Source organism: Cyanobacterium aponinum PCC 10605 (assembly GCF_000317675.1).
GTDB lineage: Bacteria > Cyanobacteriota > Cyanobacteriia > Cyanobacteriales > Cyanobacteriaceae > PCC-10605.
The window spans coordinates 2,595,217-2,652,887 of the sequence record NC_019776.1 but is presented as its reverse complement, the minus strand read 5'-3'; the positions used below and the strand labels follow the sequence as shown (position 1 = coordinate 2,652,887).

The following is a 57,671-nucleotide window of genomic DNA, read 5'->3' as shown; positions in this document are numbered from 1 at the left end:
TTGGGAATTAATCTTACCTCAGTTCAAGATAAAATTATCGGTAGCCAACAAGATAAAAAATTTCCTAGTTGATTTTTTCAGGGTATAAACTGAAAATTCCCTCTTTTGATGCTTGACAAATTCCCCTTTCTGTGATAAGCCCCGTAATTAATCGAGCAGGTGTGACATCAAAACCGTAGTTAGCCGCCGGGCTGTTTTCAGGAGCAATCAAAACTTCTTTTATTTTCCCCTCATGTAAACCTTTGATATATTTTACTTCTGTTGCGTCTCTTTGCTCAATGGGAATCTGTTTCACTCCGTCACTGATATTCCAGTCAAAGGCAGAATAAGTCAAAGCCACATAGAAAGGCACATTATTATCTTTGGCGGCAACGGCTTTTAAATATGTACCAATTTTATTGGCGACATCTCCGGTGTAAGTGGTGCGATCGCTTCCTACGATTACAATATCAACCAATCCGTGTTGCATGAGATGTCCCCCGGCATTATCAGGGATAATAGTATGATTTATGCCCTGTTGTCCTAACTCCCAAGCGGTAAGGGTTGAGCCTTGATTACGGGGGCGAGTTTCATCCACCCACACATGAACTTTTATACCCCTGCGATGGGCTTCATAAATAGGAGAAGTGGCAGTGCCATTATCCACACAACCCAACCAACCCGCATTACAGTGGGTGAGAATATTAACGGTTTCTCCCTGTTTGCGTTGACTAATTTCCTCAATCAACCTAACCCCATGTTTACCGATATTTTGGCAGAAGTCCACATCTTCATCAGCGACAGTGTTAGCAATTTGCAAAGTTTTGGTAATAATTGCTTCAATATCATCTTTTAAAGGAATAATTGCCTCTAATTGACGATTTACTGCCCAAGATAAATTCACTGCCGTAGGGCGAGTTGCTTTTAATTTTTCACTAGCATTAATCAAAAAAGACTGAATATCACTAATATTGTTTCTTTTGGCTTCTAAACTAGCAATATACATCCCATAAGCACCAGAAGCACCGATTACTCCTGCTCCTCTAACGTGCATAGATGCGATCGCATCACAAACATCCTCTAAGGTGACTAAATCTTCAATGACAAACTGATGAGGTAAAAAACGTTGATCAATAACTTGAACAATCTCAGGGTTATCTGACTTGAGCCAAATCGTGCGATAAGGCTTACCATTTACATCCATGTAGCGATATTGGTTGAGTAATGAGTAACGAGTAATGAGTGGGAAGTAGTGCAGGTGTGGGAAGCGTGGGAAGATGGGGAAGAAAACCTAACACCTGCCACCTGCCACCTGAAACCTTTTAATTCTTAATTCTTAATTTTTCTTTACTTAGCCCCCAGCAACAGCAGGTACAATACTTACCTCATCACCATCAGATAAAGGAGTAGCAGTATTGTCAAGAAAACGAATATCCTCGCTATTAACGTAGAAATTGAGGAAGCGACGGGGCACTCCTGCCTCATCACAAAGACGAGCTTTAATACCGGGGCAATTTGCCTCTAAAGCGTCAATTAATTCTTGAATGTTGGAAGCAGAACACTCGATGGTTGCTTGATCTTTAGTAAATTTTTGTAAAGGAGTGGGAATTAATACTTTTACGGACATATTTTCTTGAACTTAAATTTATTTATGTATTTTTTTAGTAGTGAAATATCTTAAAATAATAGCTCTTTTACTTTAAGTATGTAAATTTTAAGTTAGGGTAGGGAACAGGAAGCCCCCCCTATTTCCCCCCTTGAAAGGGGGGAGAGGAACAGGGAACAGAGAATTATTTATTTTTAACTCCGAACCCCGAACTCTTATACTAATACTTGTTGCCATTCTAAACGATCGAGGGTGCGAGAACGCTCCAAAGCTCTTTCAAAACTGTCTAATTTAGGCTCAATGATTAAAGGTTCGCTGATGTATCCTTGTACAGCTTCTTGAGTTTTCAAGCCATTACCAGTGATATAAACAACGGTGCTTTCTTCAGGATCAATTTTTCCCGCTTCTACCAATTTTTTCAATACGGCAACGGTTGTACCCCCTGCAGTTTCAGTAAAGATACCTTCAGTTTCTGCTAAGAGTTTGATCCCTTCAATAATTTCTGCATCGGTGACAGATTCGATATTACCGTTAGTTTTACGAGCAATATCTAACGCATACATACCGTCAGCAGGATTACCAATGGCGATCGACTTAGCAATGGTATTGGGTTTAACAGGGGTGACAAAATCTCTGCCTTCTCTGAATGCTTGAGCAATAGGAGAACATCCTTCCGCCTGAGCACCACTGAAACGCACTGCTTTATCATCCACTAAACCGACTTTGACGAATTCTTGGAAACCTTTATAAATCTTGGTGAAAAGAGAACCAGAAGCTAAAGGTGCAACGATGTGATCAGGTAATTTCCAGCCTAATTGTTCTGCTACCTCAAAACCGAGGGTTTTTGAACCTTCAGAGTAGTAAGGACGTAAGTTAATGTTAACAAATCCCCAACCATAGGTGTTACCAACTTCACAACAGAGGCGATTAACTTGATCATAGTTACCTTTAACAGCCATGACAGTGGGGTTATAGATTAATGTACCTAAAACCTTTCCTGCTTCTAAATCAGAAGGAATGAAGACACAACAGTCTAAACCAGCATGAGCAGCGATCGCAGCCGTAGAATTGGCTAAATTACCAGTACTAGCACAGGAAACGGTGGTAAAACCTAACTCTCTAGCACGGGTTAGAGCCACGGAAACGACTCTATCCTTAAAGCTGAGGGTAGGCATATTAACAGCATCATTTTTAATATAAAGATTTTTCAGACCTAAACGACGAGCCAAGCGGGTGGATTTGACCAAAGGAGTCATACCTGTACCCACATCAATAGGATTCTCACTTTCTACGGGTAAAAATGCTTTGTAACGCCAAATGGAATTAGGTCCGGCGGCGATGGATTCACGACTTACTTGAGCTTTGATGGCATCATAGTCGTAGGCTACTTCTAGGGGTGCAAAGGTTTCCTCACAAATATGAATCGCTTTGAGAGGGTATTCTGCACTTCCTTCTTTAGATACTAATTTGGTGAAAGTGGGTTTTAATTTATTGTCTGTGGTACGTGCGATCGCTTGTGTCATTTTTTACTCTCCTGTGCTTTACGAGTGATAAATCTGAAAATTGATCTTTAAAATGATTGCTTTTTCAAAAGTATAACAGCAATAAAATTTGTTGGCAAATATATCCGACTAAAATAGTCGGGATTAAAGTAAAAAGGGCAAGGGGCAAAGGACAAAGGTAAATAGTAAATAACCTCAGTTCGGTTTAATAATATTGGGTGAGGGTAGGTTTCAGGTGTCAGGTTGCAGGTTGCAGGTGTTAGGGGTTTTTAGCAAGGGGCTTAAGCCCCTTGTTTAAGTCAGTTCGGGTTAAGGCAATTTTATCGTTATTTCTAAGAAGAAGCTATAAGGTTTTCTGACTACGAGTTGAGATGCTTTCAGCTTATCCAAAACTCAGGTTAAATAGAGAATAATAACTCCGAACTCGAAATGTTGAGATATTTAACTAAATTGTCAACTAATAATAAATTTTGGGCATACTGAAATTAGGAGTATTAAGTGTGAATATTCTTGTTTTTCCACTAAATGGCTTTTTTTTGACTAATTTTCCTTGTTGTCTCACATTGAGAATATTTGCCAAATTATTATGTAAAAGCACTTTGGTGATGAGGTCGTGAATCGAAACAAAAATTAATTTCTGGATTCATCAAATAAGGAGGTATGTACCATGATGTATAGTTTTCGCAGAGTTACTCATGCGGTTTGGAGTTATCTTAATCAATCTATTACTCCCACAGAAGAAGAATATTCCGTTTGGAAGCCGAGTAGATTTTGGTATATTTACAAGATTAGAATTTTAGAGAAGTGTTGGTTACAGAAGTCTTTTATACCTGCCCATGAGATTCGTGGACAAGACGAGTACAGAGCGGGAAATTAATTGCTAACATTATGCACTTACCTTGTCATGTCAAATTGGGGTAGGTTTCAGGTAGTAGGTTTCAGGTAGCAGGTTTTCTCTTTCTAGCACTTAGTTATAAAGGTGAAGTACTCACATTCGTCGATTTTTTTTATTGTTGTCTGTTACCTGATTTCTGCTATGAGTCTATATAAAAAGAAGAAAATCAATAAACATACATTTTTTGTAAATTATTGTTACTTTTTCCTCTTTCCTTGTTTTCGACATCTTTGTAAATTACTAAATGGTACACCAAAAGAGGTTTTTACTGGTGACACCTAAAGAGTCAAGAAGCGATCGCATCTTTTGTGAACATTCCCACCAATAATCATGATTATCATACATCCAATCGGGATTGTAATAGATATTTTCGTGTAAAACTCCTTCTAAATCGGAAAACTCCTGAGAATCTTGTTCCGACATTATTAATAAACGAAAGGTTTTTCCCTGACATTTTTCCTTTAATTTGCCCATTATATCGATGACTTGTTCTCTATCTGCTCTACCAGTACGAATAAAAAGCACTTCATCACACTTATCAATAGTAGCCCAAAAACGGTGCGATCGCCCCTGATAACGTTTTTTCATTCTCTTGAATACGGGAGTCATATCATTAATGGGGTCATCTGTATTTTCTACTTCATGGGCAAAAGATAATCCTGTCCATTTACTGTGATATATTCGACCATGCTCGTCATTATAGTGGAGATATTCAGGATTCCACATATCTTCAAAACCTGTGTCAATAATGTCCGCCACATCACTTAAATTAGTGGTACGAGTTAAATCGAAAGGATAAGCAGGTCCATCATACTGAATTTTATGTAACAACATTCTGACGGCACAGCGATCGCCCAATGGTAAAATAGCAATGCGTTTTAATTCTGATAGGGGGCATTTATACTGAAAAGGTAAAGCTGACTTCGGAGGTACTTTAATACGACTTTCTAACCCCGTTTCTCCCAACATCATACGGCGAAAAGGAATATCAGGATGAAGCAAATCATCATAAACCCCTTGTTTCATGTCCCGTAAAGCCTCAGAAACCTCTTTCCACATTGGTTGAACATTATATTCATGTTCTGATTCATTAATTAAATAGAGATTATTTTCATCTATTTTTAAAATTCCTAATGAACCATCATAGAATAACACCTCGCTCTTATCAGGAGAAAAGAAAGCCGACAGGGGTAAATATTCTAAAGCATGGGAAGGGGGGATATTGACAATCGTATCAATCGTTTTCTTCTCCCCCAACCAGAGGGAAAAATTCGCTACCCTTCTGGTATTAGCCAAATATATTCCCTTTTCTAATAATTGATTATTCTGTAAGCAATCTTGTAATTCTAAGCGATAAGGATTAATTTGAAAATCAACTTTACTATTGTTTGTGAATAAGAGGCTATTATTTTTTTCTCTCCAAGCTATTTTAAAACCCTTTTGGTCATCAAATAAGCAAACATCTATCGGCTTAAGAGATAGTTTTTTTTTTCCTGCTTCCTCTTTATTAAGATCAAAAATAGGTACATTAATCGCCGAAAACATTACCCGATGCCCCTCACTATTGGGGTGAGCTACATCAAAAGATAAACCTTCTGCAAAACGCCCGTTACCATCATTCAATTCCGTTAACCAATCCAATACAGGTACATCCCAACTTAACATACGGCTATGGGTATCGTATAAAAACCAATTATGTTCAGCACTATATTCACCGTGAGGATAAACTGAGCCTAACATAGGAATTGCACCTATTTCCTTTGTCATCTGGATTAACCTCTGCAATCCACTTTCAAACCTTTGTTGCAATGCTTTTCTTTCGTGGGGTTGACAATAGGCAAAACCTTCATTGCCGAGAGAAAGGGCAATAATCACAATATCAGGTTTTTGGGGAATAACTACCGACTCAAATCTTTTAATGGTAGTAGAAACACTCGCTCCCAATTCGGAGACATTAATTAATTGATGACCATATTTATCTGCTAAAGTCTCTTTTAATAATTCTGCCCATCCTTTCAAGAGCCAAGCACTACAGCCCATAGCAACAGAACTACCGATAACTAAAATTCTTAAACCATTTTTATCCTTGAGGGGAGGATTTTGAATCAAAGGCTTTTCCCAATAGCCATAGGGATAGGGTTGTAGGTGTCCAAACCAACCATCTTCCACAATTAAAGTGGCTTCTTTTGCTTCTTTTTCAAGGGGTATCCAACGATTATCATTACCTAAAGATTCCCAAATCACTTCTCCTTCGGCAGAGAATTTGAGATATTTATATTCTATTTTTGAGTCAGTATAGGGAATGTCAACATCTGCCCACCATAAAGGATAGCGATCGCTCTTTGTTTGTAATGGGATACAATTAGAAATGCTCCAAGATCCTAATTCAGCCGTTGAACCAAGAAGGGCAATTGATTCTCCCATATTAGTATGGGCACTTACCTGAAAACGATACATAAAATCCCCAGCCTCTGACGAGTAAAATCTAGTTTATGCCCTAATTTTTAGCACGAATTGTCCCAAAAATTTCAATTACCTTGCCTGAATTCGATATAAAATTATCGGTTAAGGTAGGTTTCAGGTTTCAGGTTTTACTCATTTCCTAGCTTTCCGATGATGTGGTGAAGTTGCTTAATGTTAGGTAAAAATAAACTATTAGTTTCAGATTCAACTACTAATAAGCCTTTGGTTTCTAGTTTTTCAACAATGTAATCTAATTCTTCTAAACTAAGTTGAGCTAAATCGGCTAAATCTTTGCGACCAAAATTAAATAATTTGATGCCTTTTTCTGTAGCTTTACCATATCTATCAGCTAAAGAAATTAATATTGTTGTCAATCTAACTTTTGGGGTTTGACGATGAAATTGACAATATTTTTGATATTCTGCCACTCGTTTAACCATCATTTTCAGTAAACGATTTTGAATTTGAGTATCCCGATAGAGAATTTGTAAAAATCTTTGGGCAGAAATACTTAATAATTCCACATCGGAAATGCAAGTGATACGACTATTGGTATTGACACTATCTAAAATACCCGCTTCTCCTACTAAACCGCCTTTGCCTGTAACTTCTACGGTGATACTTTCTTGATGATGATAAATATTTTCTAGTTTTACCCATCCTGAGACAATAAGATAAATTGCTTTACCCCAATTATCCTCGGAAATAATTACTTCGTTAGCACTGTAACTTTCATTTTCTGTCATGGATAAAACCCATTCGAGAGTTTCTGTGTTGAGATTGTGAAATAAGGAGAAAGTGTCGCTAAATTCCTGCGTCTCCATGAATTATTAACTTAAGAATTGCTTGATTTCATATTTTAGATTACTGCATTTTACTTGATCCTGTCATGATTTTCAATTAATTTTTGAAAATGAGAACACACAAAAACATATATAAAGCAAATTTCAATTCTTTTTCTCGGCATTTTAATTATAGACTATTTTCTATTTCATGATATATAATGATTGACTATTAACTATAAAACTTTTTTCTTAACAAGGGTCAATGATACTGCATCTTATATTTCGGCTAGGAATATGGTTTTTACTGACTTCTGATTTGAGTCCGGCAAATATTATGATTGGAGTTGCGATCGCATTTATCTTACCAAAGCCGAGAATTGGTTTAGCAGATATAAAAGAATGGTTAAAGATATTAGCGAAAATGTTGATCGTTTTTCCTCAAGCCTACTGGGAAGCTCTGGAAATTATGCTTTTTCCCCATCGTTATGAGGGATTAAATATGGAAAAAGTACCTGCGGGGCGATCGCCTTTACTAATTTTTTTGGACATATTTTTTATTACTTTTACGCCCAAAACTGTTGTTGTCAAATATCACAAAGAAGGATGGTACGAAGTTCACAGAATTGACAGAAAACAATTATTGACCGATTAATATTTACTCAATTTATTATTTTATTTAAGAGATGAATATTGTTATTATTTCGATGTTTTTAATCCTATTAATACCCATTTATCAAGCATGGCAAAATGAGGATATATGGCAAAGAATGTTAGCGGTTAGTAGCATTTCCACTAAAGCATCTATCATGATTTTAGCTATTTCTGTGTTTAAAGATGATTGGATGATGGGAGTTGTTGGCGTTCTTATTTTAACTATAGGTAATGCTGGTTTAATGTTATTAGCTCATCTTTTAAAACGTTTGAAATTATAAAAAAAATAGGCTCTCTTACTGTGAGTATATAAATTATTGGTTAGGAAAAGGTGTCAGGCGGCAGGTGGCAGGTGTCAGGTTAAATAATAAATATTAATTTATAACAATTAATTTTTTGTTATCGTTAATCTCTTAATTTACATAGCTTATAGCAATTATTTTTTGTTAATTTACCATAGCAACTGTAAAAGAGCCAAAAAATAAAATCTATTAACTAACATTGAAGAGGCTAACTAAATCATTTATGTTTAATATTAAATTTGCATTAACTAATTATTTTTATTCTTTTATCTTCAATTAATTTATTGTAAATTATTTTAATCTTTGTATATATCTGGGTAATTTAATTTTCTGATTCTTTCAATCAATTATTTCTATTTTTCATTTTTACTTAATTCATTTAAACTATATTTAAAATCTGTATAATTATTAATAAAGTATGGACTTTCTTACGTATTTTTTTATGGTAATTGGTTTAGTTTTTTGGTTATGGGGAACAATTCAAATATTAGATAAACGTTCCGTTTTGTATAAATTACATAGTTTATCTGTAGCTGACACTTTAGGTTCAATTTTAATTGTTTTTGCCTTAGCTTTGAAAATTCCTAGCGAATTACCATTATTAATTTTAGCAATAATTTCTTTAACTTTATGGAACACAATGCTCGGTTATGTCTTAGCTTATTGTAGTCGAAATCAAGAGGGGAAAAAGTTAAATGGATAATTTATATATTTATTTGATTATGGCTTTACTGCCCATTTCTGCATTAATGTTAATGATTCAAGTTAATCCTTATCAAGCCTTAGTAATTAGAGGAATTTTAGGTGCGATCGCAGTTTTGAGCTATATCATTTTAGGGGCGGCAGATGTAGCTTTAACAGAAGGTTTAATGGGAACAATGTTAGGGGTTGCTTTATATATTATTGCTGTTAGATCATCTTTTGTGATGCGTTTAGGAGTAATTCAGGAGGATAAAAAAAATACAGAAAAAGACCCTAATTTTGACAATATAAAAAATCAAATTAAACAAGTTATTAATAATTTTTATTTACGATTAGAATTAGTTTATTATTCTGAGCAGGAACTATTAAAAAATTCTTTTAATGATAAGAAAATTCATGGTTATATTTTAACAAGTAATCAATTAGATAAAAAATATTTGCTAAATATACGCACAAAAAGACTATTTGATATTCTTCAACAGGGAATAAAATCAGAGCAATTACTAATTGGCTATCAAATGGATATAAAAGAAAACCAAGATCAATATTTAGAATACGTAAAAAATAACGCTAATTAATATTTATTAAAACTATTTAAGCAAGGGTAAAAACCATGAAAATACTATACATAATTGCTAGTTTGGCAATGTTTATAAAAATCTTAGTTATGCCCAATACCATGGCGGAATTGTCGGAAATGTCCATTGTTGAAATGGTTGTTGAAGATACAGGTGTACCTAATGCTGTATCAGGAATTATATTTCGCAACCGTCTTTACGACACCATTTTTGAAGTGATTGTATTTACTATTGCTATTTTAGGAGTCGGGTTTTTGCTGTCTAATGAACAGCCCACTACTGTAGTTTATCAATTTACAGATCAACCATCTATCGTTTTAGCTAGATTAGGGGCGACTATAACCGCCCTTGTCACCACGGAATTAGCGATAAGAGGTCATTTAAGTCCGGGGGGCGGATTCGCCGCAGGAGTGGCAGGAGGCACAGCTATTGGCTTAATAGCGATTACATCTTCATCTCAAACGATGGAGAAAGTTTATAAACGATTTTCTGCCGCAACCTTAGAAAAAGTATCTGTTTTATTATTTATTATTCTTGCGATCGCAACTTTAACTGGTATAGAATTACCTCATGGTAACTTAGGTTATCTTATTAGTGGAGGCTCGATCCCTCTTTTAAATATTATTGTAGCTTTAAAAGTTGCTTTAGGTTCATGGGCGGCTATTCTCTTATTTGTACGTTATCGAGGGCTTTTTTGATCTCAAAAAGTCAAAAGAAAGGGCAAGGGGCAATAATTCGAGTTCGGAGTTAAGATAAAAAAAGATAAATAAATTGTCCCCTAACACCTTAAATACCCCAATCCATAATAAATTGAATCCAGTTACCAGACAAGATGGCTCATTTGGAAATAGAAGATTTAGGTTTATTACCTTACAAAATTGCATGGGAATATCAACAAAGTATCGTCCAACAAAAATTAAATAATCCTTCTTTCCCTGATAAGCTAATTTTAGTACAACATCCCCCTGTCTATACATTAGGAACGGGAGCAACCACAGAAAACCTCAAATTTGACCTAAATTCTTTTTCAGGGGAAATACATCGCATCGAAAGGGGCGGAGAAGTAACATATCACTATCCCGGTCAAATAGTTGCTTATCCTATTTTAAATTTACGTTCCTATCAACAGGATTTACATTGGTATTTAAGGCAATTAGAAGAAGTTATTATTTGTTTATTGGCAAAGTATGATGTAAAAGCAGAAAGAATAAAAGGTTTAACGGGAGTTTGGGTTGATAATACAAAAATAGCTGCGATCGGAATTAAAGTCAAACGTTGGGTTACGATGCACGGTTTCGCATTAAATGTTAACGGTGATTTATCGGGATTTAATCAGATTATTCCCTGTGGCATTAAGGATAAAGGAGTAACCAAATTAAGTAATTTTCTACCCAGTATTTCCGTTGAAGATGTTAAACCAGAATTAGTTAAAACTTTTATCAGTATTTTTGAATGTTCGTAACAAATCTTAACTCAAGTTTGTGAGGGGTGCAAGTTGAGAAACTGTCACTATAGCGGTTTAAAAGTTTGATAAATGCCTTTAAGCTAGAAATATAAGAAGTTTAGTATTTAATTACATAAAGTTCCATGGTGACAAAAACAGAATCCCCCATAACCAAAAATGAAAATCAGCACATTATTAAGTCTGAAATTTCCCCTTGGTTAATTAGGTTAGTTTATCCTTTAGCTAACAGAATAATTTTTCCTTTCTTTTTCAAAAATATCCATATTGAAGGCAAAGAGAATGTCCCAAAAAGTGGGGCGGTAATCATTGCACCAACTCATCGCTCCCGGTGGGATGCTTTAATTGTGCCTTATGCCACTGGTAGAATGGTAACAAATAGAGATCCTTTTTTTATGGTATCAGCAAACGAAATGAAAGGGTTTCAAGGTTGGTTTATCCGTCGCTTGGGGGGGTTTCCCGTTGACACAGAGCGCCCAGGGTTAGAAAGTTTATATCATAGTGGAAAATTATTATCTGAAGGCAAGATGGTTGTTATTTTCCCTGAAGGAAATATTTATCGCACTGTTAATACAGTTAATCCATTGAAAAGAGGTATTGCCAAAATTGCCTTGGAAGTGGAGGCTAGTAATCCAGAAGTCGAAGTAAAAATTTTACCTGTTGCGATTAAGTATAGTGAGGTGATTCCTAGTCGTGGCTGTAGTGTTAATGTGAAAATAGGTTCTTGTTTAAGGGTTAATGAATATCTTAATGGTTCAATTAGGGAAAATAGTATTCGTTTAACCGCAGATTTAAAGACTTCTTTACAAAATGAATTAAATTTATTATCTTAAATTGGCGTTGCTTAATCATGGTATGAAATGTTCTGAAATTATACCAAAAATTAAGGCTCTATTTTGCCTTTCCAATTTTTTTCATCTTAAATTATTTGTAAGAAATTAATGAATGATTGGATGGATAATATCATTAAAATCTTTTGATCTGTAAAAATATATATAATTTCTGATGAAAGGGAAACGTTATGGGAATAGCCTTAAAAATATCGAAAATAATAGACAATATCAGTGAATGGTGTGGCAAGATTAGCTATGGCTTAGTATTAGTAATGATTGCCTTGGGAGTGTGGAATGTTTTAGGTAGATATATTGGTAAGATTTTTGGTGAAAATTTGAGTTCTAATAGCTTTATTGAATTGCAGTGGTATGTATTTGATATTATCTTTTTTTTAGGGGCGGCTTATGCTTTAAAGGTAGATAGTCATGTTCGGGTTGATCTTTTTTATAAAGATTTTTCTCCGAAATTAAAGGCTTTAGTTAATATTTTAGGGGTTGTTTTATTTGTTTTTCCTTTTTGTGGGGTAGTAATTTATTTTTCTTGGCAATATGTAGCTAATTCTTGGCAGATATGGGAAATTTCTGCTGATGAGGGGGGTTTACCTCGTTATCCCATCAAAACAATGATTCTGGTTAGTCCTTTTTTGCTTATCCTACAAGGAATTTCCGAAATTATTAAAAATTTGGATATTTTTCTCAATAATTCTTCGGTTAAAGTCAATGAATCATGACATGAGTTTATTTTTATAAACTTTATTTCGTCATTTTATCGGTCTTTTACATTAGTTATGATAATTTAACAAAAAATAAGAGCTTCAAAATTTTCAAACTTAATATTTTTTAGCAAAAATTTGTCATAGTTAAGATTCTATTTGGGTAGTCTTGAAATATAGCGGCAGAAAGTCGGAGCTAAGATGATGAAAGACTACCATCGTTCGCTTTTAAAAAAAGTAATCTCAAATTTACCGACAAATTATCACTATTTTGGGCAAAAAGGCTTTAATTTGCTTGAATTGTTGATTGTAACTTTTATTCTCGGCATTTTAGCTGCGATCGCAGTTCCTAATTTATTGAAACAAGTAGATAAAGCCCGTTATACTCAAGCAATAATGGATATGGACTGTATAGCAGACGATGTCAGGACGTATCACTTAGAAAATGGAGTTTTTCCGAAAGACGTAGGCAGTAACACGAAACCATCTGGGGTTAATTGTTTTCCCCGTCGGAATATCGATAAAATTCCCTTTAATTCTCGCTACGATTATGAAAGTTGGAATGGTGGTTCGCAAAAGTGTTATATTCAAATAACTTTTTTTGGTAAAAACGGAGTGCGCAACAGTCCTACAAATCGGGTTGTTTTTTCTGAACCCGGTCTATATTATGACTATGATGATGACTTAATTTTAACTTTGGGTATATTTGATACCCCCTGCCAGTAAAATCATTAGACTTTTTACTTCTCGCTCTAATATTGTCTTAAATTCATGTTAACTATTCTTTCCGTATTGCTTTTTCTGCTTAGTTTTATTCACTTCTGTTTAGCAGTAACTTTAATGGGTGAATGTCTGGCTTCTGCTTTAAACATAAAAAAAGACGAGAATTTTAATGATAAATGGTTACATACATCTGTTAGCGTTTTAATTCCTGCTCATAATGAAGAAAGAGTGATTTCTCAAACTTTAAAAACGATTATTCCCCAATTAAAATCAACAGACAATATCATTGTAATCGCAGACAATTGTACAGATTGTACTGTGGCAGTGGTAGAAAATATGGGGGTAAAAATTATTGAGCGTCAAAATGATTTATTAAAAGGCAAGGGTTATGCTTTGGATTTTGGGGTTAACTATTTGAGAGAAAATCCCCCAGATGTAGTTATTTTTATAGATGCAGATTGTAATGTTGAACAAAATGCGATCGCATCTTTACTGATATTTTTCGGGATATTTATTGCGTGGGTGAAATTTGCACGGGAAGAATTAACCTTAACAACACTAATGAAAATTCCTTTATATATACTTTGGAAAATACCTCTTTATTTTAAATTTTTATTTAAGCGAGAAAATCAATGGATTCGCACGGAAAGAGATGACATTTAGTTATCAGTAATGAGTAATTAACCTCAGTTCGGTTTAAGAATATTGGATAAGGGTAGGTGTCAGGTTTCAGGTTGCAGGTTGCAGGTGGTAGGGGTTTTTAGCAAGGGGCTTAAGCCCCTTGTTTAAGTTAGTTCGGGTTAAGGCAATTTTATCGTTATTTCTAAGAAGCTATAAGGTTTTCTGACTACGAGTTGGGATGCTTTCAGCTTATCCAAAACTCAGGTTAATTATGAACTATTTACCTTTGCCCTTTGCCCCTTGTCCCTTGCCCTTTCACTATAAAAACAATAATCCTGTAAGAGTTAAACCAGAAACAATTAAACTTAACCAAATAAAACGATTATCTTTAGTATTTATTTTGCTGAAATCTTCTAAAACAATCTGAGGCGGAGGTTTAATTTTTTTTCCGTTACTAGGAGGATTATATTTAATTAAATTGTTAGTATCAGCGTTTAAGTCTGGAATTTTTGTCATCCATTCTTCTGGTCTTTTTAATTGAGGTGCTTTCAGGATATACAATAATTTTAGAGCCTGTTTCCTTGTTTCTAAGTGAGGATGTGCTGTTAATTCCTCACAAAGTGCGATCGCTTTTTCTGTTTCTCGTCCTGCTTCATAGGCATTTACTAACCAAATTCTTGCTTCTCCTCCCACACGAGTATAAAAAGAAGCTAATTGACAGGCTTTCTCCAAATTTTCAATACTGAGACGATAGCACCCTTTTTCAAAAGCTAATTTTCCCGTTTGATATAAATTGTTAAATTCTGACTCAGAAATCGGCTTCACGATCGAATTTTTGACTATTTAATAATTTCTTTACTATTCATAATATCTCAAAAGACTTCTATCTTTTTAAGTAAACTACCTCCTCTAAGAATAAACACTTATTGACTATATTCCTTTTTAGTTATAAAATGGCGTTTAAAGTTACTCAAAATATTTGCAATCATTCTACAAAACATAGTGTATTTCCTTGTATTAAGCGTATTGTGTCCTGTTAGATAATGTAGGAAAGATTGTGAGTTGATAGGTGATAAATACAAGAAAGGTTAGTGAGAAATAGCCACCTGTTTTAACAACGGGTGGCAGAACGAACGTTGCAGATTTTAATCTGCCTGTGCTTTGTCTAAACTAATCCTGTCTATGTACTGCTCAATTACTTGAGTCATTGTCATCTCTTTTAATGACGCATACTCCTTCAACTTTGTAAACCTTTTTTCTGATAACTTTACCCCAAGAAATTTTGTTTTTACCATTGATTTATGTTTTAAACGATGTTAAAATTATAGCATGAATTATAAAACTATCAGAATCTTACTAACAAACAATATTAGTGACGAATGCAACGACTATTTACAGTTTACCTGTGAACAGTCAAATAAGTTGTATAATTCTACAGTATTTCTGATTAGACAATCTCATTTTGAAGATTGCCCTAGAAATATATATTTTGATAAAAATGATTTATTGCGTTCATCTTTTAAGCTAAGAAAGGTAAAGGCTAATTATCCTAACCTTTGTAAGGAGTTAAAAACAAATGTTCATTATCAAGCGATAGGTGGGAGTCAAGGACAACAAACTATTAAGTCAGTAGCGGAAGCATTTAAAGCCTATAACCAATTATTATCACTGTGGTTTAAAGGGGAAATAGAACATAAACCTAAAATGCCTAGCTATAGAAAAAATGGTTTATATGCAGTGTCTTTTACCAAGCAACAAATAAAAATAACAATTGATGGTTATTGTAGATTGCCTATCCCAAAAACTCAAAAAGATGAACTGGTGACAAAAGAGCTAATAATTCCTAGTGCTAAAGGAGTGAATAGCCATAATATTGCTGAAGTCAGGATAGTACCGTCATTAGGCAAGTTATGGGCTGAGTTTGTTTATAAAACACCAGAAGTAAAAGCAACCGAATTAAATTACAGTCAAGCTCTAGGAATAGATACGGGGGTAAGTAATTTAATAACTGCGGTTAGTACTAAAGGCAAGTCATTTATTTTATGTGGAAAACGTTTAAAGTTCATCAACCAAAAATATAATAAGACTGTAGCTCAATATAAAAATGGGAAATCAGAGTTTTATTGGGATGAATTTTTAGATGAAATAACCCATAAAAGAAATTGTCAAGTTAAAGATAGTATTAACAAATATGCTCGTTTTATTATTAATTACTGCCTTAATAATAGGATAGGTGACATCGTATTTGGTTGGGGGCAAGGTGTGAAGAGTAATGCTAATCTAGGTAAGGGAAATAACCAGAACTTTGTACAACTACCAACAGTGAGGTTAAAAAACCGTATAAAAGAATTAGCCGATGAAGTGGGTATAAGATTCACTGAGACTGAAGAAAGTTATACAAGCAAGTCATCTTTTCTCGATAATGACTTATTACCAAAATATGGTGAAAAACCCAGAGAGTATAAGTTTAGTGGGAAAAGAATAAATAGAGGTTTGTATAAAACGGCTAAAAGTTACTTGATTAATGCGGACTGTAACGGAGCTATCAACATTTTAAAAAAGGTAAGCACACAGCTAGGGATAACCCTAGCCGAGGTGTCTAAGGAAGCATTGACTCTTCCTAAGCGATATAACGTTAATTCGTTAACTAAAGTATATCGTAAGCGGAGCGAACAGGTTTTAACCTGTGTAGCGACATCCGCTTAGAATCCACGTATTTCAATGCGTGGAGAAGTCAAATAACTCATTAGACAACAAGATAAAGTTGTAGGAGTTCTAAATTATGGCAAACATAGCTCAAAATAGTTCCAGTTTAAACTATGATTCTCTTTGGGATCGTTTCTGTCGATGGATTACTAGCACTAATAACCGTATCTATCTAGGATGGTTTAGTGTGTTAATGATTCCCACTGCCTTCGTCGCTGCGATCGCATTTATTATTGCCTTTGTTGCCGCCCCGGGAGTGGATGTAGATGGTATTCGTGAACCCGTCATGGGTTCGCTTTTAAGCGGTAATAATATTGCAACCGCCGCCGTTGTGCCTACTTCTGCCGCCATTGGGCTACATTTTTATCCTTTATGGGAAGCAGGTTCGATCGATGAATGGCTTTATAATGGTGGTACTTACCAGATGATTATATTTCACTTCTTAATCGCTGTCTGGGCTTATTTAGGCAGACTTTGGGAATTAAGTGAGCGTCTTGGTATGCGCCCTTGGATTGCTATCGCATTTTCTGCCCCTGCGGCCGCCGTAACTTCGGTATTGTTAGTTTATCCCATTGGGCAAGGTAGTTTTTCTCAAGGGATGCCTTTAGGAATCGTGGGGACATTTAATTTCATGATTGTGCTACAAGCAGAGCATAATATTTTAATGCACCCATTCCATATGTTAGGAGTCGCAGGAGTTTTAGGTGGTGCGTTATTGAGCGTCATGCACGGCTCATTAGTAACCTCTAGTTTAATTCGGGAAACCACAGAAGATATATCTCAGAATGAAGGTTATCAATTTGGTCAACAGGAAATGACTTATAATCTAATAGCTGGTCATGTGGGTTATTTAGGACGATTATTAATTCCCTCTCTTGCTTTTAATAATAGTCGTTCTGTTCATTTCCTCTTAGCGATTTTTCCCACTATTGGCATTTGGTTTGCGAGTTTAGGTATCAGTAGCGTTGCCTTTAACCTTAATGGATTCAACTTTAACCATTCTATTTTAGATAGTAACAATCATGTGATTCCTACCGATGCAGATATGATTAACCGTGCCAATTTAGGCTTTGAAGCTATGAATGCACCGAATACTCATAACTTCCCAAATTTGATGTAGCTACATCTTAACTTAAATTACTACTCAATTTTTATCAGGCTAGGATGATTTATTCTTAGTCTGATTTTTTTTAGCATTTATCTAAATACTGAGGTATATCACTTATTTGTATTCGGAGTTAGGAGTTAAAATTAACAGATTTTGACAAAAACAGTAAATAAATTGATTTTCTTATTTTCCATTTTTGACTAATGATTCAACATTCAAAAAATCAAACTGTCAAATCTGCTCTTATCCGATATTCTTAAACTTAACTGGGGTTATCTTTTAATTTGCCCATTATTGATAACAAATATACTAAAATGTCTCAAGAAAAACTAATCCAAAGAATGCAACAGGCTAATTTTTATCATCACCCCGTAAAAGAGCCTATAAAAATAATACAAACACACTGCTCGATCGTATTTTTAACGGGAAACTATGCCTATAAAATGAAGAAAATAGTTGATTTTGGTTTTCTTGACTATTCTACTTTGGCAAAACGCCAACATTTCCTAAGTGTTGAGTTAGAAATGAATAAGCAGATTGCCCCTGATTTATATTTAGAAGTCTTACCCATCTACGAAGAAAATAACAATTTTTATTGGCAAGAGCAAGGGCAAATAAAAGAATACGTCTTAAAAATGAATCAGTTTCCCCAAGAAAATCTATTACTAAATATCTATCAACAGGGAAATTTAACCTCTCAACACATGAAGGAATTAGGGAAATTAGTGGCAAAATTCCATCAAAACACCGTTACCAATGAGTATATAACCAGTTTTGGTACTCCTGAAAAAATAGGCGAATCCATCAGTCAAAATTATGAGCAAACGCAAAAATATATCGGTATTGCCCAAAATCAAGAACAATATGAACAAACTAAAACATTTACAGATATTTTTCTCCATAATTATCGAGATGTTTTAGAAAAGCGTCAAACTGACCATAAAATCAAAGAATGTCACGGGGATTTACACCTTAAAAATATTTGCATATGGCAGGATAAAATTCAACTTTTCGATCGCATCGAATTTAATGAACCTTTCCGCTTTGTGGATGTTATGTATGATGTTGCCTTTACGGTGATGGATTTAGACTCTAAAGGAGAAAAAACCCTTGCTAACGTCTTTTTAAATACTTATTTAGAAGAAACGGGGGATTGGGAAGGAGTGCTGGTTTTACCGTTATATTTGAGTCGTCAGGCTTATGTGAGGGCAAAAGTTACCTCTTTATTGTTAGATGATAGAGCCATATCGGAAGAAGAAAAAGTAAAAGCTAAAGAAACCGCCGCCGCCTATTATCATTTAGCTTGGCAATATACCCAACCATCTCAAGGGAAAATTATAATGATGTCGGGGTTATCAGGCTCAGGAAAGACAACCATTGCCACCAAAAAAGCACGGGAGTTAAATGCTATCCATATCCGCACTGATGCAGTGAGAAAACATCTTGCAAATATTCCCTTACAAGAAAAAGGCGAGAAAGAAATTTATTCTCAGGCAATGACGGCAAAAACCTATCAAAAACTCCTAGATTTAGCTAAAATTCTTACCATTCAAGGGTTTAAGGTGATTCTTGATGGAAAATTTGATCGCATCTGTTGGCGACACCCCGTACTCGAATTTGCCTTAAACCATAACATCGAATTTGAAATTATCTATTGCCATGCACCATTAGATGTTTTACAAAATCGCCTTCGCCAGAGAAATAGCGATATATCTGATGCCACACCAGAATTATTAAAACAGCAACAGAAGCAACAAGAAGCCTTTACGGAGAAAGAAAAACTTTTCTTAAAACAAGGTTAAAGACGAAAAAATCAATTTATCCCATTTTCTCCTTATTTTAACTCTGAAATCTGAACTCAGAACTCCGAACTTTGATCCGTATTTAACTGAGAAAAAGTAACAAATCTTTACACAAAAGCAAAAAAATGTAAAAAATTCGATAAAAACTATAATTTTTCGACATTTCAGCGTTGAATCATGTAATATCAGATCTAGTGTCAAAACACGAAAACACTTAGTGAGTGGTAATTTGAGCAAATCTTTACCATAAACTTTGTTTTATGACAATCATTTTCAATCAATTAGGAGATTATTTTATGAACAAAGGTGAATTAGTTGATGCAGTAGCGGCAAAGGCAGAAGTAACCAAAAAACAAGCTGATTCCGTAATCAGTGCTACTATTGAGGCAATTATGGAAGCAGTATCCTCTGGCGACAAAGTAACTTTAGTTGGTTTTGGTTCTTTTGAAAGCCGTCACAGAAAAGCAAGAGAAGGGCGTAATCCGAAAACTGGGGAAAAAATGGAAATTCCCGCTACCAATGTTCCTGCGTTTTCTGCGGGTAAACTATTTAAAGAGAGTGTAGCAAAAAATAACAAGTAATTTGGCGAAATTCATGTGTAGCAAAGATCGACCTTTTTCGGTTGGTTTTTGCCTTGTATTTTTGTCAAAGAATAGTGGCTTTAAAGCCCTGTTTTTTTAGAAAAGTAATTTTTGGTGTATAGTCAACCTTTGCCCTGTACATCCTTTTACTTTGCCCCTTTTATCTTATCTTTGGGTGATTGATTTGAAGCGACCAATTCACGGAGGAAATCTTGATTGGGCTATGAGCCTGATGAATCATGAAACTGCTACTCAGGTAGTGGATTTTTCTGCTAGTATCAATCCTTTAGGTCCTCCCCAAAGTGCGATCGCATCTTTAAAAGCTGGTATAGTTGAGTTAAATCACTATCCGAATCCTGACTATCCTCAATTTCGCCTTGGGGTGGCAAATCATCACCATCTTGACGAGAAATATATCTTACCGAGTAATGGGGCGGCGGAGTTACTTACTTGGATAGCATGGGAATGTCACGAGTTAGAAGGAGTTTTACTTCCTTCTCCTTGCTTTGCAGACTATAAAAGGGCATTAAAGACATTTGGGGTGAAATATCAATTTTATCCCTTGGATGATTTAGACAAGGGTATTAATTCCCCTCAATCATCCCGTCTGGCAATTTTGATTAATAATCCCCATAATCCCACAGGAAAACTTTGGACTCGTCTTAGTTTACAGCCCTATTTAGAAAAATTTGCTTTAGTCATCGTTGATGAAGCGTTTATGGACTTTCTGCCCCCTCAAAACCAAGAAAGTTTGATCGATTTTATTAAAGATTATGATAATTTAGTAATATTGCGATCGCTCACTAAATTTTATTCACTCCCCGGCTTAAGAATCGGTTACGGTATTAGTAACCCCCAAACAATTGCTAAATGGCAAAAATGGCGCGATCCTTGGAGTGTTAATAGTCTTGCGGAAATAGCCGCCGTCGCCTGTTTACAGGATAAAGCATTTCAAGAAAAAACATGGCAATGGCTACCCCCAACCCGTGAATCGTTAAAGCAAGGTTTAGATAACATTGAATTTTTACAAGTTTTACCCAGTCAAAGTAACTTTCTTTTAGTTAAAACCCAAATCCCAAGCACTCAGTTACAGCTAAGACTGCTAAGACAAAAACAAATCCTCATCCGTGATTGTGTCAGTTTTCCTGAGTTGGGAGAAAAATATTTCCGTGTCGCTGTTAAAACCCATATTGATAACCAAAAACTCCTAGATGAACTAAATAAACTATCTAAAGCCATTGTCGAAAACCAAGAATGGTTATCTTGAAGTGTGAGTGAAAGATCCATTAGAGGATGGTAGAGAAGCGGGAAGAGTTTTTATAATCGATATGAACTGCTTAATGATTGTTTTGGGGAAAATTTTGTCGATCAATAGTCTCAACTACTCATTTTCCAAAAGGTTTTTCATCGAACTCAGGTGATTTTGGTTGACATCGGTTATAAATCCTTCTGAAGATAATCGACTAAAGCCCTTAAACCCAAACGATAGCTATTCGCACCAAAGCCACTTATTTGACCAATTGCGACAGGGGCAATGTAGGAGTGATGACGAAACTCCTCTCGACGATAAATATTACTTAAATGAACTTCAACGGCAGGAATTGCTACACCCGCTAAAGCATCTCGAATAGCAACACTGGTGTGAGTAAATGCCCCTGCATTAATCAAAATTCCCTGATATTTATTTAAAGCCTGATGTATTTGGTCAACTAAAACACCCTCATGATTAGACTGCACACAAGTAACACTCACCTGCATTTTTTCACCGTCTAATCTCAAAATACCGTTTATATCTTCCAGAGTTTGATGTCCATATATGCTAGGCTCTCTAAGACCCAGCAAGTTAAGATTCGGACCATGCAATACTAAAATATTATGATTGGACAATTTATCTAACTATCTAAACAATATTAGTGAACCATTTAAGTCTTTATAAGAATTATTATTAATATCGTCTAGGATAATCTTTAACTGGAATGGGGATTAACTCCGCCTCTGGTTGACTTTCTGGACCGAACAAGGCTTCTATAACTTTTTGAGTCCATTCTTTGAGTTTTTCTAAGATTTTATCTACTTGCTCCATTGATCAAGAAGACTCCCATTTTTATTTGTTCAATATAACCATCATAGCCCTTCATTTCGTGAAATGCAACTTTTCTTAAACTTTGATTCGAGCAAAACTATTTCTCATCATTTAATTTTCTTTTCGTTATTATTAAAAAAAATTTTTATCCACTTACCCTCAACATTAATAACTGAAATGACTGCAACTGCTCATCAAAAAAACAACGCAAATCAATACATTCCCAAAAATAAAAAAAAAGTTTTATGTATTTTTCCTCAATATAGTCGTTCATTTGGCACTTTTCATCATGCGTATCCTCTGATGCCTAGGGTAAAAGGCTTTATGCCTCCTCAAGGAATACTTGTGGTTGCTTCTTATTTACCGCAAACATGGGAAGTAAGATTAATTGATGAAAATATTAAATCAGTAACCAAGACAGATTATCAATGGGCAGATGCCATCATAGTTAGTGGAATGCACATTCAAAAACCTCGAATCAAAGCAATTAACGAACTAGCCCATAAATTTGATAAAATCACCATTCTAGGTGGCCCTTCTGTCTCTGGATGTCCAGAATATTATCCTGATTTTGATATTCTTCATTTAGGAGAATTAGGAGATGCAACAGATAAAGTTATTGAATACATTGATAATCATCAAAAAAGACCTGAAAAACAGATTATTTTTGAAACTAAGCATCGATTACCTTTAGATCAATTCCCGATTCCTGCTTATAATTTAATTGATATATCACAGTATTTTATTGCTAACATACAATTTTCCAGTGGTTGCCCTTATAACTGTGAATTTTGCGATATTCCAGAATTGTACGGAAATTCCCCTCGTTTAAAAACCCCTCAACAAATAATAACGGAATTAGATGCTATTATCGCCTCTGGAAATCCGGGGGCGATTTATTTTGTAGATGATAATTTTGTGGGTAATCGTCGTGCCTTAATGGAATTATTACCCCATTTAATCAAATGGCAAAAAGAAAATGGCTACCCTATAGAGTTTACCTGTGAAGCCACCCTCAATATTGCACAAAGCCCGAAATTATTAGAAATGATGAGGGAAGCGTATTTCACTACGGTTTTTTGTGGCATAGAAACTCCTGAAGTATCAGCATTAAAAGCTATTTCTAAACAACATAACTTAAGTATGCCTATATTAGATGCTGTAAAAACCCTCAATAGCTATGGCTTAGAGGTTGTTTCTGGTATTATTATCGGTTTTGACACAGATACACCACAAACGGCGGACAATATTCTTGAGTTTATTAATGCTTCTCAAATTCCTATTTTGACAATTAATCTACTTTATGCTCTACCAAAAACTCCCCTATGGAATCGTTTAAAAGCTGAAGGGCGAATTATTGAAGATGAATCAAGAGAATCTAATATCGATTTTTTGATGCCCTATGAGGAGGTGTTGAATATGTGGAAACGCTGTATTTCAACTGCTTATGAGCCAAAATATTTATATCAAAGATTTGCTTATAATGCTGAAAATACTTATCCTAATCGTATCGAAGTTCCAAATAGTCCAGAAAGGGTTTCTTGGGCAAATATTAAGAAAGGATTGCATATAATGGGCAATTTAGTGTGGCAGGTAGGTTTAAAAAGTAGTTATCGTCAAATTTTTTGGGATATGGCTATTCCTGCACTAAAAAAATTAGATATAGAGACTATCATTCATATTGGCTTAGTTAGTCATCATCTAATTGAATTTACTAAAGAATGTATCCAAGGTAAAGAATCAGCTTCTTTTTACTCTCAAAAGAGAAAAGAATTAGTTGCTAGTGCTAATCAATAGTTTTAATTTATTTTTAGTTTTTTGGGCTAAAATTGAGGAATGAGGAATTCACGATAAATCAAATATTTAATTGATATTTTTTGTTTGAGTTAATCAAAAATTATCAATTTTTTTAAGTTGGTAATGGATATAATATTTTTTGTATAATGAAGGAAGATAATTTAAGAAGCAGAAAAAGAAAACCTCGCAATCTATCAGAAAAACTGGATGCTCAGGTAGAAAAAATTGTCTATAAAGTAATGACAAATGAGGGTTTAGAAGAAACAGTAAATACTGCCATTCAAAAAGCATTAATTAGTCTTATTATTCGTTATTCGGCATTAATTATTATAGGTTTATTATTGGTACTGGCTTTGCAAAATCTAATTTTAGTCATAATTTTAAAAAGTTTTTGGGAATAAATTCGTTCTCTGCAATTTATTTTTCAGATTAAAATATAGTTTGTAATTCATAATTTAGTTTTATATTTATTTGTTATTTTTAATTAGTAATTGATTTGTCAAACACAATTTAGTATTATTTTATTATAATTATAAGAAAATTTTTATATTTTTTATCATCATAATATGAGTATTTTTTCACAAGAAAAATTATTATTTACTCCTACGTCTAAAGATATTAATGCTATTCCTTTAATTTTTGCTTTTCCTAATGAATATACTGTGGGAATAACGAGCTTAGGTTATCAATTAGTATGGGCAAATTTTTGCTCTCGCCCCGATGTGGATGTTAGTCGTTTATTTACAGATATTCATGAGAGTTTACCTCGCAATCCTGAATTGGTTGGTTTTTCTTTTTCTTGGGAATTAGATTATGTTAATATCCTTAATTTGTTGGAGTTTTTAGGTATTCCTATTCATGCTAAAGATAGAAATGAAAATCATCCATTAATTTTTGGGGGTGGCCCTGTTTTTACCGCTAATCCTGAACCTTTTGCAGATTTTTTTGATGTTATTCTTTTAGGTGATGGAGAAGTTTTATTGGATAGTTTTATTAATTCTTATCAGGAAATAAGACAAGAAAGTCGTTTTTCTAAGTTACATTATTTGGCAAAAATAGAAGGTATTTATATCCCTAATTTGTTTGAGGTTAATTATCAACAGGAGGATGGAAAAATTGATAGTATTAAACCTCTTAATTCTGATATTCCTTCTTTTGTGGAAAAGCAAACTTATCGGGGAAACATTTTGTCTGCTTCTACGGTGGTGACGGAAAAAGCCGCTTGGGAAAATATTTATATGGTGGAGGTGGTGAGAAGTTGTCCAGAAATGTGTCGTTTTTGTTTAGCGAGTTATCTAACTTTGCCCTTTCGCACGGCTAGTTTGGAAAAGTCTTTAATTCCTGCCATTGAAAGGGGTTTAAAAGTAACTAATCGTCTAGGTTTATTGGGGGCTTCTGTGACGCAACATCCTGAATTTTCAGGGTTGATTGATTATTTAGGAAAATCGGAATTTGATGATGTTAGGGTGAGTATTGCATCGGTAAGAACTAATACTGTAACGGAAAAATTGGCAAATTTTCTGAAGAAACGAGATACAAAATCCATCACGATTGCTATTGAAAGTGGAAGCTCTAAAATTCGGGAGATTATTAATAAAAAGCTGGAAAATGAGGAAATTATTGAGGCGGCAATCAATGCCCAAGCAGGAGGATTAAGGGCGATTAAATTTTATGGAATGGTGGGTTTACCCCATGAGGATTACGGTGACTTAGATGCAACTATTGAGATGATGAAGGCGGTAAAAAAAGCCGCTCCTAGATTAAAAATAACCTTGGGATGCAGTACTTTTGTTCCTAAGTCTCATACTCCTTTTCAGTGGTTTGGAGTCAATCAGGATAGTAAAAAGCGATTACAATATCTACAGAAAAATTTGGGCAAAATTGGGGTTGATTTTCGTCCTGAAAGTTATAATTGGTCTATTATTCAAGGTTTAATTTCCAGAGGCGATCGCCGCTTGAGTAAATTGTTAGAATTAACTCGTAATTATGGGGATACTCTCGGTAGTTATAAACGGGCATTTAAAGAGTTAAAGGGGCAAATTCCGCCGTTAGATTATTATGTTCACCAAAATTGGCAAGTAGGGCAGGTTTTACCTTGGCAACACTTAAAAACGGCGTTGACGGAAGAGACTTTAGTAAAACATCTTGAATCAACGGGCATAAGATAAGTTCGAAGTGTTGAGGGATGAGGGGAGGGAGTGATGGGGTGAGCGGGAGAAATTAACGTCAACATCTTAATTCAATTTATTGAACGAACTACTATTAGCTGTGTATCATTCATTACACGGTGAAATAACTTTTAATCAATCCCTAGGTAAAGTAAATCTAATTCTTTTTGCATGGTATTGACGACTAAATCATAACATTCCTGAACATAAAGCCGAGCGCAACTTGCTTCTTCTCCGTAGCGAGGGAAATAGATGGGAGGGCAAACCCTTGTGGTAATTTGTAAGGGTAAGGGAATATTAGGTAGGGGGCCAACAGCTAATCCCCAAGGCAATCCGAAGTATATAGGAAACACTTGAGGATCAATATCAAACATCCATGGAAATAAACCCTGTTGATTTAATTTTTTGATTTCTTTGTATATGTTGGCAACCACAAAAATAGTTTCATGAGCTCCTTTAGCAATAAGAGGTACAATGGGAACTTGATATTTTAAGGCTAATTTAATAAATCCTTTTCTACCAACAAATTTTATTTTCTGTCTTTCTGTATAGGGACGAAATACATCATCTGCACCCCCCGGATATACTAAAACACTGGCTTTTTTCTCCAAAGCTGCGATCGCCATTTTGGGATGAGCTCGAATAGCCCCTGTTTGGGCGGCTAAACGAGTAAGACTGCCATAGGCACTCCACACGTTACGGTGCATTAAGCCATAAATGGGGCGTTGAGTGCCAAAACGACGAAACCAATCATACATCATCATTGTCATGTCAGGAGCGGCTAAACCACCATTATGAGAACCAACAAATAACACTGGCCCTTCTGGAATATTTTCCCAACCACTGGTTTTTACCTGAAAATAATATTTATACAAAAAACCCCATAAAGGCATTAATTGTTCAATGACTTCGGGGTTTCTCGCTGTTAATGACCAGCCTGAATATTGATTTGACATATACAATGAATAATTACTGAATAGCAATCTCCCATTTTAATTCTTAATTTCACCCAATGACTAATTAGGATTTACTGAGTCAAATCATAGCTTTAATAAAAAATCTTGGTAAGGCTAACATTCTACGCCAACGTGATGGTTCTTGATAAAGGCGGTATAACCATTCTAAATGATTATTGCAGAAAAATTCTGGGGCTCTTTCTTTGACTCCTCCCCAAATGTCGAAACTTCCTCCCACTCCAATCCATACAGCATTCGGGGCTAAGTGACGATGATTCATGATCCATAATTCTTGTCTTGGTACGCCTAAACCAACTAAAATTAATTTAGGTTGCACTTTTTTGATGGTTTCGCACCAATCATCTAATTCTTGTCCAGATAAGTAACCGTGATTGTAAATGATATGGGCAGAAGTTACTTTTTCTTTCCATGCTTGGGCGGCTTTTTCACTTACTCCTTTTGCACCTCCATAGAAACAGATAGGGTAGTCTTTCCCCTTTTTGCCAATTGCTTCAATGAGGGAAGCGGCTAATTCAATCCCTGCAATTCTTTGTTGTTTTTGTCCTCTACGTTTTAAATAAAATATCACTCCTGAACCATCAGGCACAACTAAATCCGCTTTATTAATGGCAGTGGCTAAATCTGTGTTTTTTTGTGCCATCATCGCCATTTCTGAGTTCATGGTAACAACGTGAGTGGGAGTATTATTTTCAACACGACTAATTAATAAATCTTGATAGTTTTCACTCAAATGTATAGGTAAACCTAAAACAGGAAAAGTCTTCATAAAATAGCAATTTTAAATATTTAGGAGAAATAATAATTTAAGCTAATAGGATTTTGAGTCACCATTCTATCATTAGAATGGAAAAACTGTTTTTTATATACTCTTTGCAAAACTAAAATTAATATCAATTTCCATGGAGAAATCGTCAATTTTTTTACTGTTACCTGTTGCCCACCTTAACCAATAACTTACATACTCAAAATAATAGAGCCATATTAATCACTAATACTGAATTCCTGCTCTAATTTTAAGTGATAACTGAATCTATTAATTGATGATGTTTAAGGGCATCCTCTGCTAATTTTTGTATTTGATGAGGGGAAATCGGATTAGGATTGTTATAGGTGTTTAAACATTCTTGGACAATTTCGTCGATATTAGTTGGTAATTTTTCTAAATCGTATCCTTTGATATTTATTTCCCTCATTAAATTGCTTACTTTGGGATCATAACTAAGAGCAAAACATTTACAATTTTCACTTCCAGCCATGATTAAGCTATGAAGACGCATTCCTATGAGCATATCTATCTGAGAAAATAATCCTTTTAATTCTTGGGCATTTTCTAAGGTTAAAATCTGATAGTTAGTTTTTAATTGCTGGGCTATTTTTTCACAAACTTCTAAATCTTTTGATATTTGAAAAGGAATTAAAATTATATTTGCATTAATTTTTTCTTTTATTTTAATTAAAACTTGGGATATAGTTTCTATTTTGGTAATAGTTAAACTAGAATGAGAACGCAAATTAACAGCAATTCTAGGAGCAGGTAAAAGTTCTATTTTTTTTGTTATTTTACTAGGCAAGGCCCACACTGGATCGGGTGCAATTAAGCATTTTATTCCCCATTTATCCAACAGTTTAGCTGATTTTTGATCTCTAACGCTGATGCGATCGCATCTTTTCAGTACAATCTTAGTTAACCATTGAATGAGGGGAGTTTTTATCGGTCCAATTCCTTGAGCATAGGCAATAGTTTTAACTCCTTTCAATTGTGCTAATGCCATTAAGGTTAAATAATAAATAGCACTTTTAACACTGGTAATATCTTGGATTAAACTTCCTCCTCCCCAAATAAATAAATCTTTTTTTGTTAGTTTTAATATTTCTTTGATAATTTGAAAACGAGAATAGCTAATTACTCCATAATCTTGATTTGTTTTTTGCGGATTACCAGACAAAATAATGGGAGTAATATTATTATTTAAACGGGATAAAATAGCCAGTAATAGGGCTTCATCTCCTGCATTTCCTTGACCATAATATCCACAAATAATTGCTTTTCTCATTGATTATAAGTTATTTTTTATTAGTAATTAAAATGCGATCGCCTACAATCTTACCATTATAAATTAAATCGTGATGATTATTGGTATTAAGAGTAATTTCAATTTCATTGTCCTTTTCAGGAAGTTCAGATATATAGTACCAATTACTGTAAATTCTACTTACTTTTACTCCGTTAATATACAAATGTGCATGACCTTGATTGGGGTTATTATTTTCTAAATTAGGAGAGATAAATTCAAAATTTTTAGTATTTAAGTATAGATTCCATCCTTTAATTTTATCTGGAAAAATCTCTATTTCTATTGATGGAATTTCATTAAGATTAGATACATCAAGAGTTTTATGAGCGTGTCCATTTTCGGAAGACATATTCATTCCGTGTTGATGGGAAGAGTCCGCTTTAACTTGAACTAAAAAGCTATTTAATAATGTATTTAATCCAACGAATACACTAAGAAAAATAATAGAATTAAAGTTTAAAAATTTATTATGTCTAATTTTCATTGGCTATCTAAATGAATTATTAATGAGTTAAATAGTTGATCATGTAGAATCTTTTATGAATAGTCAAGATTTACATTTAAGGGTATTGTTTATATATCTCAAATAAATATTTAAATCAATAGACAAGTTGTCAAAGATAGCCATCTCAATTAGTACAAAGGGCAATTAGTGAATAGTGAATAGTGAATAGTTGATAATTACTCGTTACTCATTACTCATTACTTTCTTCTAAAACCTGAAACCCGACACCTTATCTCCCTCTCCCCTCATCACCTCATCACCTCATCACCTCATCACCTCATCCCCTAATACCCTAATACCCTAATACCTGAAACGTAACCCCTAACTCCTAACAATTCCTAATTACTTAACAATTTCCGTCTCAATTGATCAAGGGCAAAACAACAGGTAAGATAACGAATAGTCTGTCTATCCCGATTAATTCCCCATTTTAATTCATAGCTAATTGTATCGGATGATGGAGATGCGGTCACGAAGTGGGGCTGTGCGATCGCAACATACACTAATCCGACAGGTTTGGTTTCAGTGCCACCATCAGGGCCTGCTATGCCCGTAATTCCAATACCCCAATCGGTTTGTAATCGGTTTTTAACTCCCTTTGCCATCTGTTGGGCTACCGTTTCAGAAACTGCACCAAACTGCTCTATATCCGCCTCTGATACTCCCAATTGACGAATTTTGACTTGGTTGCTATAAGCAATGATACCCCCATAAAAATAAGCAGAACTTCCCCCGCAAGCTGTAAACATAGCCCCCAAACCACCGCCAGTACAAGATTCCGCAACGCTCACTGTTTCTCCTCTTGCAGTTAACAATTTACCCACAACTCCTTCTAAGGTATCTTCGTCTGAGCCATAGTAATCTTCAAGGGCGATCGCTTTTATTTCTTCTACAATAGGATTAATTATTTTTCTCGCCTCAGCTTCATTTTTTGCTTTGGTAGAAACCCTTAATTTTACTTCTCCATGGGAGGCGTAAGGGGCAACGGTAGGATTCGTTAAGGCAAAGAGATGATTAACTTTTTCTGCCAGTGCTGACTCTCCTATCCCCCGAAACCGCATCATTTCACTGACAATAATTTCTTTCCCCCATCCCTGACTCTGTAAAAATGGTACAGCAGTATCTCGCCACATCTGCTTCATTTCTGAAGGCACTCCGGGAAAGGTTAAAATTGTTAATTTTTGTTGCGGATGGTTGACATTATTTAAAAAAGGTTGCCAAATCATACCCGGGGCTGTTCCTGTTAAATTAGGTAATATGTCCGCTCCTTTTGGTAATAAAGCCTGTTTACGGTTATTATTTGTCATTTTTCGCCCTCTTTGGGCAAATTTTACCTCAATATCTTCAATAATCTCTGATTTTTCTTCTAAAGTTCCCTGAAAAAAAGATGCGATCGCTTCTGTGGTAAGATCATCGGGTGTAGGGCCTAAACCCCCTGTAAAAATAAGAATGGAAGAACGTTGGGACGCAATGTTAATCACCTCATGAATTCTGGCTAAGTTATCTCCAACAACCGTTTGAAAATAATGGGGAATACCTAAAATAGCTAATTCTTGGGCTAAAAATTGAGAATTGCTATTCAAAATGTCACCTAACAATAGTTCTGTCCCGATACAAATAATTTCTGCACTCATAATAATAAAAAAGTAGTAATTGGTTATAAATAAATTTTATGTTTAAGAATAATTTAATGGTAAAATACAATTTTAAACTTTAATTGCAATTATTCAAAATTTAAAAAATAAAAAGTGAACCAATCTTATTCTATAAACATCAATAAAAAAGAAGAAAATAAGCAAAAAATAGATGTTGCAATTATTTTTTATAGAGCTCATTTTTTGTCGGGCAACACAAAACCCATTGATTCTTTATCCTCTGCATTAAAAAAACAAAATTTAAGTACTATCGCTATTTATTTATCATCCCTTAGAGAAGCCGATATTCAAGCTGAATTAATTGAAATTTTACAAAAATATCAAGTAAATTTAATTTTAAATACTACCAGCTTTTCAGTAGCAAAAATAGGTTCAGAATCTAATACAAAAATATGGGAAACCCTAGATATTCCAGTGCTTCAAGTAATATTAAGTGGAAGTACAGAAGAATATTGGCAAAATAGCTTTCAAGGTTTATCCCCCAGAGATGTTGCCATGAATGTTGCTTTACCAGAAGTCGATGGAAGAATAATCACTAGGGCAATTTCTTTTAAGTCAGTGGCTACTAAACACCCTCAATTAGAAACTGACATTGTTATTTATCAACCTCAAGAAAATAGAGTTAATTATATTGCTGAGTTAGCTAAAAATTGGATAAAGCTAAAAAAGAAGAAAAACTCAGAAAAAAAGGTAGCTTTAATCTTAGCAAATTATCCCAATAAAGATGGAAGAATTGCGAATGGAGTGGGGTTAGATACTCCCGCTAGTTGTATTAATATTTTACGGGCGTTAAAAGTAAATAATTATGATATTCAAAATATACCTGAAAATGGAGATAAGCTAATTTTTCAGTTAATTGAAGGGATAACAAATGATTTAGAAATGACATCTCAAAAGAAAATTAATCAATATTTATCTTTAGAAGAATATCAAAAATATTTTCATACTTTACCCTTAGAAATTCAACAAAAAATTACTAATCGATGGGGAAATTACAAGCAAAATGCCTGTTTCACGGATGAAGATGAAATTCAGGAGCAAAATTTATTTATTAACCAAAATTATATTCCTGTTTCAGGGATTCAATTTGGCAAAATATTTGTCGGAGTACAACCATCGAGGGGTTATGATTTAGATCCTAGTCTTAATTATCACGCTCCAGATTTAGAGCCAACTCACCATTATTTAGCTTTTTATTATTGGTTAAAACACATTTTTCAAGCAGATGTAATTATTCACGTTGGTAAGCACGGAAATTTGGAATGGCTACCGGGTAAAAGTTTAGTTTTATCTAATAATTGTTATCCCGAAATTGCTTTAGGCACACTTCCCCATTTTTATCCTTTTATTGTCAATGATCCGGGGGAGGGATCACAAGCAAAAAGAAGGGCAAATGCGGTAATTTTAGATCATTTAACTCCCCCTTTAACCCGTGCAGAATTGTATGGAGAATTATTAGAATTGGAGGCTTTAATTGATGAATATTATCAAGCTCAAAGTCTCAATCCTAGTAGGTTAAAAATAATCTGCGATCGCATTTCAAATTTAATCAAAGAAACTAAGCTAAATGAAGATTTAGGTATAAAAGAAGTAAATAGAGATAGTTTAACCGAATTTTTAACGATTGCTGATGGTTATTTATGTGAGTTAAAAGAAGCCCAGATTAGAGATGGTTTACATATTTTTGGACAATGTCCAGAAGGAAGACTATTAAGAGATTTAATAAGTGCGATCGCACGTTTTTCTAGTTATAATAACTTAGGATTAATAGAAGCTATCAAAGAAGACTTAAACCACAATCAAATTCCTCCCTTATTAAGGGGGGTTAGGGGGGATCAAAACAATAACTTATTAAGGAAAGCTAAGGAGGATAAAAATAATGAGAGCATAGTAGAAAAAGATGACTTAGAAAACATAGCCAATGAATTAATAGAAAAGCTGATAAAAGGAGAAAAAGCCGAGGAAATAAAACTAGGAAAACATACAGAAAAGTCTCTTAACTGGATCAAAAATAAACTCCTACCTAACTTAAAAAAAACAGAGCAAGAAATAGATAACCTTATCAGAGGCTTAGAGGGAAAATATATTCCCAGTGGCTCATCAGGCGCACCCACCAGAGGCAGAAGCGATGTTTTACCCACAGGCAGAAACTTTTATTCCGTTGATATTCGAGCTATTCCTAGTGAAACCGCTTGGGATGTAGGCAGAAAAGCCGCCGAAACTCTTATCGAAAGATATACCCAAGAAAATGGAGAATATCCCCGCACCCTAGCAATTTCCGTTTGGGGTACTTCTACCATGCGCACAGGAGGAGATGATATTGCTCAAATAATGGCATTAATGGGAGTTAAACCAATATGGGATGGGGTAAGCCGTAGAGTTGTGGATTTTGAGGTAATTCCCCTCGAAGTATTAGGCAGACCTAGAATTGATGTTACTGTGAGAGTTTCTGGGTTTTTTAGAGACGGATTCCCCAATATAATGGAATTACTTTATAAAATTAATCAATATTTGTCAAGCCTCAAAGAAGAAAAAGAAAATAATCCCCTTGCCCAACAGGTAGAAAAAGATACTCAATATTGGATTAAACAAGGATTAGAGAAAAAACAGGCAAGAGAGAGGGCAACCTATCGGCTTTTTGGTTCAAAACCGGGGGCTTATGGGGCTGGATTACAAGGACTTATCGAAGCCCAGAATTGGCATAGTGATGAAGATTTAGCAAGGGCATATTTAAACTGGAGTAGCTACGCCTATACAGGCACAAAAGGAGTATCTCAACCCGAAGCCTTTGAACAAAGACTGAAACAATTACAGATAGTTTTGCATAATCAAGATAATCGTGAACATGACCTATTAGACTCCGATGATTATTACCAATTTCAAGGGGGATTAACCGCCGCCGTCAGACATTTACAAGGGGAAAACCCAACGGTTTATTTTGGTGATAATTCCCAACCAGATAACCCTAAAGTTAGACATTTACAAGAAGAGATTGCCAGAGTATATCGCAGTAGAGTTATTAATCCTAAATGGATAGCAGGGGTAATGAGACATGGTTATAAAGGAGCATTTGAAATGAGTGCAACAGTGGACTATTTATTTGCCTATTCCGCTACAACTAAGTCTGTACCCGATTTTATGTTTACAGGAGTTGCTCAAAGTTATTTATTAGATGAAAAAGTCCGACAATTTATTCAAGAAAAAAATCCTTGGGCTTTAAGAGACATGGGAGAAAGGCTCATTGAAGCACATCAGAGAAACTTATGGATGAATGTAGATACGAATTTATTGGATGAACTAAGAGGTATTATTCATCAATCGGAGAGGATTATTGAGGGATTTGGAGAATCATCATTATAACCTCTGTTTGGTTTAAGAACATCAGATAAGGGACAGAAGACGATAATTTGCGGCGCTCGCTCCGCAAAGCCGTACGGGGTTAGTTAGGGGCGAATGGCCATTCGCCCGTACAGGAGTTCAGAGTTTTTAATTTTTAATTATCAACTATTCACTATTCACTATTCACTAATTGCTCTTTTCGCCATTACTTATACATGAAAATTTATCCTGATCTCAGGTTACAATAATTTACCAGAAAAATGGCAAAAAAAACTTATAGATGCGATCGCACAGGTTCACGGAAAGGCGATGTTAGTAAAATTACCGTTGATTAGGATGAAGAAATAGGGAACTAAACTAAAGCATCTTATAATTTAATAACTAACATTTTAGCTGATTTTGATTAATTATGAACAAAGATGATCCTCAAATCACTTCCCCAATGATAATAGCTCATCGAGGTTCATCAAAAGAAAGCCCAGAAAATACACTTTCCGCTTTTCAGTTGGCTATATCTCAAGGAGCAGACGGTATAGAAGGGGATTTTCATTTAACCAAAGACAAGCAGGTTGTTTGTATTCACGATTCCAATACTGCCAGAGTTGCTAATACTAAGTTAATTGTTAAAAATTCTACCTTAGCAGAATTAAAAAAACTTGATGTAGGATATTGGTTTAATTCAACTTTTAAAAACGAAAAAATTCCCACTCTTAATGAAGTTTTAGAAATCTTACCTTCAGATAAAAAGTTATTCTTAGAAATAAAATCAGATCCCGATATTGTACCTTATCTATTAAGTATATTAATTGATAGTAAAATAAATTTAAACCAGTTAGTAATTATTTCTTTCAATAGCAGAATTTTAAGAACGATAAAACAGCAGAAACCAGAGTTAAAAACATTATTTTTAGTTAGTCTCAAAACTTTTAATCGTATTAAACTATCAAATTTTTTAGTTAAGAAATTATTAAATAAATTAGAAGATATTAGTGCAGATGGAATAAGTACTTCTATCTCTAATTTTCTCAATGAAACTTATATTCATCAATTTATTTCAAAAGGATATGAATATCATTTATGGACTATAGATAACGAAAAAATAGCCGAACAATTTATCAAAATAGGGGTAAACTCTATCACAACAAATACACCGAAAATAATTAAACAAATCAAATATTTCCAAACTAAAAGTTAAAAATCACCCAAAAACTACGGTACGATTTCCATAAACTAAAACTCGATTTTGTAAATGTAATCTCACCCCTCTAGCTAAAACAATTTTTTCTAAATCTTTCCCTTTTCTAATTAAATCTTGTACTGTATCTCTATGACTAATTCTCACTACATCTTGCTCAATAATCGGTCCTGCATCTAAATCTTGAGTTACATAATGGGCAGTAGCACCAATAATTTTTACACCTCTGGAGTAGGCTTGATGATAAGGTTTTGCTCCTATAAAAGCGGGTAAAAAAGAGTGATGAATATTAATTACTGCGGGAAATTCTTTGATAAAGTCTGAACTTAAAACCTGCATATATTTAGCTAATATAACTAAGTCTATTTCTGCATTTTTTAGTAGTTCTAATTGTTTAAGCTCTTGCTCTTTTTTATTCTCTTTCGTAATAGGTAAATGATGATATTCAATATTAAATTGTTGAGCAATAGGGTCTAAATCTGGATGATTACTAATAATTAAACCTACTTCTGCTTTCAATTCTTTACTTTTTATCCTCCATAACAAATCATATAAACAATGATCTTGTTTACTCACCCAAATAGCAACTTTGGGAACTGTATCAGAAAAATGTAATTTCCATTTAGCTTGTAGAGGAGATGCGGTCACGAAGTGGCGCTGCGCGAGCTCACCAAAGGCTTCATTAATCAGATGCCGAGGTAAATTAAAACCTTGTAATTGCCACTCAATACGGGAAAGAAATAAACCAGCTTCTAAATCCGTATGATGATCCGCATGAATAATATTACCCCCATTAGCATAAATAAAATTAGCAATTTTTGCTACTAAACCTTGTTGATCTGGACATGATACTAATAAAGTAGCGGTATCTACAGCCATAAATTAATTCCCAACAATACCCGAATAGATTGCACACATTAAATCTCGAATATCTTATCATTATTTTGAACTATAGAGCCGATAACCTTGAAAAATTGGCCTTTATGGAGAATATTATCTAAGTTAGGAAAAAGGTGTCAGGTTTCAGGTTGCAGGTGTCAGGGTGTTAGTGTTAATTAAACACTTTTGCCCTTAATAAAACTCAGGTTTGCTTCTCGTAAAATTCCCTTACCACTTCCCATTGAATCCTATTAATAGGAATATCTAATTGACGGGCAATGGTTGCACAATCTTTATATTCAGGATGGATATTAACAACTTTTCCCTGTTTTTTTGCAATTTTTAATCTTATATCACCATATTTACTCTTAATAGTCGTCATTTCTCGCTCTAGTATCGATCTTTGTTGAATTTGTCTGCGAATACCTAAAGTAGTAGTCTCTCGGAAAATAAGATTTTCACATATATTGATTTTGTCAAGATCACAAATTACTGTCAACAAAACCCCAAGGCGACTTTTTTTCATCATCACCGGTTGAGTAAAAACATCTTTTGCACCAATATTTAATAATTCTTCTAAGACATAAGCCAAAATTTGGGGGTTACAATCATCAATTTGAGTTTCTAAGACTGCTACTTCCTCTAAATTAGATAATTCCATTTCCCCTATCCAAAGACGCAAAATATTAGGTAGAGATAAATCTTGACTTCCGGCACCATTACCTATCTTCTCTAAACTCATTTTCGGGGGTTGTCCAAAACTTTCCGTTAACGTCGCCACAATTGCCGCCCCTGTAGGAGTAACTAATTCTTTTTCGATACCGTTGCTATATATTGGGATTTTACGGCTTCGTAACAACTCTAGCACGGCGGGTACTGGTACTGGTAATATTCCGTGAGCCACTTTGACTGTGCCTCCTCCTGTGGGTAAAGATGAGCAGTATAATTTTTCTATCCCTAAATAATCTAATCCGATACAAGTACCAACAATATCAACAATGGCATCTACTGCCCCCACTTCATGAAAATGGACTTTATCTATGGTTGTATTATGAACTTTTGCTTCTGCGATCGCAAGTTGACGAAAGATAGCTAAACTATTAGCCTTAATTTGAGGGGCTAAATTACTCTGATTAATAATATGTTCAATATCTGCTAAATGTCTATGATGATGGTGAGAATGAGATGTTAAATGAACATGAATTTTTGTCGCACCAAGCCCATTTCTAGTTACTGTTTCTTCTTGTAATTTATACTCTTGAATAATATTTAAACTCTCTAAACTTTTCTCTAAATATCCTAATGGCACACCCGCAGAAACTAACGCCCCTAAAAACATATCCCCTGCTATTCCTGTAGTGCATTGTAAGTAAGCGATTTTACTCATATAAGATACAATTAATTAATAAGTTTTATAGCTTTTAGTTATTAGATTAAAAATAAATTATTTATTTATAGTTATGGCCATTTTATACGAATTAAATCCTGATAATCCTCAAAGCAGAAGTATTGAGCAAATAGCATCAGCATTGAAAGATGGAGCAATCATGCTTTATCCCACGGATACTGTTTATGCCATTGGTTGTGATATTAATGTTAAAAGTGCCGTAGAAAAAGTGAGAACTTTAAAACGTCTTGCCAATGATAAACCATTAACCTTTCTTTGTTCTTCTTTGTCGAAAATTTCTGAATATGCGATCGTGACTGATGAAGCCTACTATATCATGAAAAGATTAATACCCGGTCCTTACACTTTTCTTTTACCTGCCACGAAATTAGTGCCAAAACTGGTTATGTCACCAAAACGCAAAACCACTGGTATTCGAGTGCCAGATCAAAACGTTTGTCAAGCAATTTTAACAACTCTTAATAATCCAGTTATTTCCACCTCTGCTCATATCAATGATGAAGAAGGATATTCTCCCTCTGATGACTGGGAAAAGGCAAAATTATTTGATTACTTTGATAAACTGGTTGATATTATTATTGATGACTATACAGATCCGGGGTATCAAGTTTCAACAATTTTAGATTTTTCCACAGAAAATCCCGCCGTAGTACGACAAGGTTTAGGGTGGGAGGAACTAGAAAAATGGTTTAACTTCAATAATTAGGAAGAAAAATGGCAAAGCAGAGAAAAAAATCTGATTTCCCCACCAAAATCTGTCCTGTTTGTGGTTTATCTTTTACATGGCGCAAAAAATGGTCTAAATGTTGGGATGATGTTAAATATTGTTCTGAAAAATGTCGTCGCCAAAAATAAACAAAAGTTTGTAGTTACCCCTTTAGGGGCATTAAACTAGGAGTTAAATAGGGGTAATATTTGTTACAGCTTCGATCGCACGCTACTTGAAGGGATTTTGGGCTGATATATATGAGATTGAGGATAAGTTGAGAGGTGAGGAGATAAAAGCTATCAGATATTTTTGAGGATTAGGGTAAAATTGGGGCAGGATAGGAGCAAGGCTAATACTTCTATCCTCTGGGGGGAAAACACGGTTAACAACTTATTGAAGATTTTAACATGGGTAGATAACAAGTTAAATGATATGAGAGTAGAAATAGCCTCAATTAAGGGTAATCAAGAAGGTTTTAGCAAGAGACTTGATAATCTTGAGTTTACTAGCAGAGGTATTTTTATTATTAACTAAGAATTAAAAAGCCGCCTCAAAAGCAATGCCCTCTTCGGAAAAATTGGAATAGTTTTGAAGAATGCTTTGTCTTTCATTCTGCCCTACAAATAAATATGTACCGGGTAAATTATCGTTTTGGAAACGATATAAGCTGTCGGCTTGATTAGCATTAGCCCCAAAAGCATAAAAAGCTAATCCCTCTTCTCGGAATTGAGGGAAACTTTGTAAAATACTTTGTCTTTCCTCCTGCCCTACATAAAGATATGTTCCTTGTATTTGGGTGTTTTGGAAACGGTAAATGGGAATTAATCCATCTCCCGGTTGGGTAGCAACACTAAAAGCAAATCCTTCTTCTTCAAATTTGGGATAATTATTTAAAATGCTTTGTCTTTCTTCTTCCCCCACATAAAGATATGTACCGGGTATTTCTGTATTCTGGAAGCGATATATGGGATTATTTAAGGCAGAGCGAGGGGTTGCACCGCTTTCTGTACTACCTATATCCACTGTACCTCCAATTATACGGGCATAACCTCTTTGGTCTGAATTGCCCACTTGAGACGAAGCAATTTCGTTATTTCCTGCATTTATGACAGGGCTACCTCTGAGGGGCAAATGGGTAGGAGTATAACCACCATTATCTTGTAAATCTCCCAACAGAGGATCTAATGGATTAACGATGTCTCCGACAATATTATTGTTAAATCCATCTAAAATAATACCGTTACCATCGCCAATAAGGTTATAAGAGCTATTTTCGGTAAAAAATCCCTCAATATCACTACTATCTAAGTTTCCTGCAACAATACTGTTTTGCAGTAAAAGAGGGTTATTTGCTCCTAAAACGGTAATACCTGAGCCAATTTGAGAGCTATTATTCGTAATAGTTGAATTGATAATAGAAACGGTGGCATCTTGGCTGAGAATACCTCCCCCTGCGTCTCCTGTAATATTACCAGAGATAGTGCTATTTAGTATTTGTACTGTTCCTCCGAAGGTGTAAAGCCCTCCCCCTCCTGCTTCAATCACTTCTACGGCGGCGGCATTGGCGAAGTTACCCGCTATGGTGCTATTACGAATATTTAATGTTCCTTCGTTATAGATACCCCCTGCGTCATCTCCTGAGAGGTTGCCTGAAATAATGCTGTTAATTATTTCTGTATCTCCGAAGTTGGCTATACCCCCTCCATTATTATTATCTGTGTCGGTGTTAATGGCAGTGGAATTATTTTTGATAATACTATTATTGATAATAGCGGAAGCCCCTGTGTTAATGCGAATACCTCCGCCGCTACTACCATTTTCATCAAGGGCGTTTTCGGCAATTCCATCCTCGATAGTAACTCCACTAAGGGAAAGTAATCCTCCTTCTCGAACATCAAAAATGCGATCGCCTAGAGCCGTACCATTAATGGTAGTTGAGCCTGAGCCGACTCCCACAATGGTAACTCTGGTTTCAACATCTAAATCTCCTGTACGAGCTACGATGTCATCTACTTCACCGGGTAAATTAGGATTGTCACTGGGAAATAAGGAGTCTTCGTTACCCTGAATAGACAACTCGTAAACCCCTGCAGGAAGGTTGATAACATATTCTTTGCTAGGGTCTGCTTTTGCCCTTAAAATAGCATCTCGAAGGGATAAACCATTTCTGTCTCCGCCGTCATTTTGATCCTCGAAAGTAGTTACAGTCAGAAAAACTTTTTCTAATCCACCACCACCGCCATTAAGTTCTTGTAGGATAATGGAATTATCTTCTATCCATCTTTCTGTATCTTCCACAAAACTATCGGAAGGAGTACCAAAAGAGGCAACGATGCGATCGAATTCTGCTTGGAGGGCTTCTATATCAATTTCAAACATTTTTGCTTTTTATTTAATTATTTTATTAGTTAATATTAAGTTTTAATGATAAATCACACTTCCTTATTCATAGATTTTTTTTTATCAAAATTATCTCGTTGACGTAAGACTCCCATTAAATAACGAGTTTGAGTAGTTCACCATCTATTCCCTTAAACTTTACATATTGATTGACTTTGATAAGCCTTGAGGGTTGCATTGGCTACTCTTAGAGCATAAACACTGGCTTTATTTTCAATATAAAGAGGTTTTCCTGTAGTTAAATAATCGATAACTGCTTCTGTATCTTTAACAAAGAGTCCTCGCCTTGTACCAACTTCGATCGCATTTTCTTCTCCATCCCTTATAATCTTACCTGTTTCCCCCTCGAATCTTAACGTCCCTTGAGTACCATAAATTTCTAAGGTGCGATCGCTGCTTTTGAATTGTTCACCCTTGCCATAAGTTAAACAAGCTAATAAACCATTCTTGAAAGATAACTGTGCTTGAGTATAACAAGCAGAAAAATAACCAACCTTTTCAGCATCCCAAAAACGCCCATAACAACTTACCGAATCCACTTCTCCAAATAAATCAGTAAAACGATTAATGCGAGAAAGAGCCGCTATAAAAGGGAAACCATAATACTCATAGTTAAAAGTCCACTTATTCATTAAACTACTCTTGGGCAAAATAGTCGTATAACGAGCTAAAAAAGGATCGCCAATCGCTGATAAATTAGCCCTAATCGCTTGATGCACTCCTCCCAAAATTTCGATATGTTCTACATGAAGTAACTTATTTTTTTCTTGTGCTAAACTTAGCAACTCCTCCGCCTCATCAGGATTAATAGTTAAAGGGAACTCAACAATAACGTGTTTATCAGCTAATAAAGCACCTCTTACAATCATTCCATGATCCCGATTAATATTAGAAATGCAAATTAAATCTAAACTAGAATCATTTACTAACTGTTGCCAACCAGAAACCGAGGGAATGCCATAGGTTTCACAAAAACTAGCTGTTGTTTCCACACTGTTACCCACCACCGCCACCAACTCAGTTAAAGGATTTGCTTGAAAAGCCTCCGCCCGTCTTTGAGCCGCATATCCCGTACCAACTAAACCAACTTTAATCATTCTTTTTTACTGATTATTTTCGCTTTATTTTCAGTCTTGCTATTTTATCACCACCTGAGTTTGATATTGAAAGAATGGAAACAAAAATACTATTTGTAAAGTCATTTTTTCTGCTTAAATATTCCTAACAAAAAAAACAACACTCGCAGAAATTAAGTAAGATTCAGTTAACAATCATCAAAAAACGAATTACGGTGTGAGATTATGAGTAAAAAATTAATATTACAATGGTTGGGTAAGTTTAGCTTATTATCTTTACTCTGGTTAATCTTTAGTCCATCTGCCCAAGCCGCTTTAGAATTAAGAGTTGCAATCAAAAAAGGTGCTAATTCTTTACAGGTAGGTAGTTCAACCCCAGCAGTTGTGAAAGATAATGCAGGGCGGGTTGTAGGACAAGTTGCAGGGATGAATTCTTTTGTATCCAAAGTACAAGGAGGTAATGTTAATCTTAGTCAATGGAAATCCAATCGTTTATGGTTAGAGCCTAGTGGCGATGGGGTTGTCTGGATTGGCGATCGCTGGTATCGTGGAAGAGTGCTATTAGTACCTCAAGGTAAAGGAATTACAGCAATTAACTATGTGGATTTAGAAGATTATCTATATAGTGTTGTCGGTGCAGAGGCAATTCCTAGTTGGCCTAAAGACGCACTGAAGGCTCAAGCCGTAGCCGCCAGAACTTACGCCCTATATAAACGAAATAGTGGACGTAATCAAATTTTTGATTTAGATACAACTACCGCTACTCAGGTTTATAAAGGTTTAAGCAGTGAATATACCACTACCCATCAAGCAGTGAGGGAAACTATGGGGGAGGTAATGACTTACAACAACCAAATTATTTTAGCGGTATTTCATTCTTCTTCTGGTGGTCATACGGAAAATGTCGAAGATATTTGGGTATCTCCCTTACCCTATCTTAGAGGAGTAGTCGATTACGATCAAAACTCCCCTGTATTTAGTTGGAATAAAAGCGTTTCTCCTTCTACCATGAATAGAATTGTTGGTGGTGTCGGCAACATCCAAGCCCTAATCCCCCAAAAAACCACTCCCCAAGGCAGAATCGTAACCATGAAAATTGTAGGAGATCGCACCACTAAAAACGTCGCAGGTAGTGATTTACGCAAAGCTCTTGATTTAAGAAGCACATTATTTCGTGTCTCTTTAGGAGGAAATAGCTTACAAGTATCAGGTAGAGGATTTGGTCACGGCTTAGGGTTAAGTCAGTGGGGAGCTCAATATTTAGCCCAAAATGGTGTTAACTATCGTCAAATTTTAGCTCATTATTATCGTAATGCGAAGTTATCTACTTTGAAAACACAATAGAATCAATTTATTAATGGGCAAGGGGGAAACCTCCCTTTATCCCGAAATGATGAATAGTAAATAATTAATATAATCTCTAACTCCTGTACGGGCAAATGGGCATTCGCCCCTAACTAACTCCGTACTGCTTTGCGGAACGAGCGCAGCGAACTCTCCGAACCCTTATCCAATATTCTTAAACCCAACTGAAGTTAATTAATTACCTTTTTTTGTAAGTACCTTAATATCTTCACTGCAAATATTTAAATGCAACTTTTGCATAAAAACAATGTTTTTTTAGAATCATGCAATTCCCGCAAATGATATTATAAAAACTGATAAAAAATAATCTATCTGTTTAGATTAACTAATCAAACATAGCTAGATAACTATTTAGAAAAATAATAATCATGAGTCAAATTTGTCCTAAATCTGTCAATATAATTCCTCAAATCATCGATGTTTTAAATAAAGGAGAAATTGTCATTTTACACACAGATATTGTCTATATCTTTTTAGCCAATGGTTTAAATGAAAATTCAGCAAATAAGATTCATGAGTTAAAACGATGGAATCCCAGAAAACCTCTAGTTTTGCTTTCCAATCAAGAGAGAATTTCTGAATATAGCAATTTAAGTAAAGATGCTCAAATATTAGTTAATCAATTTCCTTACCCGATTAGTGTGATTATTCCTCACCGCAATAATTTACCTGAAACAGTAACTGCTGGACATAATACTATTTTCGTTTCTTGTCCTGATGATTTTATTTACAATCTAGTGAATAGATGTCCTTTTCCCATTGTCTCTGGCACAGCAAGTTTGGGGGGTGACTATAGAGCAACTAATGCAAAAACTGCACAAGATTTATTCGGTAAAGATGTTAGTTTAATTGTCGATGGGGGTAAACCTAAATATGGCATTAGAACCACCTTAATTGATTGTAGTTTGCCGCTACCAACGATAATGAATTTCGGCATTATTTCCTATGATGATTTACGTCCTTTACTACCCCACATCGAGTTACCTTCTCATTTACGTAAATAGAAATTGCTCAAAAGTGTTTTTGTGAAGGTAAGAAAGAAGCAAAAGGCAAAGGGCAAGGATTAATAATATAACCCGAGTTCAGGATCAATTATCGATGAGTGATGGCGAAAAGGGCAATGGGCAAACCCCCCTTTATCCCCCCTCTCGAGGGGGGAAGGCAAAAGAAAATAGTTGATAATTAATAACTTATAACTCCTGTACGAGCGAATGTCCATTCGCCCCTAACTAACTCTGTACCGCTTTACGGAACGAGCGCTCGAGCGAACTCTCATTTCCCCCTAAACACTACCCTTATTTGACGTTCTTAAGCCGAACTGAGGTTAAAATATTATTCACAGACATCATTATTGCTAATAAATCTGTTATCATGGTTAAGTTGTGAAAAATGTTGTTAGCAAAATCAAAATAGAGCTAAATCGTAAATATGGGCAATAAGCCAACCATCGCCGTTTCTCATTTAGGCTGTGAAAAAAATCGCATTGATTCTGAGCATATGCTCGGTTTATTGGCAAAATCAGGCTACGGCATCGATAATACCGAAGAATTAGCCGATTATGTTATTGTAAATACTTGTAGTTTTATTGAGTCCGCTCGTCGAGAATCTGTAAGAACTTTAGTAGAATTAGCGGAAAACCAGAAAAAAATAATTATTGCTGGTTGTATGGCACAGCACTTTCAGGAGGAATTGTTAGCAGAACTACCAGAAGCTGTTGCGTTAGTTGGAACTGGTGACTATCAAAATATTGTCGATATTATTGAACGGGTAGAAAAAGGTGAAAGAGTTAAGGCGGTTTCTGCTGAACCTACTTTCATTGCGGATGAAAATATACCTCGTTATCGCACTACCACTGAAGGGGTGGCTTATTTAAGAGTCGCCGAGGGTTGTGATTATCGTTGCTCTTTTTGTATAATTCCCCATTTGCGTGGGAATCAAAGATCCCGTACGATCGAGTCTATTGTAGCAGAAGCCCAACAGTTAGCAGATCAAGGAGTGAAGGAATTAATCTTAATCTCCCAAATTACTACTAATTATGGTGTTGATCTATACGGTGAACCTAAGTTAGCTGAATTATTAAGGGCGTTAGGAAAAGTTGATATTCCTTGGATTAGAATTCATTATGCTTATCCGACAGGATTAACCGATAAAGTTATAGATGCGATCGCATCTACAGATAATATATTGCCCTATTTAGATTTACCTTTACAACATTCTCACCCCGAAATTCTTAAAAGCATGAATCGTCCTTGGCAAGGGAAAGTAAATGATGAAATTATAGAACGCATCAAACTAGCCCTTCCCGAATCGGTTATGCGAACAACATTTATTGTGGGATTTCCCGGAGAGACTGAACAACATTTCCAACATTTGTTACAATTTGTTAAAAGACATCAATTTGATCATGTGGGTGTATTCACTTTTTCTCCCGAAGAAGGCACTAAGGCTTATGAATTAAGTAACCAGTTGCCCGAGGAAGTAAAGGAGGAAAGACGCAATCAGTTAATGGAAATACAACAGCCCATTGCCGCTATGAAAAATGAGGCAGAAATAGGTAAAGTTGTTCCAGTATTGGTTGAGCAAGAAAATCCCATGACTGGTGAATTGATTGGGAGATCCCCCCGTTTTGCCCCCGAAGTAGATGGATTAGTCTATATTAAGGGTTCAGCAAACTTAGGTGAGATTACCCCTGTTCGCATCACCTCAGCCGATGTCTATGATCTCTATGGAGAAACAGAGATAAATTAGTAATTATCCTAGATTAAGTAGGTCTTATTCAGTGGCTACATTCTGATAATCATAGTAAGGATAGTTGTCACGAAAAATAAAAAAGTAAAAAAACTTAATCTTCTTACTCAATTGTCTCTCGGAAATCGTTTCGTGCTTAAGTAAAAGCGGAATGTAAGGGCTAATGGCATCATAATCATTAGCTATAAAGATAACGGTAGTAAAAGCAGTTATTAGATAGGAATAAAGAACTAAAAATTCTAAAGTGTAGCAAACTTTAACCGATGATTTTTAGCTTCTGCTCACCAATTCCTCATTCTTAATTAAATTCCCCCTTACTGTTACCAGTTTTGCTTCACGGGATTGTTTCCTTTGATCTGTGGAGAGTAACACAGTAAACATTCACAAATAACATTACAGATGACAATTTCATTTTCCAGTTTAGGACTATCCGAATCCTTAGTTAATCAACTAGAAAAAATCGGTTTTGTGACTCCCACCAAAATTCAATCATTAGCAATTCCCGAATTATTATCAGGGCGTGACGTAGTAGGGCAATCGCAAACTGGTACAGGTAAAACAGCCGCTTATTCTCTACCTATCTTAGATAGCATTGATCGCAGTTCCAAAGATGTTCAAGCCTTAATTTTGACTCCCACCAGAGAATTAGCTCAACAAGTAGCTGAATCTTTAAAGGATTTTATCGCCAGAGGTGACAGGACTTATGTTCTAACTGTTTATGGTGGTCAATCCATAGAGCGTCAAATTCGCTTTCTCGAAAAAGGTTCTCACATTGTTGTTGGTACTCCGGGGCGGATTATCGATCTACTCAACCGTAAAAATCTTACGTTAGATTCTCTTCGCTATGCAGTTTTAGATGAAGCGGACGAAATGTTAAGCATGGGCTTTATTGACGATGTAAAAGAGATTCTTTCTCAAACTCCTAAATCTCGTCAAACCATTTGTTTCTCGGCAACTATGCCCAAAGAGATTCAATATCTGGTAAAAGAGTTCATGAATGATCCTATCAATGCTACAGGAGAAAAACCTCAAGATACACCTTCTCGCATTGACCAGTGTGTGTACATGGTGCCTCGTGGTTGGTCTAAAATTAAAACTATTCAACCAATCCTTGAAATTGAAGATCCTCAAAGTGGCATTATTTTCGTGAGAACTAAGCGCACTGCGTCTGAGCTAACGACTAAATTACAAGAAGCGGGTCAAAGTGTAGATGAATACCATGGCGATTTAAGCCAATCTCAACGGGAGCGTTTAATTCAACGCTGGCGTGATGGAAAAATTAAGTTGGTAGTGGCTACAGATATTGCCGCCAGAGGTCTGGATGTATCTGATTTAACCCACGTTTTCAACTTCGATTTACCAGATAATACCGAGACTTATATTCACCGTATCGGGCGTACAGGAAGGGCAGGAAAAGAGGGTAAAGCTATTGCTTTAGTTGAACCAAGTGATCGCCGTTTTTTACGTCAAATCGAGCGTCGTTTAAATCAAACCATTCGGGTGGAAAATGTCCCCAATCGCTCTACGGTAGAAGCGAAAAGAATGGAGAAACTTACGGAACAAATTAAAGAGTCTTTAGCGGGTGAAAGGTTAGCTTCTTTCTTACCTTTAGTTAAAGAACTACATGAAGATTATGACCCAACTGCGATCGCAGCCGCTACGTTACAAATATTATATGATCGAGACTGTCCTAGTTGGCTACAGCAAGATTGGGATGTTCCCCCTCCTGCAACCCCTAAACCTTATATCAAAAAAGGTAAAGGAGGACGTACTAAATATGGTAGTCGTGGTGCTGATAGCTTCGATCGTCAAAATAAATACAAAGGTAAACCTAAACGTAGTTATAACCGCTCAGTAAAGCTAAATAACCGATAAGATTTAAGTCTTAGGAATTAGGCAAGGGGTTAATTCCCCTTGTTAGGAATCATAGGAAATATAAAATAGTTGCAATCAAAAAGATTATTTTCATTTATATAAAGTTTTATCTTACTGAAACTACCTGAGTTAGCTTAAGCTCAGAGTTAAGACAAAAAAGAGGTTTCTGTTTCTCCCCACAATTCCCTAATCAATTAATAATAACTCCGCTAAACCTCATACCTGTCATTTAAAATCACGAGATTTGAATATTTTTTAAACCCCACAAGTTGAGCTTATGCAATATTCTTTATGCAGAACCTAGGTTAACCTCAGTTCGGTTTAATAATATCGGATAAGAGTAGGTTTCAGGTGGTAGGGGTTGAATATATTCAACCCTTACGGTGTTAGGGATTTCGGAGTCAGGAGTTAAGGGTTTTTAATTCTTAATTATTAACTATTTACCTTTGCCCTCTCCCATCTCGAGGTGGGACAAAGGGGGGGTTGCCCATTGCCCTTTTCTCAATCAATCTCCATAAAAATTTATCCAGAATTGAGGTGAGGTTGAATAGGATTGCTCAAAAACTGTATATGTCAGTATGATAATTTTAGTTTAAAATATTATTAACTTTTGTTAAAAATATAAAAAATACATATCAAAAATTTAATTTATAATGACTTTTTTTAAGCCTAGACAACCTATTTTACAACGAAAGCAATCTTCCTCTGATACTCAGCAGTTTTTATCAATGAAATGTTTAAGAATAAAGTCTGCAGAAAAATTTTTTCTCTCAGGAATATATACTTGTGTTGATCAGGCAATGTTAGTTTGGGGAGTGGTGGCGGCAATAATTTTTTTCAGTGCTCAATTTTTATCTGTTAGTTGGGCTGATCAAGCGTTTTTTTGGTCTGTATTTACCATTTTTGCCATCATTGTCATGACCAGCTTAACTTATTCTTGGGCAGTATGGGAAAAAGTTTCAGGTTTACTTTATGGCTGGATTTTTTTGATGATTTTTGGTCTGATTATTACCGATAGTGCGATCGCATTTTCTTGGGGTTATATTCTCGGTCATTTATGTGAGTTGTGGCTAATTTTAAGTGCCTTAGGTTATTTCCTCACAGGTTGGATGATGCGATCGAGGGCTTTTTTCTTAGCAGGTATAATTCATGGTAGTATGGTTTTAGTACTACCATTATTTGCAGGATGGCAATTTGCAACCACAGGATTAGTCATGATGAGTAATCTGTTTTTATTCTCCGAAGGTCAATGGGATATGCTTTTGCCAAGAGAATTAAAAGAATATTCAGTAGAAGAAGTTAATCATGTATCCTTAACGAGAAAATCAGCTCATCAAGATTCAAGTACCAGAAATCAGTTATCTATTATTAGCTTTTAATTTTTCTTTTAATATTGTTTTTAGCTCTTTTACGGCAATTATGATAAATTATAAATTAATTAGCAATTTTCCTAAACTATTGCTCATCAGCTATTCCTAACTTTCCCTAAACACTTTTTCAGCTCCCCCTATTAAAGTAAGAGAGCCTTATTTTTCTCGATTCTCCACACTTGAGATGAATTTATAGGTTATCAACCACCCTTAGCAAAAGAAATCATTACCAGAAAAGAAAGTAATAATCCGGGTGCTAACAGAGTTACTAACATTAAAAATTGATCACCAGTCATAATAATATTGCTAAAAAATAAGATCACCTTTAATTGTAAAAGAAGATTAAAAAATTAGAACATTGTATTCTCTGTGATTAGTCCATTTCATGAGATGATATTCTTAAAAAGATAACTTGTTTTTAATATATATATTTTTAGTTTTTCTTAAGATTTTCTATGTACTTATTAGAATGCCACAATCAATGTCCTGATTGTTTCTCTGCTGATTTAAAGTTAATTCCTGTTGCTGATAAACAAGGAGAATATGAGTTTTATTTTAATGCTAAAGTAAATGAACAACAAGAGAGTATCTTAGATGGAAAAGTTAAATTTAGTCTCAGATTAGCAAAATTATTAGTAACGTTTAATGACCTTGATATTTTAGAAATTTATGACATTAATAAGGATTACATTAAAATAAGAAAAAATACGTCAAAAAATCATCAAGAGTGGTTAATCAAACCAAATTTACTTAAGGATAACTCTTCCGTTAAATTAGCAAAACTCAAAGCTGTGGGAGATGAAAGTAATTTAACTGCTCAAATTGTAATAGATAAATCTAATGTTGTTTTAACTGATATAGAAGGATTATGGGTTCATAATATAACCCCCAATAAACACGCTATTTTAGAAAGAAAAGTAGCCGAATTTATTGAAAAAGTCTATCTTAGTCCTTATGTTAGTAGAGCGATTTTTTCCTATCAAAAATCTGAAACAACACCTAATTTTCATCACAAAAATAATCAAGAAATTGAACAAAAAATAAGTAGTTTAAAAAATGTCATTCAAGGAATTTATCAAAATCCTCAAGAAGACTTTAATACTTTAGCTAAAAAAGCTAATCTTAATCCTTTGATAGATTTTGTTGGTGCTAATTTGATTGGTGTCAATTTAAGTGGTTTGAATTTGAGTAGTGCCAATTTTCAGGATGCAAATTTGCGAGGTGCTGACTTAACAGATGTTGATTTAAGCGAAGCTAATTTACAAAATACAAAACTTAATGGTGTGGATTTAAGTGGAGCTTACCTAGAAGGTGCAAATTTAACTAATGCTAATTTGACTAATGCTAGTTTAGCTTTAAGTAATTTAATTGGGGCAAATTTAACCAATGCCAACTTAACTAATACCAATTTACAAAATACTAGCCTAGGTCAAACAATTGTTAAAGGGGCTATTTTTGCTAACAATCTCGGTTTAAATGAGGAGAAAAAACAGGAGTTAATAAGTAAGGGGGCTATTTTTTAATTTCTTTCGGGCGTTGGTAAATTAGGCTATGGTTTTTAGTTTAGATAGCGAATGGGCAAAGGGCAAGAGGCGAAGTAAAAAGGGTAAACCCCTCTGTGTCTTCCCTTAAAATGGGAGAGGGGCAAAGGTAATTAATTCATTTACCTCCAAACACCCCAATCCCCCAATAACCTAACAGAGGTTAATCAAGAATCTACTACTACAAAATAATTAAACGACAATCAGAACTACTGGAATCATCGTCTATTTCTCTGTACAGAATATCAATCCATTCATCTTCTTCAGGAAAGTTTTTCCATTTTACAGCGATAACCCAGTGTTGATCAATATTTAATTCTTGACGAATACTGGCACGTTGCTTACTTTTTAAATCATAAAAAATACTTTGAGCTTTGCTCTCACTTTCTCTTAGGGTAATAGCGACTCTCAAGGATTGACCTTCTTGATTTTCTAGGGTAATTATATTATCGATGCCGATAATTTCCCAGAGTATGAGATAGTCACTCAAATCATAACGTTTACCCTTTGCCCAACGTAATTTTCCCTGACAGTATTTCGTTGCTACTTCAAGCAAGTGTTCTTCGTTCAAATCTGGGGCGTTTAAATCAGAAATTTTCAGTTTTGAAGCTACTGTTTGAAATCTTAAACGTAAACTAAACAAGAGTTCCTCAACAATGATTTGGCTACAATAGTATAACCAGATATGGGTACTTTTGACAACGATTTACTTATCAATGATCACGATTCAAGAAATAGAAAAATATAGTGAAAATCATCCTCAAGAGGTATTAATCTTAAGGGCTAGAGATAATCAAGAGGAGGTAGAAATTATGATTTTTAAAGGATTTTCCAGCAATTTAACTGGTTCAACTGCTTTTGATCCTGATATGCCTATTTTATCTCCTGATGGAGAAATTATAAGCTGCGATCGCATCTTAAGTCCTTATAATCCAAATAATCCCCAATATATTGAAAAAAATATATCTCCGTCAGAATTGCTAAAATTACTAAGGGAAAACGAATCCAAATAATACTTATGACTCAAACCCTAGAAACATCAGTTCAACAACTAATTAACGCTGTCAACGAAGCAGATTCAGCCGTCAAACTACTTCAGGCAGTACAAAAATTAGCCGCCGCTCAATCTCCCGAAGCCATACCCACCCTAATTCAAGTATTAGGTTTCAATAACCCCGGTGCCGCCGTTGCCGCCACAGAAGGCTTAATCAATCTCGGAGAAATTGCGATCGCACCTCTGATGAAAAACCTTGATGATTATAATTATGGGGCAAGAGCATGGGCATTAAGAGTATTTGCAGGAATTGGGGATATTAGAGCCTTAGACTTACTAATTAGTGCCGCTACTACAGACTTTTCCCTGAGCGTGAGAAGAGCGGCAACAAAAGGATTAGGAAATATTCAATTGTCTAGCTTACCCCCAGAAGATATTGCCCCAACCCAAGAAAAAATTTTCCGCACCCTTTGCTTAACTATTCAAGATGGAGAATGGGTAGTTCGTTACGCCTCCATTGTTGCTTTAGAAAACTTAACACAAAGCCTAAAAGCCTTTAATAACAATTATTTAATACCTCAAATTGTTGAACAATTAACATTACTATCTCAAAAAGACGATGAGATCGGGGTTCAAACCCGTGCTAAACTAGCATTGACAAAAATCAAACAGGAAGTATAGCAATTTTTTAAGAATATGAGTAAATCAACAGATGTAAAAGGATTAGCCCGATTAATGGCGGCTGACTTCAGCAATCAACAACAGGCATGGGATAACCCCCCTTTTTTCGCTCATATTCGAGTTTGTATGCGCCCCCTCCCCGAATCTCTCCTCGGTGGTACAAGTCTTTTTCTTGAACAAGCCTACGATTTTCTCTTGAATCAACCCTATCGTTTAAGAGTATTTAAAATTCAAGCAGTGGATGATCATTTAGAATTAGAACACTACAAACTGAAAGAAGAAGCCGAATTTTATGGAGCTTCCCGTAATCGAGAAAAATTGAAAGAATTAACTATTGACCATTTAGAAAAAATGAATGGTTGTGATATGATTGCCGAATGGAATGGAAGTCATTTTAAAGGTTACATCAAACCGGGTAAAGCCTGTATTGTAGTTAGAAAAGGAAAAGAATCCTATTTAGATAACTCCTTTGAAATTGATGAACGTAAACTAATTAGTTTCGATCGAGGTAGAGATTTAGTTACAGATGAATTATTGTGGGGTTCTGTTGCCGGACCATTCCACTTTACCAGAATTGAAAGTTTTGCCCATGAAGTTTAATTTATAGCAATGACTGACTTTTCCACTCATAAATACTGATAGAAACGTAAATTGTCAAAAAAAACATCAAATATACTTCCTTTTTCATTTTTTCCCTCTTCAACCCCCAAATTCATTCATCTAACCTATGAAACAGTTAAGAGAATTATTATTTCCTAGCCAAAACAGCAAAAAAAATCCCCCCAAAACAAAAGGACTTCCGCCAATAAAAAAAAGTCGCAGGGGAATAGAAATAAAAACTGAAGCTGAAATCGAAATCATGAGGGTTTCAGGGAAAATAGTGGCAACAGTATTAAAAGAAATTCAAGAAATTGCCAAACCCGGAATGACAACGGCGGATTTAGACGCCTATGCAGAAAAGCGTATTCGAGAAATGGGGGCAACTCCTAGTTTTAAAGGTTATCATGGCTTTCCCGCCTCCATTTGTGCTTGTATTAATGATGAAGTAGTCCATGGCATTCCTAACCCCAAAAAAGTCCTGAAAATGGGTGATATTGTCAAAGTTGATACGGGAGCTTTTTATAATGGCTATCACGGTGACTCCTGTATTAGTTTCCCCATTGGTAAAATCAAAAGACAAGGAGTTAAGTTATTAGAAGTAGCTGAAAAAGCTATGTATCAAGGAATCGAGCAAGTAAAAGCCGGTAATTATTTAATGGATATAGCAGGAGCAATTCAAGATTATGTAGAAAAAAATGGGTTTTCTGTAGTAGAAAATTTCGTGGGACATGGTGTAGGTAGAAATTTACATGAAGAACCTTCTGTATTTAACGTTCGCACTAGAGATTTACCCAATGTAAAATTGCGCAGTGGAATGACTTTAGCCATTGAACCCATTGTTAATGTAGGTAGTAATAAAACTCGTACCCTTAAAGATCGTTGGACAGTCGTAACCATTGATAAATGTCTTTCAGCCCAGTTCGAGCATACTGTTTTAGTAACTGATGATGGCTATGAAATTCTAACTTGGCGAGACTAAGCACTTTAATTGATCTCAGTTAGGCTTAGGAATATCGAATAAGTGTAGGTGTCAGGTTACAGGCTTCAGTTGGCAGGTTTGACAGTTTGTTTTTTTGAATATTAACTTATTAGTCACTTTTCCCTTTTCCTCTTTTTTTACCATAACTAGGAAAATTTATCCCCAACTCTGGTTTACTTAATAAGTAGCTCCCGTTAAATACAACTAAAGTTCGTAGTTACCCCTTTAGGGGTTGCAAAAGTTATGAGAATAAGGGCTGAAGCCCTCACTACTAACTGACCCTATTTTACAACTTCCTCTAAACGTTTTAAAACAAAATCCTTATCTAAATAAGAAAATAAATAACCAGCTTTAGGTCCTCTTTCCTTACCTAAAAACGAATAATAAATGGCAGGAAAAGCAACACTAGGACTAATCCCTAATTGTTTAGTGGCAGTAAATAAAGCAGTTTGCAATTCTTCCCCTTCCCATTTTTCCAAAGCGATTAAATTTTCTTTTAATTTAGTCAAATATTGTTTTTGTTCATCGCTCAACCCAGAGGCGGTTTCAGGAATATTATCAAAATAAATTACCAGTTTTTCTTCCTCATCGGCATAATCTTCTAACCATTTTTTCGCTACGGCAATACGTTCGTTTATTTTCTCCCAATCATAGTCGGTTAATTCTGTTTCTGCTCTTTTTTCTATTTCCGCTTTTAAGTCTAAATGGGGTACTTGTAATAAGGAAATGAGAGTACTAATGTCGAAAGTATAATAAGGTTTAATTTCCTCCTCTAATTGAGCATAGAATAGAGGTAACAAAGTTCTGTCTAATTCTACATTTTCATTTTCCTTTTGCAGTTGAGCATATTGATTTAAAAGATTATCATAATCTCTAAATAAACGAGTGATCGTCTCATAATTAGGAGCAAAATTAATCACCGTTTTTGGTTGAGTTCTTAACATTAAAAAGCGTAATAACTCTGGAGGCAACAAATCTGCCATATCTTTGGCACTTGAACCCACCCCCTTAGAAGAACTCATTTTTGTACCGTTAACCAAAATAAATTCATAGGGAGAATGGAAAGGGGGTTTTTTATGTAAAACTTTACGACAAATAGCATTTGCTACATCCCTTGAGCCACCTTTTTGAGAATGGTCTTTCCCCGCCATTTCCATGGTTACACCAACTAAATCCCACTTGGCAACCCATTCAACTTTCCACGGAAGTTTGCCATTACCGTCAAAAGGAGAAATCCAGCCTTGATGTCCACATCCTTTCACCCAGTCAGTGGCATCTTCCTTACAGGTAAAAAATACTTCTGAACCATTATAGTCAGTTACATTGGTAGTTGCTATCTTGCCACAATTAGGACAGATTACTTGAAAAGGATACCAATTATCGGCGCGATCGGCTTTACTTACATCTCGATAAACTTCTCTAACATCCTGAGCATGATTGAGAAATTTGTCGATATAGGGGTTTAATTTTCCTGAACGATATAAGTCTCTCAAATAGTAAATTTCGGCTTTCACCCCTAAATATTCAAATACTTCTAAAAATTCACCCATAAAATATTTGGCATAATCAGGGGCATTTTCGTCGGGAGAAGGAACATTACAAAGAGGATAACCTAAATAAGGAGAAAATTTTTCTTTATCTAAATAATGGGGGACTGTATCTAAAGCGTCGTAATCATCAACTCCATAGGTAAACTTTACCGGCTTTCCTGCTCTTTTCAAAGCCCGATACATAACGTCATGAATAATCACCCCTCTAACAGAACCTACATGAACTCTACCTGAAGGGGTTTTGGAATCGTTTACTAATTCTTCTTGGTGTGAGGAAGCCGCTATTTTATCCGCCCAAAACATATTTATAATTTATTGTTCACTATCTTTAAACTGCAGAATATCCATTATATCTTACTTTCGCTATCTAACCTCAGCTCGATCGAAGAATATCGGATGAAAGCAAGTTTTAGGTTGCTGGTATTTTTTAATTATCAACTATTTATTTAACCCTCTTTTTTCAAACTCCGAATCAACTATCAACTCGTCACCATTGCCCCTTGTCCATTGCTCTTTTGCCCATCACTCAGAGATGAAAATTTATCCTGAACTCAAGTTAATTAAACTATCTTGACATTTTTAAGCAAACATTATATAATTGCCCCAAAATGTAGTAAAAATAACATTTAACTTATGAAGGAGGACATAAGGTTGGCAAGAAAAAGAAAACGTAAAAGTCGCCGCCGCCTTGAGGGACGCAAAATATTAGAGCTAGTGCCTCACTATCATATAGAAAGTGGTGAAGATAAACCAGTCACCGCCGCTCGTAAACATATAAGAGCAAATGGAATTACACCTCCTGCTGTTTTAGTTGTCAAAAGAAATGAACACACAACTGATCGCTATTTCTGGGCAGAAAAAGGTTTGTTTGGTGCTCAGTATGTTGAGGAAAATCATTTTCTTTTTCCTAGTTTGAGGATTATTAAACCCCAAGTTAAGGGAACTGCTCCTATTTTATCTACCACTCATTAAGCTAATACTTTTTATTTATTGGGGCTCGGAATAAATTTTAATATTAGTTTTTTAGTCTTGAGATTATGGTTAACTAAATTTATTTTTTTCAACTGATTTTTTAGACTAACTTAAACTAGCTTTAAGATTTATTTCTGAGCTTCTTTTTATTTGACAGTGCTTTCTGGCTCATTAATTTGATTGCTATTTATCTTAAACTTTATAATTTTGAGGAGGAGTTAAACTTTAAGATTACACATTTATAAGTTTAGAATTGTCAGTATTTTGATAATTATTAATTTCTTTAAAAATCTTATTTCATATTTTGAAGAAAAGATATTTATAAAAAAACCAATTTTTTCAATTTTTCACCCCGGCAACCCCAGCTTATTTCTTTTAGAACCAAGCAAGAGAGGGAGGCTGATATAAAAGATAGATGAATGAATTTAATGATGGCAGGAAAAATTTATTCTAAACCCCATTGATGTTTTAATGTGTCTTTATAAAGATTTTCCCTAACAAGCATTTCTGCATAAAGTTTAACTAAAAAGTCTTGTGCTTGTTCTTTTGTCATTTTCTCTACCTGAGTTTCAAAAGAACGAAGATTGAATTGTTGTTCTAAAGACAAACCGACTGAATTAGACATAATCTCATATTCTCCTTTACTTTCAAAGTAAAAACTGCTATCCTTGATAAGGGTAAAATTTTGCGTTTTACCTAGTGTCAAATCAATTATCTT

55 protein-coding genes (1 of these 55 running past the window's edge) are annotated in these 57,671 nt (G+C 35.0%); 35 read left to right on the top strand and 20 right to left on the bottom strand.

All coding sequences use genetic code 11. The features are described from left to right. Positions 1-72, top strand: the final stretch of a protein-coding gene (cobU, locus tag CYAN10605_RS11045; RefSeq protein ID WP_015220024.1) for a bifunctional adenosylcobinamide kinase/adenosylcobinamide-phosphate guanylyltransferase. The gene continues 513 nt to the left of window position 1, outside the view; the window shows 72 of its 585 coding nt (coding positions 514-585); the start codon falls outside the window, past its left edge; the stop codon is at positions 70-72. Here cobU and mtnA read toward each other — a convergent pair. The 3 genes from mtnA to thrC form a co-directional block, all read right to left on the bottom strand. Continuing rightward, positions 65-1,183, bottom strand: coding sequence for an S-methyl-5-thioribose-1-phosphate isomerase (gene mtnA, locus CYAN10605_RS11040; RefSeq protein ID WP_015220023.1), 1,119 nt, complete (start codon positions 1,181-1,183; stop codon positions 65-67). The genes cobU and mtnA overlap by 8 nt on opposite strands. 147 nt (positions 1,184-1,330) lie before the next feature. Beyond that, positions 1,331-1,606: a MoaD/ThiS family protein gene (locus CYAN10605_RS11035; RefSeq protein ID WP_015220022.1), complete on the bottom strand. Its 276-nt coding sequence runs from the start codon at positions 1,604-1,606 to the stop codon at positions 1,331-1,333. A gap of 194 nt (positions 1,607-1,800) precedes the next feature. Continuing rightward, positions 1,801-3,108 carry a threonine synthase gene (gene thrC, locus CYAN10605_RS11030; RefSeq protein WP_015220021.1) on the bottom strand — a complete coding sequence of 436 codons (1,308 nt, stop codon included), beginning with the start codon at positions 3,106-3,108 and terminating at the stop codon, positions 1,801-1,803. 646 nt (positions 3,109-3,754) lie between these two features. On the opposite strand from thrC, the gene CYAN10605_RS11025 reads away from it, so the two are divergent. Further along, positions 3,755-3,964: a hypothetical protein gene (locus tag CYAN10605_RS11025; protein WP_015220020.1), complete on the top strand. Its 210-nt coding sequence runs from the start codon at positions 3,755-3,757 to the stop codon at positions 3,962-3,964. Between the two features lie 258 nt (positions 3,965-4,222). Here the strand turns inward: CYAN10605_RS11025 and CYAN10605_RS11020 are convergent, their stop codons facing one another. Together CYAN10605_RS11020 and CYAN10605_RS11015 are read right to left on the bottom strand one after the other, a co-directional pair. Next, entirely contained in the window at positions 4,223-6,439 is a 2,217-nt protein-coding gene (locus CYAN10605_RS11020; RefSeq protein ID WP_015220019.1) for a DUF1796 family putative cysteine peptidase, read from the bottom strand. 134 nt (positions 6,440-6,573) lie between these two features. Further along, positions 6,574-7,269, bottom strand: a complete 696-nt coding sequence (locus CYAN10605_RS11015) for a Crp/Fnr family transcriptional regulator (protein WP_015220018.1) — start codon at positions 7,267-7,269, stop codon at positions 6,574-6,576. Between the two features lie 223 nt (positions 7,270-7,492). On the opposite strand from CYAN10605_RS11015, the gene CYAN10605_RS11010 reads away from it, so the two are divergent. From CYAN10605_RS11010 to CYAN10605_RS10965, 10 genes are all read left to right on the top strand, one after another. Next, positions 7,493-7,882, top strand: a complete 390-nt coding sequence (locus tag CYAN10605_RS11010; RefSeq protein ID WP_015220017.1) for a Na+/H+ antiporter subunit E — start codon at positions 7,493-7,495, stop codon at positions 7,880-7,882. Between the two features lie 31 nt (positions 7,883-7,913). Next, positions 7,914-8,162, top strand: coding sequence for a hypothetical protein (locus CYAN10605_RS11005; protein ID WP_015220016.1), 249 nt, complete (start codon positions 7,914-7,916; stop codon positions 8,160-8,162). 439 nt (positions 8,163-8,601) lie between these two features. Then, entirely contained in the window at positions 8,602-8,886 is a 285-nt protein-coding gene (locus tag CYAN10605_RS11000) for a monovalent cation/H(+) antiporter subunit G (protein WP_015220015.1), read from the top strand. Further along, the gene (locus tag CYAN10605_RS10995) at positions 8,879-9,463 is read left to right on the top strand and encodes a DUF4040 domain-containing protein (RefSeq protein ID WP_015220014.1); all 585 of its coding nucleotides are present in this window, start codon (positions 8,879-8,881) and stop codon (positions 9,461-9,463) included. Before CYAN10605_RS11000 ends, CYAN10605_RS10995 begins: the two co-directional genes overlap by 8 nt. A gap of 35 nt (positions 9,464-9,498) precedes the next feature. Next, positions 9,499-10,161 carry a Na(+)/H(+) antiporter subunit B gene (locus tag CYAN10605_RS10990; protein WP_015220013.1) on the top strand — a complete coding sequence of 221 codons (663 nt, stop codon included), beginning with the start codon at positions 9,499-9,501 and terminating at the stop codon, positions 10,159-10,161. 134 nt (positions 10,162-10,295) lie between these two features. After that, complete coding sequence (gene lipB, locus CYAN10605_RS10985) at positions 10,296-10,925, top strand: lipoyl(octanoyl) transferase LipB (RefSeq protein ID WP_015220012.1); 630 nt, start codon at positions 10,296-10,298, stop codon at positions 10,923-10,925. Positions 10,926-11,050: 125 nt separating this feature from the next. Beyond that, on the top strand, positions 11,051-11,758 hold the full coding sequence (locus tag CYAN10605_RS10980) for a lysophospholipid acyltransferase family protein (protein ID WP_015220011.1): 708 nt from the start codon (positions 11,051-11,053) through the stop codon (positions 11,756-11,758). A gap of 188 nt (positions 11,759-11,946) precedes the next feature. Next, positions 11,947-12,489 carry a TRAP transporter small permease subunit gene (locus CYAN10605_RS10975; RefSeq protein WP_015220010.1) on the top strand — a complete coding sequence of 181 codons (543 nt, stop codon included), beginning with the start codon at positions 11,947-11,949 and terminating at the stop codon, positions 12,487-12,489. A 183-nt stretch (positions 12,490-12,672) separates the two neighbouring features. Then, positions 12,673-13,197: a type II secretion system protein gene (locus CYAN10605_RS10970; RefSeq protein ID WP_241212762.1), complete on the top strand. Its 525-nt coding sequence runs from the start codon at positions 12,673-12,675 to the stop codon at positions 13,195-13,197. Between the two features lie 45 nt (positions 13,198-13,242). After that, positions 13,243-13,857 carry a glycosyltransferase family 2 protein gene (locus CYAN10605_RS10965; protein WP_015220008.1) on the top strand — a complete coding sequence of 205 codons (615 nt, stop codon included), beginning with the start codon at positions 13,243-13,245 and terminating at the stop codon, positions 13,855-13,857. Between the two features lie 276 nt (positions 13,858-14,133). On the opposite strand, the gene CYAN10605_RS10960 is transcribed toward CYAN10605_RS10965, so the two are convergent. Beyond that, entirely contained in the window at positions 14,134-14,640 is a 507-nt protein-coding gene (locus CYAN10605_RS10960; RefSeq protein WP_015220007.1) for a hypothetical protein, read from the bottom strand. A 504-nt stretch (positions 14,641-15,144) separates the two neighbouring features. Here CYAN10605_RS10960 and CYAN10605_RS10955 point away from each other — a divergent pair. From CYAN10605_RS10955 to cobD, 5 genes are all read left to right on the top strand, one after another. Then, positions 15,145-16,521 carry an RNA-guided endonuclease InsQ/TnpB family protein gene (locus CYAN10605_RS10955; protein ID WP_015220006.1) on the top strand — a complete coding sequence of 459 codons (1,377 nt, stop codon included), beginning with the start codon at positions 15,145-15,147 and terminating at the stop codon, positions 16,519-16,521. A 76-nt stretch (positions 16,522-16,597) separates the two neighbouring features. Then, the gene (locus CYAN10605_RS10950) at positions 16,598-17,641 is read left to right on the top strand and encodes a photosynthetic reaction center family protein (protein ID WP_015220005.1); all 1,044 of its coding nucleotides are present in this window, start codon (positions 16,598-16,600) and stop codon (positions 17,639-17,641) included. A 302-nt stretch (positions 17,642-17,943) separates the two neighbouring features. Next, positions 17,944-19,431 (top strand): bifunctional aminoglycoside phosphotransferase/ATP-binding protein, encoded by a 1,488-nt coding sequence (locus CYAN10605_RS10945; protein ID WP_015220004.1) that lies wholly within the window; start codon positions 17,944-17,946, stop codon positions 19,429-19,431. A gap of 296 nt (positions 19,432-19,727) precedes the next feature. Continuing rightward, positions 19,728-20,012, top strand: coding sequence for a non-specific DNA-binding protein Hbs (hbs, locus tag CYAN10605_RS10940; RefSeq protein WP_041922830.1), 285 nt, complete (start codon positions 19,728-19,730; stop codon positions 20,010-20,012). 184 nt (positions 20,013-20,196) lie between these two features. Continuing rightward, positions 20,197-21,279 carry a threonine-phosphate decarboxylase CobD gene (gene cobD, locus CYAN10605_RS10935; protein ID WP_041922829.1) on the top strand — a complete coding sequence of 361 codons (1,083 nt, stop codon included), beginning with the start codon at positions 20,197-20,199 and terminating at the stop codon, positions 21,277-21,279. 170 nt (positions 21,280-21,449) lie between these two features. Here cobD and aroQ read toward each other — a convergent pair whose 3' ends face one another. Further along, complete coding sequence (aroQ, locus tag CYAN10605_RS10930; RefSeq protein WP_015220001.1) at positions 21,450-21,899, bottom strand: type II 3-dehydroquinate dehydratase; 450 nt, start codon at positions 21,897-21,899, stop codon at positions 21,450-21,452. Between the two features lie 58 nt (positions 21,900-21,957). Beyond that, the gene (locus CYAN10605_RS18870; RefSeq protein WP_015220000.1) at positions 21,958-22,095 is read right to left on the bottom strand and encodes a hypothetical protein; all 138 of its coding nucleotides are present in this window, start codon (positions 22,093-22,095) and stop codon (positions 21,958-21,960) included. A gap of 177 nt (positions 22,096-22,272) precedes the next feature. Between CYAN10605_RS18870 and CYAN10605_RS10925 the strand changes: the two genes are divergently transcribed. From CYAN10605_RS10925 to CYAN10605_RS10915, 3 genes are all read left to right on the top strand, one after another. Then, on the top strand, positions 22,273-23,892 hold the full coding sequence (locus CYAN10605_RS10925) for a B12-binding domain-containing radical SAM protein (protein ID WP_015219999.1): 1,620 nt from the start codon (positions 22,273-22,275) through the stop codon (positions 23,890-23,892). Between the two features lie 146 nt (positions 23,893-24,038). Next, the gene (locus CYAN10605_RS10920; protein ID WP_015219998.1) at positions 24,039-24,293 is read left to right on the top strand and encodes a hypothetical protein; all 255 of its coding nucleotides are present in this window, start codon (positions 24,039-24,041) and stop codon (positions 24,291-24,293) included. 165 nt (positions 24,294-24,458) lie between these two features. Then, positions 24,459-26,060: a B12-binding domain-containing radical SAM protein gene (locus tag CYAN10605_RS10915; RefSeq protein WP_015219997.1), complete on the top strand. Its 1,602-nt coding sequence runs from the start codon at positions 24,459-24,461 to the stop codon at positions 26,058-26,060. Between the two features lie 131 nt (positions 26,061-26,191). Here CYAN10605_RS10915 and CYAN10605_RS10910 read toward each other — a convergent pair whose 3' ends face one another. The 5 genes from CYAN10605_RS10910 to CYAN10605_RS10890 form a co-directional block, all read right to left on the bottom strand. Continuing rightward, on the bottom strand, positions 26,192-27,016 hold the full coding sequence (locus CYAN10605_RS10910) for a lysophospholipid acyltransferase family protein (RefSeq protein WP_015219996.1): 825 nt from the start codon (positions 27,014-27,016) through the stop codon (positions 26,192-26,194). Positions 27,017-27,095: 79 nt separating this feature from the next. Beyond that, positions 27,096-27,803: a WecB/TagA/CpsF family glycosyltransferase gene (locus CYAN10605_RS10905; protein WP_015219995.1), complete on the bottom strand. Its 708-nt coding sequence runs from the start codon at positions 27,801-27,803 to the stop codon at positions 27,096-27,098. Between the two features lie 247 nt (positions 27,804-28,050). Next, positions 28,051-29,091, bottom strand: a complete 1,041-nt coding sequence (gene csaB, locus CYAN10605_RS10900; protein ID WP_015219994.1) for a polysaccharide pyruvyl transferase CsaB — start codon at positions 29,089-29,091, stop codon at positions 28,051-28,053. A 10-nt stretch (positions 29,092-29,101) separates the two neighbouring features. Beyond that, entirely contained in the window at positions 29,102-29,596 is a 495-nt protein-coding gene (locus CYAN10605_RS10895; protein WP_015219993.1) for a hypothetical protein, read from the bottom strand. 359 nt (positions 29,597-29,955) lie between these two features. Further along, positions 29,956-31,251 (bottom strand): competence/damage-inducible protein A, encoded by a 1,296-nt coding sequence (locus tag CYAN10605_RS10890; protein ID WP_015219992.1) that lies wholly within the window; start codon positions 31,249-31,251, stop codon positions 29,956-29,958. A 114-nt stretch (positions 31,252-31,365) separates the two neighbouring features. On the opposite strand from CYAN10605_RS10890, the gene cobN reads away from it, so the two are divergent. Together cobN and CYAN10605_RS10880 are read left to right on the top strand one after the other, a co-directional pair. Beyond that, on the top strand, positions 31,366-34,632 hold the full coding sequence (gene cobN, locus CYAN10605_RS10885) for a cobaltochelatase subunit CobN (protein WP_015219991.1): 3,267 nt from the start codon (positions 31,366-31,368) through the stop codon (positions 34,630-34,632). Positions 34,633-35,020: 388 nt separating this feature from the next. After that, a complete protein-coding gene (locus CYAN10605_RS10880; protein WP_015219990.1) occupies positions 35,021-35,806 on the top strand; it encodes a glycerophosphodiester phosphodiesterase in 786 nt (261 codons plus the stop codon). Positions 35,807-35,809: 3 nt separating this feature from the next. Here CYAN10605_RS10880 and purU read toward each other — a convergent pair whose 3' ends face one another. Both purU and larC read right to left on the bottom strand, forming a co-directional pair. Further along, complete coding sequence (gene purU / locus CYAN10605_RS10875) at positions 35,810-36,685, bottom strand: formyltetrahydrofolate deformylase (RefSeq protein ID WP_015219989.1); 876 nt, start codon at positions 36,683-36,685, stop codon at positions 35,810-35,812. A 202-nt stretch (positions 36,686-36,887) separates the two neighbouring features. Then, the gene (larC, locus tag CYAN10605_RS10870) at positions 36,888-38,072 is read right to left on the bottom strand and encodes a nickel pincer cofactor biosynthesis protein LarC (protein WP_015219988.1); all 1,185 of its coding nucleotides are present in this window, start codon (positions 38,070-38,072) and stop codon (positions 36,888-36,890) included. A gap of 73 nt (positions 38,073-38,145) precedes the next feature. Between larC and CYAN10605_RS10865 the strand changes: the two genes are divergently transcribed. Together CYAN10605_RS10865 and CYAN10605_RS18175 are read left to right on the top strand one after the other, a co-directional pair. Continuing rightward, on the top strand, positions 38,146-38,799 hold the full coding sequence (locus CYAN10605_RS10865) for an L-threonylcarbamoyladenylate synthase (protein ID WP_015219987.1): 654 nt from the start codon (positions 38,146-38,148) through the stop codon (positions 38,797-38,799). A gap of 8 nt (positions 38,800-38,807) precedes the next feature. Continuing rightward, on the top strand, positions 38,808-38,948 hold the full coding sequence (locus tag CYAN10605_RS18175) for a DUF2256 domain-containing protein (RefSeq protein ID WP_015219986.1): 141 nt from the start codon (positions 38,808-38,810) through the stop codon (positions 38,946-38,948). A 391-nt stretch (positions 38,949-39,339) separates the two neighbouring features. On the opposite strand, the gene CYAN10605_RS17875 is transcribed toward CYAN10605_RS18175, so the two are convergent. Beyond that, complete coding sequence (locus tag CYAN10605_RS17875) at positions 39,340-41,181, bottom strand: right-handed parallel beta-helix repeat-containing protein (protein WP_015219985.1); 1,842 nt, start codon at positions 41,179-41,181, stop codon at positions 39,340-39,342. 152 nt (positions 41,182-41,333) lie between these two features. Next, positions 41,334-42,299, bottom strand: coding sequence for a Gfo/Idh/MocA family protein (locus CYAN10605_RS10850; protein WP_015219984.1), 966 nt, complete (start codon positions 42,297-42,299; stop codon positions 41,334-41,336). A gap of 204 nt (positions 42,300-42,503) precedes the next feature. On the opposite strand from CYAN10605_RS10850, the gene CYAN10605_RS10845 reads away from it, so the two are divergent. The 6 genes from CYAN10605_RS10845 to CYAN10605_RS10820 all read left to right on the top strand — a co-directional run bounded on the left by CYAN10605_RS10845 (position 42,504) and on the right by CYAN10605_RS10820 (position 51,159). Beyond that, positions 42,504-43,622 carry a SpoIID/LytB domain-containing protein gene (locus CYAN10605_RS10845; RefSeq protein ID WP_015219983.1) on the top strand — a complete coding sequence of 373 codons (1,119 nt, stop codon included), beginning with the start codon at positions 42,504-42,506 and terminating at the stop codon, positions 43,620-43,622. A gap of 389 nt (positions 43,623-44,011) precedes the next feature. Next, on the top strand, positions 44,012-44,647 hold the full coding sequence (locus CYAN10605_RS10840; protein WP_015219982.1) for an L-threonylcarbamoyladenylate synthase: 636 nt from the start codon (positions 44,012-44,014) through the stop codon (positions 44,645-44,647). A gap of 424 nt (positions 44,648-45,071) precedes the next feature. Further along, positions 45,072-46,391 (top strand): 30S ribosomal protein S12 methylthiotransferase RimO, encoded by a 1,320-nt coding sequence (gene rimO, locus CYAN10605_RS10835; protein WP_015219981.1) that lies wholly within the window; start codon positions 45,072-45,074, stop codon positions 46,389-46,391. Between the two features lie 399 nt (positions 46,392-46,790). Continuing rightward, positions 46,791-48,266: a DEAD/DEAH box helicase gene (locus CYAN10605_RS10830; RefSeq protein WP_015219980.1), complete on the top strand. Its 1,476-nt coding sequence runs from the start codon at positions 46,791-46,793 to the stop codon at positions 48,264-48,266. A gap of 653 nt (positions 48,267-48,919) precedes the next feature. Further along, a complete protein-coding gene (locus CYAN10605_RS10825; RefSeq protein ID WP_015219979.1) occupies positions 48,920-49,645 on the top strand; it encodes a hypothetical protein in 726 nt (241 codons plus the stop codon). Between the two features lie 446 nt (positions 49,646-50,091). Next, positions 50,092-51,159 carry a pentapeptide repeat-containing protein gene (locus tag CYAN10605_RS10820; RefSeq protein ID WP_015219978.1) on the top strand — a complete coding sequence of 356 codons (1,068 nt, stop codon included), beginning with the start codon at positions 50,092-50,094 and terminating at the stop codon, positions 51,157-51,159. Positions 51,160-51,358: 199 nt separating this feature from the next. On the opposite strand, the gene CYAN10605_RS10815 is transcribed toward CYAN10605_RS10820, so the two are convergent. Next, on the bottom strand, positions 51,359-51,820 hold the full coding sequence (locus CYAN10605_RS10815; protein ID WP_015219977.1) for a hypothetical protein: 462 nt from the start codon (positions 51,818-51,820) through the stop codon (positions 51,359-51,361). A gap of 73 nt (positions 51,821-51,893) precedes the next feature. On the opposite strand from CYAN10605_RS10815, the gene CYAN10605_RS10810 reads away from it, so the two are divergent. The 4 genes from CYAN10605_RS10810 to map all read left to right on the top strand — a co-directional run bounded on the left by CYAN10605_RS10810 (position 51,894) and on the right by map (position 54,431). Further along, positions 51,894-52,190, top strand: coding sequence for a DUF7734 family protein (locus CYAN10605_RS10810; protein WP_015219976.1), 297 nt, complete (start codon positions 51,894-51,896; stop codon positions 52,188-52,190). A 5-nt stretch (positions 52,191-52,195) separates the two neighbouring features. Next, positions 52,196-52,852 carry a C-phycocyanin alpha-cysteine-84 phycocyanobilin lyase subunit CpcF gene (gene cpcF / locus CYAN10605_RS10805; protein ID WP_015219975.1) on the top strand — a complete coding sequence of 219 codons (657 nt, stop codon included), beginning with the start codon at positions 52,196-52,198 and terminating at the stop codon, positions 52,850-52,852. Between the two features lie 15 nt (positions 52,853-52,867). After that, the gene (locus tag CYAN10605_RS10800; RefSeq protein ID WP_015219974.1) at positions 52,868-53,452 is read left to right on the top strand and encodes a chromophore lyase CpcT/CpeT; all 585 of its coding nucleotides are present in this window, start codon (positions 52,868-52,870) and stop codon (positions 53,450-53,452) included. Between the two features lie 127 nt (positions 53,453-53,579). Further along, entirely contained in the window at positions 53,580-54,431 is an 852-nt protein-coding gene (gene map / locus CYAN10605_RS10795) for a type I methionyl aminopeptidase (RefSeq protein ID WP_015219973.1), read from the top strand. 281 nt (positions 54,432-54,712) lie between these two features. Here the strand turns inward: map and lysS are convergent, their stop codons facing one another. Then, entirely contained in the window at positions 54,713-56,284 is a 1,572-nt protein-coding gene (gene lysS / locus CYAN10605_RS10790) for a lysine--tRNA ligase (protein WP_015219972.1), read from the bottom strand. Between the two features lie 348 nt (positions 56,285-56,632). Between lysS and CYAN10605_RS10785 the strand changes: the two genes are divergently transcribed. Beyond that, a complete protein-coding gene (locus CYAN10605_RS10785; RefSeq protein WP_041922824.1) occupies positions 56,633-56,953 on the top strand; it encodes a DUF3155 domain-containing protein in 321 nt (106 codons plus the stop codon). Positions 56,954-57,398: 445 nt separating this feature from the next. On the opposite strand, the gene CYAN10605_RS10780 is transcribed toward CYAN10605_RS10785, so the two are convergent. Continuing rightward, positions 57,399-57,578, bottom strand: coding sequence for an NblA/ycf18 family protein (locus CYAN10605_RS10780; protein ID WP_041922823.1), 180 nt, complete (start codon positions 57,576-57,578; stop codon positions 57,399-57,401). Between the last annotated feature and the right edge of the window lie 93 nt (positions 57,579-57,671).

Bases quoted from the DNA above. Each gene is read 5' to 3' on its own strand.
- CYAN10605_RS10820 (WP_015219978.1), top strand. From the start codon at position 50,092: ATGTACTTATTAGAATGCCACAATCAATGTCCTGATTGTTTCTCTGCT.
- purU (WP_015219989.1), bottom strand. From the start codon at position 36,685: ATGGCTGTAGATACCGCTACTTTATTAGTATCATGTCCAGATCAACAA.
- CYAN10605_RS11035 (WP_015220022.1), bottom strand. From the start codon at position 1,606: ATGTCCGTAAAAGTATTAATTCCCACTCCTTTACAAAAATTTACTAAA.
- CYAN10605_RS11010 (WP_015220017.1), top strand. From the start codon at position 7,493: ATGATACTGCATCTTATATTTCGGCTAGGAATATGGTTTTTACTGACT.
- CYAN10605_RS10840 (WP_015219982.1), top strand. From the start codon at position 44,012: ATGAGTCAAATTTGTCCTAAATCTGTCAATATAATTCCTCAAATCATC.
- CYAN10605_RS10995 (WP_015220014.1), top strand. From the start codon at position 8,879: ATGGATAATTTATATATTTATTTGATTATGGCTTTACTGCCCATTTCT.
- CYAN10605_RS10890 (WP_015219992.1), bottom strand. From the start codon at position 31,251: ATGAGTGCAGAAATTATTTGTATCGGGACAGAACTATTGTTAGGTGAC.
- CYAN10605_RS10955 (WP_015220006.1), top strand. From the start codon at position 15,145: ATGAATTATAAAACTATCAGAATCTTACTAACAAACAATATTAGTGAC.
- csaB (WP_015219994.1), bottom strand. From the start codon at position 29,091: ATGAGAAAAGCAATTATTTGTGGATATTATGGTCAAGGAAATGCAGGA.
- CYAN10605_RS10895 (WP_015219993.1), bottom strand. From the start codon at position 29,596: ATGAAAATTAGACATAATAAATTTTTAAACTTTAATTCTATTATTTTT.
- CYAN10605_RS11000 (WP_015220015.1), top strand. From the start codon at position 8,602: ATGGACTTTCTTACGTATTTTTTTATGGTAATTGGTTTAGTTTTTTGG.
- CYAN10605_RS11005 (WP_015220016.1), top strand. From the start codon at position 7,914: ATGAATATTGTTATTATTTCGATGTTTTTAATCCTATTAATACCCATT.
- CYAN10605_RS17875 (WP_015219985.1), bottom strand. From the start codon at position 41,181: ATGTTTGAAATTGATATAGAAGCCCTCCAAGCAGAATTCGATCGCATC.
- CYAN10605_RS10880 (WP_015219990.1), top strand. From the start codon at position 35,021: ATGAACAAAGATGATCCTCAAATCACTTCCCCAATGATAATAGCTCAT.
- CYAN10605_RS10910 (WP_015219996.1), bottom strand. From the start codon at position 27,016: ATGTCAAATCAATATTCAGGCTGGTCATTAACAGCGAGAAACCCCGAA.
- CYAN10605_RS10850 (WP_015219984.1), bottom strand. From the start codon at position 42,299: ATGATTAAAGTTGGTTTAGTTGGTACGGGATATGCGGCTCAAAGACGG.
- CYAN10605_RS10950 (WP_015220005.1), top strand. From the start codon at position 16,598: ATGGCAAACATAGCTCAAAATAGTTCCAGTTTAAACTATGATTCTCTT.
- lipB (WP_015220012.1), top strand. From the start codon at position 10,296: ATGGCTCATTTGGAAATAGAAGATTTAGGTTTATTACCTTACAAAATT.
- mtnA (WP_015220023.1), bottom strand. From the start codon at position 1,183: ATGGATGTAAATGGTAAGCCTTATCGCACGATTTGGCTCAAGTCAGAT.
- cpcF (WP_015219975.1), top strand. From the start codon at position 52,196: ATGACTCAAACCCTAGAAACATCAGTTCAACAACTAATTAACGCTGTC.
- CYAN10605_RS10800 (WP_015219974.1), top strand. From the start codon at position 52,868: ATGAGTAAATCAACAGATGTAAAAGGATTAGCCCGATTAATGGCGGCT.
- CYAN10605_RS11020 (WP_015220019.1), bottom strand. From the start codon at position 6,439: ATGTATCGTTTTCAGGTAAGTGCCCATACTAATATGGGAGAATCAATT.
- CYAN10605_RS10990 (WP_015220013.1), top strand. From the start codon at position 9,499: ATGAAAATACTATACATAATTGCTAGTTTGGCAATGTTTATAAAAATC.
- CYAN10605_RS10945 (WP_015220004.1), top strand. From the start codon at position 17,944: ATGTCTCAAGAAAAACTAATCCAAAGAATGCAACAGGCTAATTTTTAT.
- CYAN10605_RS10830 (WP_015219980.1), top strand. From the start codon at position 46,791: ATGACAATTTCATTTTCCAGTTTAGGACTATCCGAATCCTTAGTTAAT.
- thrC (WP_015220021.1), bottom strand. From the start codon at position 3,108: ATGACACAAGCGATCGCACGTACCACAGACAATAAATTAAAACCCACT.
- CYAN10605_RS10845 (WP_015219983.1), top strand. From the start codon at position 42,504: ATGAGTAAAAAATTAATATTACAATGGTTGGGTAAGTTTAGCTTATTA.
- CYAN10605_RS10975 (WP_015220010.1), top strand. From the start codon at position 11,947: ATGGGAATAGCCTTAAAAATATCGAAAATAATAGACAATATCAGTGAA.
- rimO (WP_015219981.1), top strand. From the start codon at position 45,072: ATGGGCAATAAGCCAACCATCGCCGTTTCTCATTTAGGCTGTGAAAAA.
- CYAN10605_RS18175 (WP_015219986.1), top strand. From the start codon at position 38,808: ATGGCAAAGCAGAGAAAAAAATCTGATTTCCCCACCAAAATCTGTCCT.
- CYAN10605_RS11015 (WP_015220018.1), bottom strand. From the start codon at position 7,269: ATGGAGACGCAGGAATTTAGCGACACTTTCTCCTTATTTCACAATCTC.
- CYAN10605_RS10905 (WP_015219995.1), bottom strand. From the start codon at position 27,803: ATGAAGACTTTTCCTGTTTTAGGTTTACCTATACATTTGAGTGAAAAC.
- CYAN10605_RS10925 (WP_015219999.1), top strand. From the start codon at position 22,273: ATGACTGCAACTGCTCATCAAAAAAACAACGCAAATCAATACATTCCC.
- CYAN10605_RS10965 (WP_015220008.1), top strand. From the start codon at position 13,243: ATGTTAACTATTCTTTCCGTATTGCTTTTTCTGCTTAGTTTTATTCAC.
- CYAN10605_RS10865 (WP_015219987.1), top strand. From the start codon at position 38,146: ATGGCCATTTTATACGAATTAAATCCTGATAATCCTCAAAGCAGAAGT.
- CYAN10605_RS10970 (WP_241212762.1), top strand. From the start codon at position 12,673: ATGATGAAAGACTACCATCGTTCGCTTTTAAAAAAAGTAATCTCAAAT.
- CYAN10605_RS10980 (WP_015220011.1), top strand. From the start codon at position 11,051: ATGGTGACAAAAACAGAATCCCCCATAACCAAAAATGAAAATCAGCAC.
- larC (WP_015219988.1), bottom strand. From the start codon at position 38,072: ATGAGTAAAATCGCTTACTTACAATGCACTACAGGAATAGCAGGGGAT.
- CYAN10605_RS10915 (WP_015219997.1), top strand. From the start codon at position 24,459: ATGAGTATTTTTTCACAAGAAAAATTATTATTTACTCCTACGTCTAAA.
- CYAN10605_RS10780 (WP_041922823.1), bottom strand. From the start codon at position 57,578: ATGTCTAATTCAGTCGGTTTGTCTTTAGAACAACAATTCAATCTTCGT.
- lysS (WP_015219972.1), bottom strand. From the start codon at position 56,284: ATGTTTTGGGCGGATAAAATAGCGGCTTCCTCACACCAAGAAGAATTA.
- CYAN10605_RS10825 (WP_015219979.1), top strand. From the start codon at position 48,920: ATGACTTTTTTTAAGCCTAGACAACCTATTTTACAACGAAAGCAATCT.
- CYAN10605_RS10810 (WP_015219976.1), top strand. From the start codon at position 51,894: ATGATCACGATTCAAGAAATAGAAAAATATAGTGAAAATCATCCTCAA.
- hbs (WP_041922830.1), top strand. From the start codon at position 19,728: ATGAACAAAGGTGAATTAGTTGATGCAGTAGCGGCAAAGGCAGAAGTA.
- CYAN10605_RS11025 (WP_015220020.1), top strand. From the start codon at position 3,755: ATGATGTATAGTTTTCGCAGAGTTACTCATGCGGTTTGGAGTTATCTT.
- CYAN10605_RS10920 (WP_015219998.1), top strand. From the start codon at position 24,039: ATGAAGGAAGATAATTTAAGAAGCAGAAAAAGAAAACCTCGCAATCTA.
- CYAN10605_RS18870 (WP_015220000.1), bottom strand. From the start codon at position 22,095: ATGGAGCAAGTAGATAAAATCTTAGAAAAACTCAAAGAATGGACTCAA.
- map (WP_015219973.1), top strand. From the start codon at position 53,580: ATGAAACAGTTAAGAGAATTATTATTTCCTAGCCAAAACAGCAAAAAA.